The 57,671-nt window shown below is 37.0% G+C and carries 54 protein-coding genes, 1 tRNA gene and 2 pseudogenes (2 of these 57 only partly in view); 33 read left to right on the top strand and 24 right to left on the bottom strand.

Annotation, left to right across the window (positions count from 1 at the left end; all coding sequences use genetic code 11):
• From Q9M50_14145 to Q9M50_14100, 10 genes are all read left to right on the top strand, one after another.
• Positions 1–396, top strand: partial view of a hypothetical protein gene (locus Q9M50_14145; protein MDQ7091752.1) — the final stretch only. Its footprint begins 1,272 nt before the window's first position; 396 of the gene's 1,668 nt are visible here — the last part of the coding sequence; the start codon falls outside the window, past its left edge; it ends in the stop codon at positions 394–396.
• Between the two features lie 12 nt (positions 397–408).
• A complete protein-coding gene (locus Q9M50_14140; GenBank protein ID MDQ7091751.1) occupies positions 409–939 on the top strand; it encodes a hypothetical protein in 531 nt (176 codons plus the stop codon).
• Positions 940–1,047: 108 nt separating this feature from the next.
• Positions 1,048–2,541 carry a phage tail sheath subtilisin-like domain-containing protein gene (locus Q9M50_14135; GenBank protein MDQ7091750.1) on the top strand — a complete coding sequence of 498 codons (1,494 nt, stop codon included), beginning with the start codon at positions 1,048–1,050 and terminating at the stop codon, positions 2,539–2,541.
• Positions 2,542–2,553: 12 nt separating this feature from the next.
• Positions 2,554–3,057, top strand: a complete 504-nt coding sequence (locus Q9M50_14130; protein ID MDQ7091749.1) for a phage major tail tube protein — start codon at positions 2,554–2,556, stop codon at positions 3,055–3,057.
• Positions 3,058–3,204: 147 nt separating this feature from the next.
• Positions 3,205–3,456, top strand: a complete 252-nt coding sequence (locus Q9M50_14125; protein ID MDQ7091748.1) for a phage tail assembly protein — start codon at positions 3,205–3,207, stop codon at positions 3,454–3,456.
• A gap of 187 nt (positions 3,457–3,643) precedes the next feature.
• Positions 3,644–6,601: a phage tail tape measure protein gene (locus Q9M50_14120; protein MDQ7091747.1), complete on the top strand. Its 2,958-nt coding sequence runs from the start codon at positions 3,644–3,646 to the stop codon at positions 6,599–6,601.
• Between the two features lie 25 nt (positions 6,602–6,626).
• Complete coding sequence (locus tag Q9M50_14115; protein ID MDQ7091746.1) at positions 6,627–7,016, top strand: phage tail protein; 390 nt, start codon at positions 6,627–6,629, stop codon at positions 7,014–7,016.
• On the top strand, positions 7,009–7,218 hold the full coding sequence (locus Q9M50_14110) for a tail protein X (GenBank protein MDQ7091745.1): 210 nt from the start codon (positions 7,009–7,011) through the stop codon (positions 7,216–7,218). The genes Q9M50_14115 and Q9M50_14110 overlap by 8 nt, the downstream gene beginning before the upstream one ends.
• Positions 7,215–8,195: a contractile injection system protein, VgrG/Pvc8 family gene (locus Q9M50_14105; GenBank protein ID MDQ7091744.1), complete on the top strand. Its 981-nt coding sequence runs from the start codon at positions 7,215–7,217 to the stop codon at positions 8,193–8,195. The genes Q9M50_14110 and Q9M50_14105 overlap by 4 nt, the downstream gene beginning before the upstream one ends.
• 74 nt (positions 8,196–8,269) lie before the next feature.
• Positions 8,270–9,127: a site-specific DNA-methyltransferase gene (locus tag Q9M50_14100; GenBank protein MDQ7091743.1), complete on the top strand. Its 858-nt coding sequence runs from the start codon at positions 8,270–8,272 to the stop codon at positions 9,125–9,127.
• Between the two features lie 348 nt (positions 9,128–9,475).
• On the opposite strand, the gene Q9M50_14095 is transcribed toward Q9M50_14100, so the two are convergent.
• Both Q9M50_14095 and ettA read right to left on the bottom strand, forming a co-directional pair.
• Positions 9,476–9,551, bottom strand: a tRNA-Lys gene (locus tag Q9M50_14095).
• Positions 9,552–9,616: 65 nt separating this feature from the next.
• A complete protein-coding gene (gene ettA / locus Q9M50_14090; GenBank protein MDQ7091742.1) occupies positions 9,617–11,281 on the bottom strand; it encodes an energy-dependent translational throttle protein EttA in 1,665 nt (554 codons plus the stop codon).
• A 394-nt stretch (positions 11,282–11,675) separates the two neighbouring features.
• Here ettA and trpE point away from each other — a divergent pair, with 394 nt between their 5' ends.
• Together trpE and Q9M50_14080 are read left to right on the top strand one after the other, a co-directional pair.
• Complete coding sequence (trpE, locus tag Q9M50_14085; GenBank protein ID MDQ7091741.1) at positions 11,676–13,163, top strand: anthranilate synthase component I; 1,488 nt, start codon at positions 11,676–11,678, stop codon at positions 13,161–13,163.
• On the top strand, positions 13,160–13,750 hold the full coding sequence (locus Q9M50_14080) for an aminodeoxychorismate/anthranilate synthase component II (GenBank protein ID MDQ7091740.1): 591 nt from the start codon (positions 13,160–13,162) through the stop codon (positions 13,748–13,750). Before trpE ends, Q9M50_14080 begins: the two co-directional genes overlap by 4 nt.
• 19 nt (positions 13,751–13,769) lie before the next feature.
• Here Q9M50_14080 and Q9M50_14075 read toward each other — a convergent pair whose 3' ends face one another.
• Positions 13,770–14,759, bottom strand: a complete 990-nt coding sequence (locus Q9M50_14075; GenBank protein ID MDQ7091739.1) for a COX15/CtaA family protein — start codon at positions 14,757–14,759, stop codon at positions 13,770–13,772.
• A gap of 195 nt (positions 14,760–14,954) precedes the next feature.
• Between Q9M50_14075 and Q9M50_14070 the strand changes: the two genes are divergently transcribed.
• Positions 14,955–15,425 carry a hypothetical protein gene (locus Q9M50_14070; protein MDQ7091738.1) on the top strand — a complete coding sequence of 157 codons (471 nt, stop codon included), beginning with the start codon at positions 14,955–14,957 and terminating at the stop codon, positions 15,423–15,425.
• A gap of 58 nt (positions 15,426–15,483) precedes the next feature.
• Here Q9M50_14070 and rsmG read toward each other — a convergent pair whose 3' ends face one another.
• The 9 genes from rsmG to Q9M50_14025 form a co-directional block, all read right to left on the bottom strand.
• The gene (gene rsmG / locus Q9M50_14065) at positions 15,484–16,092 is read right to left on the bottom strand and encodes a 16S rRNA (guanine(527)-N(7))-methyltransferase RsmG (protein ID MDQ7091737.1); all 609 of its coding nucleotides are present in this window, start codon (positions 16,090–16,092) and stop codon (positions 15,484–15,486) included.
• A complete protein-coding gene (gene mnmG / locus Q9M50_14060; protein MDQ7091736.1) occupies positions 16,085–17,953 on the bottom strand; it encodes a tRNA uridine-5-carboxymethylaminomethyl(34) synthesis enzyme MnmG in 1,869 nt (622 codons plus the stop codon). The genes rsmG and mnmG overlap by 8 nt, the downstream gene beginning before the upstream one ends.
• Positions 17,954–18,024: 71 nt before the next feature.
• Positions 18,025–18,648, bottom strand: a complete 624-nt coding sequence (locus Q9M50_14055; protein MDQ7091735.1) for a tetratricopeptide repeat protein — start codon at positions 18,646–18,648, stop codon at positions 18,025–18,027.
• Between the two features lie 27 nt (positions 18,649–18,675).
• Positions 18,676–19,938, bottom strand: a complete 1,263-nt coding sequence (gene phoR, locus Q9M50_14050) for a phosphate regulon sensor histidine kinase PhoR (GenBank protein MDQ7091734.1) — start codon at positions 19,936–19,938, stop codon at positions 18,676–18,678.
• 3 nt (positions 19,939–19,941) lie between these two features.
• Positions 19,942–20,634, bottom strand: coding sequence for a phosphate regulon transcriptional regulator PhoB (gene phoB, locus Q9M50_14045; protein MDQ7091733.1), 693 nt, complete (start codon positions 20,632–20,634; stop codon positions 19,942–19,944).
• A 36-nt stretch (positions 20,635–20,670) separates the two neighbouring features.
• Complete coding sequence (locus tag Q9M50_14040) at positions 20,671–22,410, bottom strand: sulfite reductase subunit alpha (protein ID MDQ7091732.1); 1,740 nt, start codon at positions 22,408–22,410, stop codon at positions 20,671–20,673.
• Between the two features lie 345 nt (positions 22,411–22,755).
• A complete protein-coding gene (locus Q9M50_14035; GenBank protein MDQ7091731.1) occupies positions 22,756–23,139 on the bottom strand; it encodes an MAE_28990/MAE_18760 family HEPN-like nuclease in 384 nt (127 codons plus the stop codon).
• A complete protein-coding gene (locus Q9M50_14030; GenBank protein MDQ7091730.1) occupies positions 23,136–24,218 on the bottom strand; it encodes a DUF262 domain-containing protein in 1,083 nt (360 codons plus the stop codon). The genes Q9M50_14035 and Q9M50_14030 overlap by 4 nt, the downstream gene beginning before the upstream one ends.
• 21 nt (positions 24,219–24,239) lie before the next feature.
• Positions 24,240–29,657 carry a glutamate synthase-related protein gene (locus tag Q9M50_14025; protein MDQ7091729.1) on the bottom strand — a complete coding sequence of 1,806 codons (5,418 nt, stop codon included), beginning with the start codon at positions 29,655–29,657 and terminating at the stop codon, positions 24,240–24,242.
• Positions 29,658–29,887: 230 nt separating this feature from the next.
• Here Q9M50_14025 and Q9M50_14020 point away from each other — a divergent pair, with 230 nt between their 5' ends.
• Entirely contained in the window at positions 29,888–31,102 is a 1,215-nt protein-coding gene (locus tag Q9M50_14020; GenBank protein MDQ7091728.1) for an FAD-dependent monooxygenase, read from the top strand.
• Here the strand turns inward: Q9M50_14020 and Q9M50_14015 are convergent.
• The 4 genes from Q9M50_14015 to Q9M50_14000 form a co-directional block, all read right to left on the bottom strand.
• Positions 31,071–31,676 (bottom strand): NlpC/P60 family protein, encoded by a 606-nt coding sequence (locus tag Q9M50_14015; GenBank protein ID MDQ7091727.1) that lies wholly within the window; start codon positions 31,674–31,676, stop codon positions 31,071–31,073. The two genes, Q9M50_14020 and Q9M50_14015, sit on opposite strands and share 32 nt — an antisense overlap.
• Before the next feature lie 186 nt (positions 31,677–31,862).
• Complete coding sequence (locus Q9M50_14010; GenBank protein MDQ7091726.1) at positions 31,863–34,415, bottom strand: ribonucleoside-diphosphate reductase, adenosylcobalamin-dependent; 2,553 nt, start codon at positions 34,413–34,415, stop codon at positions 31,863–31,865.
• 149 nt (positions 34,416–34,564) lie between these two features.
• Complete coding sequence (gene galU / locus Q9M50_14005) at positions 34,565–35,443, bottom strand: UTP--glucose-1-phosphate uridylyltransferase GalU (protein ID MDQ7091725.1); 879 nt, start codon at positions 35,441–35,443, stop codon at positions 34,565–34,567.
• A 34-nt stretch (positions 35,444–35,477) separates the two neighbouring features.
• Positions 35,478–37,718 (bottom strand): DNA translocase FtsK 4TM domain-containing protein, encoded by a 2,241-nt coding sequence (locus Q9M50_14000; GenBank protein MDQ7091724.1) that lies wholly within the window; start codon positions 37,716–37,718, stop codon positions 35,478–35,480.
• Positions 37,719–38,084: 366 nt separating this feature from the next.
• On the opposite strand from Q9M50_14000, the gene Q9M50_13995 reads away from it, so the two are divergent.
• Both Q9M50_13995 and Q9M50_13990 read left to right on the top strand, forming a co-directional pair.
• A complete protein-coding gene (locus tag Q9M50_13995; GenBank protein MDQ7091723.1) occupies positions 38,085–39,314 on the top strand; it encodes a pyrophosphate--fructose-6-phosphate 1-phosphotransferase in 1,230 nt (409 codons plus the stop codon).
• A 93-nt stretch (positions 39,315–39,407) separates the two neighbouring features.
• On the top strand, positions 39,408–40,319 hold the full coding sequence (locus Q9M50_13990) for a peptidylprolyl isomerase (protein MDQ7091722.1): 912 nt from the start codon (positions 39,408–39,410) through the stop codon (positions 40,317–40,319).
• A 34-nt stretch (positions 40,320–40,353) separates the two neighbouring features.
• Here Q9M50_13990 and Q9M50_13985 read toward each other — a convergent pair whose 3' ends face one another.
• Together Q9M50_13985 and Q9M50_13980 are read right to left on the bottom strand one after the other, a co-directional pair.
• Positions 40,354–40,836 carry a hypothetical protein gene (locus tag Q9M50_13985; GenBank protein ID MDQ7091721.1) on the bottom strand — a complete coding sequence of 161 codons (483 nt, stop codon included), beginning with the start codon at positions 40,834–40,836 and terminating at the stop codon, positions 40,354–40,356.
• Between the two features lie 244 nt (positions 40,837–41,080).
• Positions 41,081–41,230, bottom strand: a complete 150-nt coding sequence (locus tag Q9M50_13980) for a hypothetical protein (protein ID MDQ7091720.1) — start codon at positions 41,228–41,230, stop codon at positions 41,081–41,083.
• A 365-nt stretch (positions 41,231–41,595) separates the two neighbouring features.
• On the opposite strand from Q9M50_13980, the gene Q9M50_13975 reads away from it, so the two are divergent.
• From Q9M50_13975 to Q9M50_13935, 9 genes and pseudogenes are all read left to right on the top strand, one after another.
• The gene (locus Q9M50_13975) at positions 41,596–42,570 is read left to right on the top strand and encodes a phospholipase D family protein (protein ID MDQ7091719.1); all 975 of its coding nucleotides are present in this window, start codon (positions 41,596–41,598) and stop codon (positions 42,568–42,570) included.
• A 192-nt stretch (positions 42,571–42,762) separates the two neighbouring features.
• The gene (locus Q9M50_13970) at positions 42,763–42,993 is read left to right on the top strand and encodes a helix-turn-helix transcriptional regulator (protein MDQ7091718.1); all 231 of its coding nucleotides are present in this window, start codon (positions 42,763–42,765) and stop codon (positions 42,991–42,993) included.
• Between the two features lie 304 nt (positions 42,994–43,297).
• A complete protein-coding gene (locus Q9M50_13965) occupies positions 43,298–43,564 on the top strand; it encodes a hypothetical protein (GenBank protein MDQ7091717.1) in 267 nt (88 codons plus the stop codon).
• Between the two features lies 1 nt (position 43,565).
• Complete coding sequence (locus Q9M50_13960; protein ID MDQ7091716.1) at positions 43,566–43,769, top strand: hypothetical protein; 204 nt, start codon at positions 43,566–43,568, stop codon at positions 43,767–43,769.
• Positions 43,753–44,226 (top strand): transposase family protein, encoded by a 474-nt coding sequence (locus Q9M50_13955; protein MDQ7091715.1) that lies wholly within the window; start codon positions 43,753–43,755, stop codon positions 44,224–44,226. Before Q9M50_13960 ends, Q9M50_13955 begins: the two co-directional genes overlap by 17 nt.
• Before the next feature lie 272 nt (positions 44,227–44,498).
• On the top strand, positions 44,499–44,630 hold the full coding sequence (locus Q9M50_13950) for a hypothetical protein (protein ID MDQ7091714.1): 132 nt from the start codon (positions 44,499–44,501) through the stop codon (positions 44,628–44,630).
• Between the two features lie 57 nt (positions 44,631–44,687).
• A pseudogene (locus tag Q9M50_13945) lies at positions 44,688–45,017 on the top strand (transposase family protein).
• Between the two features lie 26 nt (positions 45,018–45,043).
• Positions 45,044–45,427 (top strand): transposase family protein, encoded by a 384-nt coding sequence (locus Q9M50_13940; protein ID MDQ7091713.1) that lies wholly within the window; start codon positions 45,044–45,046, stop codon positions 45,425–45,427.
• A 218-nt stretch (positions 45,428–45,645) separates the two neighbouring features.
• The gene (locus tag Q9M50_13935; protein ID MDQ7091712.1) at positions 45,646–46,068 is read left to right on the top strand and encodes an HNH endonuclease signature motif containing protein; all 423 of its coding nucleotides are present in this window, start codon (positions 45,646–45,648) and stop codon (positions 46,066–46,068) included.
• Here the strand turns inward: Q9M50_13935 and dcm (Q9M50_13930) are convergent.
• Positions 46,058–46,756, bottom strand: a complete 699-nt coding sequence (gene dcm, locus Q9M50_13930; protein MDQ7091711.1) for a DNA (cytosine-5-)-methyltransferase — start codon at positions 46,754–46,756, stop codon at positions 46,058–46,060. The genes Q9M50_13935 and dcm (Q9M50_13930) overlap by 11 nt on opposite strands.
• Before the next feature lie 177 nt (positions 46,757–46,933).
• Between dcm (Q9M50_13930) and Q9M50_13925 the strand changes: the two genes are divergently transcribed.
• Together Q9M50_13925 and Q9M50_13920 are read left to right on the top strand one after the other, a co-directional pair.
• Positions 46,934–47,404, top strand: coding sequence for a transposase family protein (locus Q9M50_13925; GenBank protein MDQ7091710.1), 471 nt, complete (start codon positions 46,934–46,936; stop codon positions 47,402–47,404).
• Positions 47,405–47,430: 26 nt separating this feature from the next.
• A pseudogene (locus Q9M50_13920) lies at positions 47,431–47,862 on the top strand (transposase family protein).
• 7 nt (positions 47,863–47,869) lie between these two features.
• On the opposite strand, the gene dcm (Q9M50_13915) reads toward Q9M50_13920, so the two are convergent.
• The gene (gene dcm / locus Q9M50_13915) at positions 47,870–48,169 is read right to left on the bottom strand and encodes a DNA (cytosine-5-)-methyltransferase (GenBank protein ID MDQ7091709.1); all 300 of its coding nucleotides are present in this window, start codon (positions 48,167–48,169) and stop codon (positions 47,870–47,872) included.
• Positions 48,170–48,370: 201 nt separating this feature from the next.
• On the opposite strand from dcm (Q9M50_13915), the gene Q9M50_13910 reads away from it, so the two are divergent.
• Both Q9M50_13910 and Q9M50_13905 read left to right on the top strand, forming a co-directional pair.
• A complete protein-coding gene (locus Q9M50_13910) occupies positions 48,371–50,224 on the top strand; it encodes an NERD domain-containing protein/DEAD/DEAH box helicase (protein ID MDQ7091708.1) in 1,854 nt (617 codons plus the stop codon).
• A gap of 146 nt (positions 50,225–50,370) precedes the next feature.
• Entirely contained in the window at positions 50,371–52,335 is a 1,965-nt protein-coding gene (locus Q9M50_13905) for an HpaII family restriction endonuclease (GenBank protein MDQ7091707.1), read from the top strand.
• A gap of 95 nt (positions 52,336–52,430) precedes the next feature.
• On the opposite strand, the gene Q9M50_13900 is transcribed toward Q9M50_13905, so the two are convergent.
• On the bottom strand, positions 52,431–52,559 hold the full coding sequence (locus Q9M50_13900; protein MDQ7091706.1) for a hypothetical protein: 129 nt from the start codon (positions 52,557–52,559) through the stop codon (positions 52,431–52,433).
• 45 nt (positions 52,560–52,604) lie between these two features.
• Here Q9M50_13900 and Q9M50_13895 point away from each other — a divergent pair, with 45 nt between their 5' ends.
• Positions 52,605–52,787, top strand: coding sequence for a hypothetical protein (locus Q9M50_13895; GenBank protein MDQ7091705.1), 183 nt, complete (start codon positions 52,605–52,607; stop codon positions 52,785–52,787).
• A 602-nt stretch (positions 52,788–53,389) separates the two neighbouring features.
• Here the strand turns inward: Q9M50_13895 and Q9M50_13890 are convergent.
• On the bottom strand, positions 53,390–54,556 hold the full coding sequence (locus Q9M50_13890; GenBank protein ID MDQ7091704.1) for a DUF6399 domain-containing protein: 1,167 nt from the start codon (positions 54,554–54,556) through the stop codon (positions 53,390–53,392).
• 55 nt (positions 54,557–54,611) lie between these two features.
• Positions 54,612–54,890: a hypothetical protein gene (locus Q9M50_13885; protein MDQ7091703.1), complete on the bottom strand. Its 279-nt coding sequence runs from the start codon at positions 54,888–54,890 to the stop codon at positions 54,612–54,614.
• Between the two features lie 448 nt (positions 54,891–55,338).
• Between Q9M50_13885 and Q9M50_13880 the strand changes: the two genes are divergently transcribed.
• From Q9M50_13880 to Q9M50_13870, 3 genes are all read left to right on the top strand, one after another.
• Positions 55,339–55,545: a hypothetical protein gene (locus Q9M50_13880; protein MDQ7091702.1), complete on the top strand. Its 207-nt coding sequence runs from the start codon at positions 55,339–55,341 to the stop codon at positions 55,543–55,545.
• Positions 55,542–55,853, top strand: a complete 312-nt coding sequence (locus Q9M50_13875; GenBank protein MDQ7091701.1) for a hypothetical protein — start codon at positions 55,542–55,544, stop codon at positions 55,851–55,853. Before Q9M50_13880 ends, Q9M50_13875 begins: the two co-directional genes overlap by 4 nt.
• Positions 55,854–56,138: 285 nt before the next feature.
• Entirely contained in the window at positions 56,139–56,891 is a 753-nt protein-coding gene (locus Q9M50_13870; GenBank protein ID MDQ7091700.1) for a DDE-type integrase/transposase/recombinase, read from the top strand.
• Positions 56,892–57,313: 422 nt separating this feature from the next.
• Here Q9M50_13870 and Q9M50_13865 read toward each other — a convergent pair whose 3' ends face one another.
• Positions 57,314–57,671 carry the end of an IS110 family transposase gene (locus Q9M50_13865; protein MDQ7091699.1) on the bottom strand. The gene runs 683 nt beyond the window's last position, so only the last 358 of its 1,041 coding nucleotides appear in the window; its start codon lies off the right edge, out of view — the gene reads right to left on this strand; the stop codon is at positions 57,314–57,316.

The raw sequence follows: 57,671 nt of genomic DNA, 5'->3' as shown, positions 1-57,671 counted from the left end.
TATGTCGAAGTTAGATCAGTTTTCAACGGTAATAAAGATGTGATGCCCATAGTGAACTCACAAGTTAGTGAGATTGTCGCTTTTCGGCCTGCTGATAAGTTAAAATTTATTAGCAGAGAATTTAAAGCCATAGGTCAGAAAACTTTGAAAATGAGTTATGAGCTTACTGGTTTTAATGAGCTATATCATAAGTTTTTACCTAAAGTTAGTGAGGGTAATAATATTATCAATCCTCTTACCATGACCTCACAAGCATCAACCGATGGTGTCGTGACAACAGTAGATGCTACATTCAAACTCGAAGGGACAAGCGGTTTTAGCATTATTGTCGATGCTGAAACTTTAGTCGCTACTCAGTTATTTGATGTCAGCGGAATTATGATTTTGAAAAATTAAATTGGTATTATTATGACAATTAAAAAGCCTGAATTAACCCAACTTGAAAAAGACTCTTTGCTGAATCGAGAATTTACTATCGGCAGCGATTTAGTTGAAATTAATCTAACTGATGATGCAATAATTTTAGATATTTTTTATGAAAAAAATACAACTATTTCATCAAGCATAGAAGCTGTAGAAAAAGGATATGATCTTGCAAGAAAAAATATTATTAGAAATAAAATATTAGAAATTGGGGATGATAAATCTTTCATCGGCACTATATCAGATGCCGCATCTTACGCAATAGATAATATTACAATGGATACGCTAGCACTATCAAATAGCGCAGACTCCTCGTATAAAAAGGAGCGTATTTCCCTTTTTGAGAAACTGCACGGTGTAAATTCTTTTGCTAATGCGGTGATAAAATCGCAAGAGTGGTTTGATAAACGTGTGAGCAAAGAAATTATCCTTCCTATTGATAATAAAGGCGTTGAAAGGGTTTTTAACGATCTCGCAACGCGCGGTCATGCTGTTGCAAGTATCTTAAAAGGTTAATAAATTTCAAAATGGCGAGGCGCAAGTCTCGTCATTTTAAATCAATTTATTATTTATAAGCATCAAAACCGCTTATTCTAAAACTCATTTTTATATAGGGAGACCATTATGCCAGAACAGTTTTTACATGGCGTTGAGGTTGTCGAAATTGACGATGGCTCGCGTCCAATCCGAACCGTTAAATCCAGTGTTATCGGGTTAGTTGGAACAGCACCCAACTCAGCTCCAGCAGTAACAGCGACTCTTTTAACCAAGGGTCTAATCTGGAGTGCAAACACGCATGGACGTGCTGGAAATAATATCAGCATCCACCAGAAGAACCCCAAATCAAATAATGCACAGCTATCTATCTTTGTATCACAAGTGGCGATTGTTATTAGTTTGGCAACCAATGCCGCGGGTGATATTACAACAACACCTGCAGAAATTATTACTGCTATCAAAGCAAATAATCAAGCCTCTGCATTAGTATCGGTAAGCAGCAATGGTTCATCTATAACTACTGTTCAGGCATCGGTTAAAATCAAGTTATTGTCTGGGGGGGTAGACGAGGCTTTTCCTCTGAATACGCCAACGCTTATTGCAGGCAGTCGCGTGGAAGGGGCAAAATTAGACATCGTAGGCGATAAGCAAGGGACATTGCCAGATGCCATTGATGCTGTTTTCGATCAGGCAGGCGCGATGATTGTTGTCATCCGCGTTGCAGAAGGCGTTGATGCGGCTGCAACTATGTCAAAAATTATTGGCGGCGTTAGTACAGGTGGGGCGCGGTTAGGCGTTCAGTCATTGCTAGATGCTGAATCGCAAGTAAAAGTGATCCCCCGTATTCTCATTGCCCCAGGGTTTAGTCATCAGCAAGCAGTTGTTTCTGAAATGCTGGATATTGCCGATAGGCTAAAAGCCGTTATTATCGCAGATGGCCCTAACTCAACGGATGCGAATGCAATTAGCTATCGTGAAAATTTCGGGTCAAAACGTGTTTATATCGTTGATCCTCAGACTAAAGTTTGGGATGTGGTAAGCAACTCAGAAATGAACCAACCTGCGTCTGCGCGCGTTGCAGGTATTATTTCTAAGTCAGATACTGAAAGAGGATTTTGGTGGTCGCCGTCCAACCGTGAAATTTATGGCATCACAGGGACAGCTCGGAAAGTAGATTTTACGCTAGGTGATGTAAATGCTCGTGCAAATTATCTCAATGAAAATGAAGTCACAACAATCATCCAAAAAGACGGGTACAGATTATGGGGCAACAGAACTTGTTCTGCCGACCCTAAGTGGGCATTTATCAATGTTGTTCGTACAGCGGATATGATTCATGAATCGTTATTGCAGGGACACATGTGGGCAGTTGATCGCAATATCACTAAAACATATGTAGAGGATGTGGTTGAGAGTGTTAATGATTATTTGCGACATTTAGTGACTGTAGGTGCAATCTTGGGTGGGCAATGTTGGGCTGATCCTGATTTAAATTCACCTGATCAAATCTCTCAAGGAAAAATCTATTTTGATTTTGACTTCACACCACCCGCACCCGCTGAACATATTATTTTCCGCTCACATTTGGTTAATGATTATATTAAAGATATTTTCAAATAAGGAGGTATAAAAATGTTAGATGATATTTTAAAAAATATGAATCTTTTTGTTGACGGTCGTGGACAGGCTGGAAACATTGAAGAAATAACTTTGCCCAAGTTGGCATCCAAAACTGAAGAATTTCGTAATGGCGGCATGGATGCTGCTGTCGAGGTCGAGATGGGCATGGAAAAGTTAGAAATGGATTTTACTTTGACCCGTTTTGATAAAGCGGTTTTAAAGCTTTACGGGCTTGCACCTGGTAAATTAAAACCGCTGACAATTAGAGGGTCACTGGTATCAGAAAATGGAGATGAAGTAGCTGTAACTATCAATTTGATGGGGATGGTGAAAGAGGTCGATTCAGGAAGCTGGAAGCCCGGTGATAAGGCAACGTTGAAGCTTGCCGTAGCACTACGGTATTACAAGCTGACAATTGATAACGAAGTCATTTATGAAATAGATGTACCTAACATGGTTCGCATTATTGATGGTGTCGATCAACTAGCAACTACTCGCGCAAATTTAGGAATTTAACATGAATGAATACACGGTTTTGATTGCATTTGAACAGTATGCAAAAAGTGACATCCTTAGGATGAGTTCTCGTCAAGCCAAGTATCTACTAATGGATGGTAAGATTAAATTGGTAGTCAAAAAACCACAAGTTAAAGGTAAAAAATAATGGATAAAAATAATTCAAGAGCTCCTGTTGTCATTAAGCTGAAGTATCCTGTTGGTTCGCTGACAGAGCTGTCTATGCGCCGCGTAAAAGTTCGCGATCAGTTAGCGGCAAATCGAAGCAAAGGCAATGAATCTGAAAAAGAAATTTTTCTGTTTGCAGCGTTATGCGAGGTAACAACTGAACAAATCGAAGCTATGGATATGTCGGATTATATGCAGATTCAAGAGGTTTACTCAGGTTTTTTAGATTAAGCACAAAACAAACTAGGCAAGTCTGTGTCTACATTTCAATACGCACAGGCTGGAGTTTAACGGAAATTAAAGAATTTTCGTTTGAAGAGCTAATGCACTGGTTTGATGCGATTAAAGAGTTTGAACCAAAAGCCTGATGGAGTGATCCTAGCAGGCTTTTTTTATGTCCATTTAAGTGGAAAGAATCATGGCGAGCAATATTTCATTAGGTATTACTATTGGTGCGACAACTGATCCAAGTTTGGGGCGTGCATTTGCTAATGCCTCACGCGAAGCAGAGCAGTTAAATCAACGGTTAGGTAGGACGCGGCTTGCTCGCACAGCAGGGACTGATGTTGTACGGCTTCAAAATCAATTAAGACAGCTCAATCAGCAGCAATCTCAAACTGAAAGCGGTAGTAGTGATTTAGCTGATGAAATTGATCGCGTTGAACAAGAATTACAGCAAGCCACCGCTGCGGCTAATCGCTATGGTTTAGAAATAGGTGATATTGCTAATGAAAATCGCAGGCTTGAGCAATCCGAAGCACGAATTAATCGCCAGCTCCAACGTCGCCAAACCTTAGATAGTAATCGTAATCGTCGCTCTGAATTACAAGGAGAAATCGTAGGAACGCTTGGACTGGGTATGGCGATGGCGTTACCGATTAAAAAAGCGATTGAGTTTGAGTCGGTGATGGCAGATGTCGGTAAAGTCGTTAATTTTGACGGCAAAGCTGATTTTGATGCGATGGGGCAATCAATTCTTAAAATGTCAACTGAGATACCTATGGCGGCTCAAGGTCTAGGCGACATTATGGCGGCGGCAGGTCAGGCAGGGATTGCTAAAAATGAGTTGTTAAGATTTACTGAAGATGCTGCAAAAATGGGTGTGGCGTTTGATATGTCTGGCGAGCAAGCAGGTTCGGCAATGACAGGGATGCGTTCAATTTTTCAGTTGTCTCAAAAAGAGGTGGTTTCATTAGGGGACGCATACAACCATCTTTCTAATAATATGGATGCCAAAGCTAGTGATATGCTTAATATTGCTAATCGCGTTGGCTCTGTTGGCAAATTAATTGGGTTGACAGGCAAACAAGTGGGGGCATTGGGTGCGACTTTTCTTGCACTGAAAACACCGCCCGAAATTGCCGCCACAGGCATGAAGGCAATCTTTACAGCATTAGCAACAGCAAAGGATACTTTTGACGACAAGATGCTTAAGCCTTTAGGGATGACAGCCAAGCAGATTGGAAGTGGTATGAAAAAAGATGCTCAAGGAACTATTTTAATGGTTATGGAGGCACTAAAAACGAAAGTTCCTAAAGATCAGTTGATGGGAGTGATAACTGATATGTTTGGAAAAAATCATAATGATATTGTCGCTAAATTAGTTAGCGGTTTAGATATTTATAAAGGAGCTTTAGATAAAGTCGGTGAGTCGTCAAAATACGCAGGTTCAATGCAAGCTGAGTACGATGTAAGAAGCAAGACCACAGCTAATTCACTGCAATTATTATCAAATAAAGCCACAAATTTAGCTATTACAGTGGGCAGTGTTTTATTACCTGCGGTTAATAAAGGGGCTGATGCAATCGGTGGCATATTACTAAAAGTAGTCGCTTTTGCAGAAAAACATCCTAAATTAACTAATGCTATTATCGGTACAGTTGCCGCCCTAATTACATTTAAAGTTTCCTCGTTGGCGGCTAAATTTGGTGCGACTTTATTAAGTGACGCGCTGGTTTTTGGTCGTGCCACCTTCGATTTTTTTAGAATTTCAACCATGCGCGCTAATATTGCATTGGTTAGACATCAAGTTGTTACTAGCGCATTAGCCGTTAAACAAAAAGCCTTGGCGGTGGGTACAGCGTTAATGACCGCTGCACAATGGGCTTTGAATGCGGCTTTGACCGCTAACCCTATCGGTCTAGTTATTGTGGCAGTTGCAGCATTGGCAGTAGCAGTTTGGCAATATTGGCAACCAATCAAGGCTTTTGTTGGAGGAGTGTGGGAGGGTTTGAAAACAGGATTAGCTCCTGTGATGGAAGCATTAGCTCCTTTACAGCCTATTTTTAGCTCTATTGGTCAATCTCTTGGGATTGTTTTTGGTTGGCTGGGTCAGTTGTTTAGTCCCTTAGAAGCCACTAAAGGTGAGCTAGATAGTGCGGCAACTGCTGGTCAGGATTTTGGTATGAAATTGGGCGCGGCAATTTCAGCCGTAGCTCATGTTATTGGGTTTTTAGCCACAGGCGTTAAGGGTATTGGTGTATGGATCGGTGAAGCTGTTGCTAAAGGGGTCGTGTATTTTGATCGTTTAAAATCAAAAGGTATGAGCATGGCTTCAGCGTTTCTGGCGATAGGCGGCCATATCATGTCAGGACTACTAAAAGGATTGAGCGCAGGTTATGGCAAGGTTAAAGCTAAAATTCTATCAATCGGTACTAGTATTAAAAGCGCGTTCAAAGGCGCGTTAGGAATTCATAGTCCGAGCCGTGTTTTTATGGAGTACGGCGGATTCATCAATCAAGGTTTAGAGCAAGGTTTAGTTAAGAGCAAGAATAAGCCTATTAGTGAAACTCAAAAAATTGCTGACGTTATTTCAAAAGGGTTTATGGTTGATACGAATATCGGTATCAAAAATAAAGATTTTGGTGTTCCTTTGTTATCTAAAGCACAGGATTTGCCTGCATCTGAGCTTGGTAAAACTCAAAAATCAGTAGATGCTATGTCCACAAAGCCTGTTATTAAGCCATTAGAGCAGGATTTAACTGTTACCAATAATGATTTAGCGCAAACTCTACCTGAATCTAAAAATGAAATATTAGGCGATGCTCAAAAAATAACCACCGTTCTCTCTCAAGGTTTTAGCATCATCGGAGAGATTCAAAAAGCTGTTAATGCAATCCCTAAAGAGTTTTCCTTTAAATCATTAGAGCCAGTGCAAATTGACATGCTTGGTAAATCACAACAAGAGGAAAATATTGCAAAAATCAATATTGATAATGCAATAAACAAAACTTCAGAAGAACCAACGTCACTCAATAAAAGCAATACACAAACAATTTCACCGCAAATAACGCTTAATATCACAATTAATCAAAATTCAAATGAAGATAGCGAAGAATTAGCCGAAATTGTTGTTGCTAAAATTAAGGAATCGTAAGAAGTAATGCAGCGGGGGCAGCTCTATGATTAGTATGATTTTAGGGAGTTATATTTTTTCGTTGCATACAGCAGCATACGAGACGTTACAGCGTACTACGAGCTACAGATGGAAAGCTCAAGAACGCATTGGGCAAAGGCCAGCGCAGCAGTTTCTGGGAATCGGAAGTGATGAAATAACGCTGAATGGTACGATTTTACCCGATTTTGCAGGCGGCCATTCTCAAATCGTACGAATGAAGTCTTCCGCTGAAGAAGGTAAACCTTTGATGCTTGTCAGCGGAACTGGGGCGATATTAGGGAAATGGTGTATCGTGAAAATTGCAGAAACCAATAGCATATTATTAAGCAACGGGGTCGGTAGAAAAATTGAGTTTACGATGAATTTAATTCGATATGGTGAAGACGATGAGTAAGTATTTAACTAAGGATGGCGATATGTTAGATAATATTTGCTACAAAAATTATGGCGTGCAAGAGGGTGTTGTTGAGTTAGTGCTACAAGCCAATCAGAATCTATCAGAGCAACCTGAAGTTTTATCAACGGGCATTTATATCACGTTACCTGATTTACCCATTCCCCTAAACGATATAACGCCTATAAGGATTTGGGAATGACTCCTATATATAAGGTGTCTGTGAACGGCTCAAATGTCACTGATCTTATTAAAACGAGACTGCTATCATTAACGATCACAGATGAAGCTGGCTGGGATTCTGATAGTGTTAGCTTGACTCTTGATGATAGAGATTCCATGCTTGAAATGCCAAAAACAGGAGCAAGCATAGAAGTTTCATTAGGTTTCAAGGGCAACAAGGGACTGGTTAATATGGGGACATATACAGTTGATGAGGTTACGTTATCAGGTTCTCCTGAAAAAATGGTTATACGCGGTAAAGCTGCCGATTTAGGAAGTAAAGGAACGATAAAGGATCAAAAAACCAAACAATGGGAAGATAAAACGGTGAAAGAGATTGTTTCTGAAGTTGCCAGTAAGCATGGGTTAAGTCCTAAAGTTGGCTCAGATTTATCTGGAAAAAAAATCAAAGATCTTGCTCAGACGGATGAGTCAGATATTCATCTTCTATCTCGAATCGCTCAAAAATATGATGCCGTAGTCAAAGTGACGCAAAATTATTTAATTTTTTCAAAGCGAGGCGCAAGTCGGGCGGTAAGTGGAAACCCTGTCCCACCAATAAAAATCACAAAAAATCAATGTAAACCCTCATATAGTATGACGCGTGCAGAGCGTCCCGCGATAAATTCTATACAAGCAAAATGGCATAATAAAGCAACAGCCAAAGTTGAAAAAGTCGAAACAAGTAGTGAGAAACCTCAGAAGGTTTTAAGACATACTTACGACTCAAAAGATGAAGCCGAATCGGCATCTAAATCTGAATTAGCAAAACTAAAACGGGATGAGGCTAAAATGAATTTTACATTAGCCATTGGAAACCCTGCGGTCGCAGCAGAAGGACATATAATATTACAGGAATTTAGAGAGGGGATAAATGGAGTATGGAATGCAACAAGTGTGACTCACACATGGAGTAACGCAGGAGCAACAACGCGCGTAAGTGCAGAAGCAGTATAAAATAATTTGACAATAACGACAATGAAAACAAACAATAACCAACCAACCAACCAACCGTAACGCATGGGTTGACTATGAGTAATCAATTAATAAAAGCCGATTGTTTAGAAGCCTTAAAAACACTTCCCAATGAAAGTGTTGATGCTTTGATATTTGATCCACCTTATCTTTACCTTAAAAAACATAAGCTGGACAGGCATTTTGATGAGGTTAAGTTATTTAAAGAATGCTTTAGAGTCCTTAAAAAAGATGGCTTTTTGATTTACTTCGGCAGAGGCATTTCTTTTTATAGATGGGGTGTATTGTGTAGTACCTTGGGGTTTAATTTTAAGGAAGAATTAATCTGGGATAAAATTAGATTATCATCGCCAGTCGCGCCCCTAATGCGAACCCATGAGCAAATGGCGTTGTTTTGTAAAGGACAGGCAACTATTAATAAGGTATGGATTAATAAAATAGCCAGCGATAAATTAATCTCGCCTCATAATATTGAAGCAGATTTAAAGCGATTGGTGGGAAAGTTAAGGGGTTTTAAAACAGGCAGCGATTTTGTGTCGTGGCGTGACGGCGAAAAATGGTTTGGTAAAAAAGCAGTTAAACATGGAATAACAGTTACAGGCACTAAAAAGTCTTGCGGAGCTAGGAGTTGTTATGATGCTCATATTAAAGGGAAACGACTTGCTTCTGTATTGCGAGTGCATAAAGAGCATTATAAATTCAAACATCCAACACAAAAGCCAGTTGAGTTGATGAGGCAATTAATACAATTAGTGACCCAAGAAGGCGATATGGTATGTGACCCATTTATGGGAAGTGGCAGTACAGGAAAAGCCGCCAAAGAATTGAAGCGTAAATTTATTGGAATAGAGATTGACAATGAATATTTTGAAATAGCAAAAGAAGGGATAGAAGAACATTTAAAGGCTGAATAGCTCATTTAAAAGTGTGCCAAATATAAACTAAAAAGTGTGCCAAATATCGGAAAAATTTACATTAAATATCAAAAAATCAAATTAATATAGATGTGCCATATATCTTTTAAATACACAATATTTTGAAATAGAAAAAGAAGGGATAGAGGAACATTTAAAGGCTGAATAGCCATTTAAAAGTGTGCCAAATATAAACTAAAAAGTGTGCCAAATATCGGAAAAATTTACATTAATCTATGATTAATTAAATGTTGACACTTTGTTGACACTTTTAATATTTTAGACATAAAAAAACCGACACTAGGTCGGCTTGATTACTTAAAAAGCGAGGCTTTTCAATGATATATATGGTGGGTCGTGAGCGATTCGAACGCTCGACCATCGCATTAAAAGTGCGGTGCTCTACCAACTGAGCTAACAACCCGATAAGAAGAATACAATTATAAAGACTTTTTAAAATTAGGCAAGCTATTTTTTAATTTATTTGCATTAGGCTAATTTTTTATACTTAATTCGGTGAGGATTGTTGGCATCTGTCCCTAGGCGTTTATGACGATCTAGTTCATAATCTTCATAATTTCCTTCAAACCAAAGCACTTCACTATCGCCTTCAAAGGCCAGTATATGGGTCGCAATTCTGTCTAAGAACCAACGATCATGAGAGATTACAACCGCACACCCTGGAAAGGCTAAAATTGCATTTTCTAAAGCCCGTAAGGTTTCAACGTCTAAATCATTCGTGGGTTCATCGAGTAATAATACATTCCCCCCTTGTTTCAGTAATTTAGCTAAATGAACACGGTTACGTTCACCGCCCGATAAATTACCAATGTGTTTTTGTTGATCGGCTCCTTTGAAGTTAAAACGCCCTGCATAAGAGCGGGATGAGGTCTCATAGGTTCCTACGGTGATAAGATCTAACCCATCTGAAATTTCTTCCCAAACCGTTTTTTTATCATCCATGTCATCGCGTAATTGATCCACATAGGCTAATTGTACGGACTTTCCGAGTGTCACTGATCCGCTATCGGCTTCTTCAAACCCAGCCATCATTCTAAATAGGGTGGTTTTACCTGCGCCATTAGCCCCGATAATACCTACAATTCCGCCAGGGGGTAATTTAAAATTCAAGTCATTAACCAGAACCTTATCACCGAAACTTTTATTAATCCCTTCAACTTCAATAACCATATTCCCTAAACGCGGGCCAGGTGGAATGTAAATTTCTTGGGTTTCATTCCGTTTTTGAAATTCTTTAGAGGATAACTCATCAAAACGCGCTAAACGGGCTTTGCTTTTTGCATGACGACCTTTAGGATTAGAACGTACCCATTCAAGCTCGGCTTTCATGGCTTTCATTTGTGAGGTTTCTTGACGTTCTTCTTGTTCTAAACGCTGTTCTTTTTGTTCTAACCAAGTGGAATAGTTGCCTTCCCAAGGAATTCCCATGCCTCGATCAAGCTCTAATATCCATCCTGCGACATTATCTAGGAAATAACGATCATGAGTCACCGCAACGACCGTGCCAGTAAAATCATGTAAAAAACGCTCTAGCCAAGCAACCGATTCAGCATCTAAATGGTTAGTCGGCTCATCGAGTAATAACATATCAGGGCTTGAGAGCAATAAACGACATAACGCCACTCGCCGTTTTTCCCCGCCTGATAATTTAGAAACATCGGCATCCCAAGGCGGTAAACGTAACGCATCGGCAGCGACTTCTAATTGACGCTCTAAATTGTGTCCATCCGCTGCATTAATAATATCTTCTAAACGAGCTTGTTCGACCGCCAATTTATCAAAATCAGCATCCGGTTCGGCATAAGCGGCATAAACAGCATCTAATGCGCTGAGGGTCGTTTTCATTTCAACAACGGCTTCTTCAACATTTCCGCGAACATCTTTATTTGGGTCTAATTGCGGTTCTTGCGATAAATACCCTATTTTAATGCCTTTTTGTGGAATGGCTTCCCCTTCAATATCGGTATCGATGCCCGCCATAATGCGAAGTAAGGTCGATTTACCCGACCCATTTAAGCCTAAAACCCCAATTTTTGCGCCTGGAAAAAAAGATAAGGAGATATTTTTAAGAATATGTTTTTCCGGGGGGACGATTTTTCCGACCCGATTCATGGAATATATATATTGCGCCATTGGTTTTATCTATGTTTGAAGATGAAGGGGCTATTATTTCACGTTCTTAGCGTAAACTTAATAGTCAAGTGCATTTTTATTAAAGAAAAGTTAATACCTCTTTTATTATATTTGCTATATGATAAAGCCATTTGATCGTTCTTCTAAACTCACGTTGGTTCAAATTTTTTGAAACTGAAATTTTAGGCGATACAAATTTTCTTTAATTCACTACTTTAGAAATGAGTTTTCTGATGGATTTCAATAAAAAATCAGGGCATGTATAAGGCTCGGAAATTTAGTGGTTTCTGAATAGCTTACTAGAAATTTGTTAAGCTCAATAATTAAGTTTGACCGGCTTCTAAATTAATAATTCATGTTAAATACGATAAAATAATAAAATAACACGTTAATAATGACCTTAGAACAATTCAACCACTACGCCGAACAAGGCTATAATCGCATCCCCGTATGCCGCGAAATTTTAGCGGACTTAGACTCGCCCTTAAGTGCGTATTTAAAACTCGCTGATGGGGACTATAGTTATTTATTTGAATCGGTACACGGAGGGGAACAATGGGGACAATATTCAATTATTGGCTTACCCTGTAAAACCGTTGTTAAAATTTATGGTAATTTAATTACACTTGAAAAAGAGGGTGAAATTACTGAATCGTTTGAACATCCTCAGCCTTTACTTTGGATTGACGATTTTAAAGCGTGCTATAACGTGCCTGATATAGAGGGTTTACCTCGTTTTAGTGGGGGACTTGTCGGTTATTTTGGTTATGAAACCATTGCTTATATTGAACCTAAATTAAAATCATCCGATAAGGCGGATGCATTGGATTGCCCTGATATATTATTAATGGTTTCTGAAGAAATGTTGGTATTTGATAATTTATCAGGCAAAGTTGTGTTAATTACACATGTGAATCCTGAAACGTATCATGCCTACCAAAAAGCACAGCAGCGTTTAGATGAACTCATTAATCAATTACGTAATTTAAAAGCTCACCCCCCCAAACATCCCGCGCCTAAGCAGGTTAATGAAAGTGATTTTGTTTCAGAATTTACAGAAGAAGGGTTTAAAGAGGCGGTTTTAAAAGCTAAAGAATATATTACGAATGGCGATATTATGCAGGTTGTTTTATCGCAACGCTTATCAATTCCTTATACGGCCTCGCCCTTAAACTTATATCGAGCTTTACGGTGTTTAAATCCTTCCCCTTATATGTACTATTTAAATTTAGGGGATTTTCATGTTGTGGGTTCATCCCCTGAAATTTTAGTTCGTTTAGAAGATGATATGGTGACGGTACGCCCTATTGCTGGAACACGGCCACGGGGTGCAAATAAGCAAGAAGATGAACAATTAGAAAAAGAATTACTCGCTGATCCTAAAGAATTAGCCGAACATTTAATGTTAATTGATTTAGGGCGTAATGATGCGGGACGTGTCTCTAAAATAGGCTCGGTAAAACTCACTGAAAAAATGTTGGTTGAACGTTATTCCCATGTGATGCACATTGTCTCTAATGTAACGGGGGATTTAAATCCCGATTATGATGCCTTTGATGTTTTAGCCGCTACATTTCCAGCAGGAACCGTGAGCGGTGCGCCTAAAATTAGAGCGATGGAAATTATTGATGAACTTGAGCCGATTAAACGCGGAGTTTACTCGGGTGCCGTGGGTTATATTTCATGGTCTGGCAATTTAGATACCGCTATTGCGATTAGAACGGCGGTCATTAAAGATGAAACTTTACATATTCAAGCAGGGGCTGGGATTGTTTATGATTCGGTCCCCCAAAATGAATGGGATGAAACGATGAATAAAGCGCGGGCTGTTTTTAAAGCGGTGGCAATGGCAGAAGCAGGTTTAGCAGGAGAGTCTCAATGAGTTCTATAAAATTAATCATGATTGATAATTATGATTCGTTTACGTATAATTTAGTCCAGTATTTGGGTGAATTAGGGGCTGAGGTCACTGTAATACGTAATGATGAGGCGAGTATCGCTGAAATTGAGGCCTTTAATCCTGACAAAATTGTGATTTCTCCAGGGCCTTGTACGCCTAAAGAAGCGGGAATTTCTGTGGAAACAATTTTACATTTTGCAGGAAAAATCCCTCTTTTAGGCGTTTGTTTAGGTCATCAAAGTATAGGCCATGCCTTTGGCGGAAATATTATTCATGCAAAACAAATTATGCATGGTAAGGTTTCACCTGTTTATCATCATAATACAGGTGTATTTACAGGGTTAAATAACCCGTTTACTGCGACCCGTTATCACTCGTTGGTGATTGAGCAATCCACCTTACCTGATTGCTTAGAAGTGACCGCTTGGACTGAAAATGAAGCGGGTGAAATGGATGAAATTATGGGGGTTCGACATAAAAAACTCGCTATTGAAGGCGTGCAATTTCATCCAGAATCTATTTTAACCGAGCATGGGCATGATTTATTACGAAATTTTTTAGAGGGTTAAGGTTATTTAATTTTAAGTGTTATCGAGGGGTAACGTTCGGCTCGCTTGTCGTTGCATAACGTAAACAGGTATAAATAAAAAACTGGACTCCAAAAATTAAATTGGCCATCAATAAGTGAATGGGTTGAGCCACCGCAGGCATTCCTAAGCGATCTAAACTAACACCTGCCAAAATAGCGGTAATAATTAAGCCCATTAAACTCCCCACCGCAGGAATTAATAAATGTCCTTTATTGACATGGCTATAAATTTTCCAACTTAAACCTAAGTTAATGAATAAAATTAGAGCGGAAAATGAGCGGTGAATATAAAAAACCATCGGAAAACTATCACGCCAATAGTCACGATTAATATAGCCATGTTCATTGGCGATGAAATCAACGGCTTCTCTAACTTGTGTCCCCATGATGACTTGTAATAAGGTCATGGCCATTGCGATGATTAAGGTGGTTTTAATCATGGGGGGAATCGCGGTTGTTTCTAATTGTGCTATAAAGTCACGCTGTGAACGCGCAATGGCATAAATCAACAAGGCGACAATGAATAAGGCCAATAACATGTGAAGGGTAATCATAAAGGGTTTAAGATTACTGGCAACAACCGCAGAACCTAACCATCCTTGAAAACACACTAACAATAAGACCGATAACGATAAGTAAAAAACGCCTTTATCGGCTTTTAAATAAATTCGTGATGCCCACGCGGTAAAAATAATAAAAATTCCAATGCTAACTCCAACCAGACGGTTGGCATATTCTGTCCATGTTTTTATAGGGTTAAAAACGGTATCTTTATAACCCCGTTCTGCATAAATTTCATGATAATTAGCAGGGAGTTGGGATTCATCTGTGGGGGGAACCCATTGCCCAAAGCAGGTTGGCCAATCAGGGCAGCCCATGCCTGCGCCTGATGCACGCACTAATCCCCCGACTAAAATAACTAAGTAAATGGCAAAAATCGCTAAAATTCCTAAACGCCGAAAGCGTAAAGCGGCTTGTGTGTCTATCATGAAGGTTTTTGTGGATTGATAAGTAATTGAATAAATCAAAGGTACGCGATTCATAACCTTTTCGTCAAGTGAATTACTTTAATTTGAACTCGATGGATTAAACTCTTTTCATAGGCTTATAAAATCTACTAAACTAACGGTTCAAAATGTGACTTAGGTTACAACCCTAACAACCTAAATAAAGTGAAGATAATTATGAAAAAAATACTAAAAACATTACTTCTTTTCTCGGTCTTGATTACGAGTTACAGTGCTTCCGCTTATAATGGCGGTGCTGTTGATGAGCAATGTAAAAAACCACGGTTTGAACGGTTTTCATTACCCGTTTATAAAGTGCCAGCAAGAATAGAAGTTGAGCCTGAATCTGAATTTAGCTTTGTATTATCAAATAAAGTGGTGGCGGATTCGGTTAAAATTGTCATCAAAAATAAAATTATTAAATACAAAATCGAAAACCACAATAGTTTTTATCGCATCACCAGTAAAATACCTGCGGAATACACAGGAAAATTTATTCGTATTAATGCGTTTGTGAGTGCAAAGCTTGAATGTAAAGGCACGAATGGCTGGTTGGTTAAGGTCGCTGATAAAAAAATAGAACCCGAAGCGGCTATAAAAGAATCGGTTGAGATGCCTCTCGTCGTAGAGGATGATTGCGACGAGTAAATCACACCCGTATTGGTTTAAAGAGACGCGATGATTCACGTCTCTTTAGGCTTCACGTTTAAGTTTCAATACAGACTAAACACCGCTCTGCGTCAATACTGGGGACAGTTAAGTTAATTAAGTTATAATGTTGACTTAATAAGGCTAATTCATCCTTGGGTGTTTGTCCTTTCATGGCTAATAATAAGCCCTTATCATTAAATAAATGGGCGGTTAATTGCATGATAGTGTCCATGCTCGAAAACGCACGGCAAGTGACGGTATCAAATCCTATTTCAGGTTTAAAATCTTCAACTCGATGATGCTGAACTATCACATTGGTTAATTTCAATTCCAATATCGCCTGCTGGACAAAACGTGTTTTTTTAGCATTACTATCCAGTAATGTGAATTGCATCTCAGGATGATAAATAGCTAATGGAATCCCTGGTAAACCCGCCCCTGTTCCTATATCAATTAATCGCTGCCCCCGAATATAAGGGCTAATGGCGAGACTATCTAAAATATGAAGCCGAGCCATTTCTTCTGGATTACGAATCGCGGTCAAATTGTAGGCTTTATTCCACTTTATTATTAAGTCGATAAAAGCGATTAGTTTTTCAAGTTTTTGAGGCTCATCACTTAAGCCTAGCTCGGTAATACCTGACGTTAAAATAGTTCTAATCATGTTTCTTTTTTAAATAGACTAATAAAAGTGAAATGGCTGCGGGTGTTAACCCCGGTATTCGTGAGGCTTGCCCTAGGGTTTCGGGTTGATGTCGTTGTAATTTTTCACGGACTTCATTTGATAACCCAGGGACTTGTTGATAATCAAATGAGGTTGATAAGGGGTAATCATCATAACGTAACGCTCGATTAATTTCCGTTTGTTGTCGTTCAATATACCCAGCATATTTAGCTTGAACTTCGACTTGTTCCGAGACTGATTGATTAATTTCATCGGTATTCAAAAAGGGTAATAAGTTTTTAATATCAACTTCAGGACGGCGTAATAGGCCCATTAAATTCACTTCTTTTTGCAATTTTTTACCCCAGAGTGTTTCAACTTGGGCGGCTTCTGGGCTATCGCGTCGAATCCATTTTTGTTTTAACTGGGCTTGTAATTGAGTAACCGCCTCCCGTTTTTCAATAAACGTAGACCATCGTTTATCATCAACTAAGCCTAATTCGCGCCCTTTTTCAGTAAGGCGTAAGTCGGCATTATCTTCGCGCAATAATAAACGGTACTCTGCTCGACTGGTAAACATTCGATAAGGCTCTTGTGTACCACAGGTAATTAAATCGTCAATCATAACCCCTATATAGGCTTCATCACGACGTGGACACCAACTCGTTTCTCCTTTTACCAAACGAGCGGCATTAAGCCCTGCAATAAGTCCCTGTGCGGCGGCTTCTTCATAACCCGTTGTCCCATTAATTTGTCCTGCAAAAAAAAGATTCTGGACATATTTAGTTTCAAGCGAGGATTTTAAATCAATGGGGTTAAAGTAATCGTATTCAATGGCATAACCGGGTCGAATAATTTCAGCATTTTCAAACCCCTGCATTGAACGAATAAACGCATATTGAACATCAAAAGGTAAACTGGTCGAAACACCATTGGGGTAAACTTCGTGGGTCTCTAATCCTTCGGGTTCAACAAAAATTTGATGTGAATCACGGTCTGCAAAACGCATTACTTTATCTTCAATGGACGGGCAATAACGAGGGCCTACGCCTTCAATAACCCCCGAATACATCGGTGATCGGTCCAAGCCCTGACGAATAATGTCATGAGTTTTACGGTTGGTTCGAGTAATATGACACGGAATTTGTCGCGGATGTTGTTGACGTGACCCTATAAATGAAAATACAGGTAACGGTGTATCCCCTTGTTGGGTTTCCAGTTGACTGTAATCAATCGTCCGCCCGTCAATGCGTGGGGGCGTGCCTGTTTTTAAACGATCAACTTTAAAGGGAAGTTCACGTAATCGTTCTGCTAAGGCAATAGAGGCAGGATCACCCGCGCGTCCTCCTGTATAGTTTTCAAGCCCAATGTGAATGCGTCCGCCTAGAAATGTACCCGTGGTTAAAACGACGGTGTGACTATGAAACGATAATCCCATTTGAGTGTTAACGCCGATGACCTGATCATTTTCAACGATTAAGTCCGATACGGTTTGCTGGAAGAGCCTTAAATTCGGTTGATTTTCTAAGGTTTTACACACGGCGTGTTTATATAAAACACGATCGGCTTGAGCGCGAGTCGCTCTAACAGCAGGGCCTTTGCTGGCATTTAAGGTTCTGAATTGAATCCCTGCATGATCAATTGCCCTTGCCATGACTCCGCCAAGGGCATCAATTTCTTTCACTAAATGACCCTTACCAATGCCCCCAATGGCAGGGTTGCAACTCATTTGGCCAAGCGTATCAATATTTTGGGTTAATAATAAGGTGCTACAGCCACAACGAGCAGCAGCCAATGCGGCTTCTGTTCCTGCATGACCGCCCCCAATGACAATTACATCAAATTCTTTTTGAAATTTCACAGCGTCAATTTTTCAGATAAAACCCTATTTTAAAGGCATCTTAGTCCATTACCAAGCCTAATCTTTTCTTTTTAATCATTTTTTAATCTTTCTTGTAGTCCTGATAAGCTTAAGTCCTTATTGAAATAAGCGATAAAACTTTCGGCAATTTTTTGTTGCGATTTACAAAGTGTGTAAATAACTAATTCAAGGCTTTCAAAATTCCAGTTAAACGCATGTTCATTATCTTGATTTTTAATGGCATCCAGTACAGGTTGATAGCTTTTATCAGCGGCAGTTAACCAAATTATAAACGGGGCGAGAATGTATTCTTCGGTATTATCAGTGACTAGTTTCAAAATTTCATTTACATACTGTAAACAAAGGGGATAATCTTTTTCTACTAACGCTAACTCGGCTGAGTTTGTAAGCGCGTACACATAAGTGGGATCAATTTCCAACGCTTTATTGAAGGATTTTTTGGCTTCTGAGTACCTTTCCTGTTTAAATAAAACCGTCCCTATATTATTCCAAGATTTTTCATGTAATGGGTTAACGTTTAATTGATTTTTATAGGCATCAACCGCCTGCTCTAAGCACCCTAGTTTTTTTAGAATAACGCCCATATTGTAATAAGCCGTTAGGTGCTGAGGGTTTTCTTCTAATTTTTGTTGATAGTCAAAAACTTTATCTTTTAAATTATGTTGTTGATGCATATCCATGATTTTTATCTCTTACCGGCCTTATCGTTTAAAAATACAACGAAAATGACTGCCTTGACCTAATTGACTATTAACCTCTAATTGAGCCTCATGACGCATCAGCACATGCTTGACGATCGCTAACCCTAACCCCGTTCCGTTTATTTTACGGTCACGTTTAATTTCCACCCGATAAAAACGTTCGGTTATGCGTGAAATATGTGCAGGGGCGATGCCTTCGCCGTTATCAATCACATCAAAACATAATTGCTCGCCTTGTTTTGACCAAATGACGTTTATCGTTGAGTCCTTAGGCGAATATTTTAAGGCATTGATAATTAAGTTGCTAAAGGCACTGTATAACTCTTCACGGTTTCCCTGTAAACCTAGTTTAGTTTCAAGTTGTAATTTAATTCGTGATGCAAATTCATGCTGATTGGTTTCGCTACAAATAAGTGTAATTAATTGAGCTATATCAACATAATTTATTGTTTGCTGTTGTGTTTCTAAGCGAGCCAATAATAATAAATCATTGACGAGGTATTGCATTCGGTCAGTTTGTGCGGACATCTGGCCCAGAGAATGCTTTAAAAGTTTAGAATGGGTTTCAGACGGTTGTTCTTGTAAGGTTTCTAAATAGCCTTTTAATACGGTTAACGGCGTTCTTAATTCATGGGAAATATTCGCAACAAAATTTTTCTGCATCACTTCCATTTTTTTTTGTTGGGTCACATCTTGAGCAATCAATAACCGCTGACCTGTTCCATAATTAACCAAACGAAGTTGTAATATTAATTGATTATTAACGGGGGAATTAATAATGAGGGGGTTATGAGCTTGATGATTGTTCAAGTAATCAATAAACGCAGGCTGTCGAATAAGATTAGGCAGGCGTTGGCCTTTATCCGATTTTTTTAAACCCAATACATTTTTAGCCAGCTTATTTGACCATTCAATTTCATCGTTTTGTCCTAAAACAACAGCGGCATCAGGTAAAACATCGGTTGATTGACGGAATTGTTTGAGTATTTTACTTAACTGTTTTTTGCGTTTTTTTTTGGTTACCCTTAGACGGTAAAAATGATAATAAATATCCTCCCATATTCCTAAGCCCCGTGGAATTTCACCGCCCGCCCCATGACTTAACCAATGTTCTAATTGAGTAATTAAGAGCGACTGGCGAATAAGGGCAAAGAGTAAAATTAGGCTCAACATCGGGAAAAAATAGCCCATAAACGTGCTTAAAATACCCGCTAAGAGGATAAACAACAGCAGTTTAATAATTTCTTTTCGCCATTCCCACATGAGTTAATCCGTTAGAGAAAAGCGATACCCAAATCCGCGAACTGTTTGAATGAGCGTATCACACTGATGGGGGAGTAAAATTTTTCTTAAACGGCGAATATGAACATCAACGGTTCGCTCTTCAACATAGGTACTACGCCCCCAAACATGATCTAATAATTGAGTACGACTATAAACCTTATCTTGATGGGTTATAAAAAAGTGCATTAAACGAAATTCAGTTGGACTCATGACTAAATTTTTATTATTAATGCTTAGGCGGTGCTGTTCTTGATCTAAATTAATGGGACCGACCGAAATAATCGCTTTAGTTTCTAAGCCCCCTTGTCTACGCAAAATAGCTTTAATACGCGCAATTAATTCTTTGGGTGAAAAAGGTTTAGTCATGTAATCATCAGCACCACAATCGAGCCCTTTAATTTTATCGTCCTCTTCACCTCGAGCGGTTAATAAAATAATGGGAACTTGCTGATAAATATCATCTTTTTTTAAACGTTGCGTTAATTTGATCCCGCTAATTCCTGGTAGCATCCAATCTAAAACTAATAAATCAGGTAAGGGATTATCGGTCAAAAATTGTAACGCCTCCTCAGCACTGGCCACGGCAAAAATAGTTAAGCCCGCTTGTTCAAGAACCATGGCTAACATGTCTCGAATAGCCTCTTCGTCTTCAACAACAAGGATTGTTATTGGCATAGAAACACCCATTTTAGGATAAAAAAATAAGTTGATTTAATAGACATCTCTAACGTAGCGTTTTTCTTTTTTTAGTTGATTAATATAATCAAGGGTTTCGTTTTCGGATTTATGGCCTTGTTCGGTGATAATATCATGTAAGGCTTGATCGACATCTTTTGCCATGCGATAGGCATCGCCACAAACAAAGAAAGAGCCGCCTTGTTCTAACCATGCAAAAATTTCAGCCCCTTTTTCACGCATTCTATCTTGTACATAAATTTTTTCTTGTTGATCGCGAGAGAAGGCTAAATCTAAACGGTTTAAGATTCCATTTTTTTGCATCGCCTCCAATTCATCTTGATAGATAAAATCGGTTTCGGCATTTCGATCACCAAAAAACAACCAATTTTTCCCTTGGGCTTTTCTAAACTCTCGTTCTTGTAAAAAAGCACGAAAAGGTGCAATACCTGTTCCAGGGCCGACCATAATAATCGGTAAATTATTATTTTCTGGGACTCTAAAACTTTTATTAGGGGTAAAAAAGACGTTAACATCGGTACTTTCACCGACAATATCGGCTAAATAAGTAGAGCAAACCCCTTTGTGTTCACGTCCTTGCGCTTGATAACGTACACTCGCCACGGTTAAATGCACATTTTCAGGGTACATTTTTCCACTGGACGCAATGGAATAAGCACGATGTTGTAACGGTTTTAAAAGAGCGATGAATTCTGCGGCAGAAAATTCCATATTCGCGGATTGTACGATTAAGTCTAAACAATCGCGTCCCCATAAATAATCATTGAGCTTGCTTTTATCATTAGACTCTAAACATTCATTTAAGACTTGATCGCCTGAACGTTTAGCAATTTCTTCAATGAGTTCTTTGCTGGGTAATTTAATTTCAAATTGGTTTTGTAACGCTTCCCGCAAGCTGATTAATTCACCCTTAACAGGTTCGTCCTCATCGCCTTTACAGCCAATGGCTTGAATGATCGCTTCGACTAATTCAGGACAATTGGTAGGAATGATGCATAAAGCATCCCCTGCTTCATAGCTTAAACCAGAACCGGCAATGGAGATTTCATAATGACGAGTTTCTTTTGATGAATGCTCAGCGGTGACAATTTTATTTAGGGTCATTGTCGCGGGAAATGGGTTTTTACGATTATACTGAGGCTTATTATTTGTGGGGGCCTCGTTATCCAGTAGCGTCGTGGCAGACCCATCAGACATAAGCGGAATAACGCTGCTTATCCAACTTTCTGCAGGCTCTTCAAAGTCAACATCACAATCAATACGTTGATAAACACGTTTAGCCCCTAAAGCTTCAAGACGTTGATCCCAATCTATTCCAGCCTGACAAAATAGATCATAGCTGGTATCGCCTAAAGCTAAGATGGAATAGTGGGTATTTTCAAAACGGGGAGCTTCATCATTACTTGCTGCATCCCAAAGTATTTGAGCATTATCAGGCATATCCCCTTCACCATAAGTACTGGTGATAATGAGCAAATACTCCATCGTGGCCATATCAGTAATTTCAAGCTCATCCATGCTTTTAACAATGGGGTTTAAGCCATGCGTTTTAGCGGCCTCGGCAGCATCATGAGCAACGGATTCAGAAGTCCCTGTTTGCGTTCCGTAAAGAATATTAATAATTTGTGCGTTGGCGGTTTGGTTTGCGCTAGCACTTTGCAACATGTGGCTGTGCATTCCTGCAAAAAATCCTGTGAGCCATGCGCGTTGAGTATCAGAATAAGGGGCGTTGTTTGGAATTTTCAGTGTTTTCATTGAAGGCTAATAATTTAAAATGAGATAGTTTTCTATTTGTTTTAGGTAGGTCATAATTTTTTTATTATGTAGACTCAAGGTAAGTCTGATTAATAAAACCCTCCTTGATTCTTTCAAAAACTAAGTCCATTAACAATGTTACTAATTTTGCAGCTCTAGTTATATCATTTGTCGTTACTAAAATAGAATTTTGTCCATGAGCAATATTATTTCTGATTTTTAAAAGGAATTTATCAAGTTCATCTTTTAAAGAGTATTTAGGTTCAGGGTATTCTTGAATCTTTTCAAGGTTAAATTCTGCTAATATTTTATTAAGAATAGCAAAGCCAACATTACTTTCAGTATTTACAATAGGGTTAATATTAATTTTTTCAGCATGATAAAATTGATTAAGTTGTTTAAAAAAAGTAGCTTTTTATCTAATTTTTTAGGATATTCTGCAAATTGTTTAAATTTATTTTCTAAATGAAAAATAATCATGGGTTTGCAAAGAGTATCAAAGCTAAGTTCTAGTTTATTTAATGTCCTAATGTAAATTTGAAAAGTTTGCTGAATAAATCCTTCCCAGATTGAATAAATCATAGGGATTGAATGTTGTAACAGTAAATCTTTATCGTAGTCTAAAAGATTATAACGTGAGGTGAGTGTCTTAATACTCGATATTGAGCTTAGTCTTGTGTCTATATCAGAAGTAATTTCTTGCTCTAAAAGAACTAACGCTGTATTCATTGGTTTCCAAATATTTTACGAGCGATTTCTATACGATCAATTATTCTCCCTTTTTGCCCATTACTACTTGATGTTTTGATAACATTAATAATTTCTTTTTGATGACGATCAATTTTTTCCTGAATTAACGTTATTGGTTTGTCTTTATAAAAATCATAATATTCACTGACACCAATAGTCACAATATCATAAATAGTGGTTATTATTCGTCCTTTTCTATCTTTACTCCGAAAAATACTCTTACTTAAAGGCTGTAATAACTTAAATGTCTTTATAAAAATAGATTCATATTTTTCATAATCAAACTCTTTATTTTCCAACGCATGTTTCATGAAATCAGTCATATGTTGAGCAAGCCCAGTTTTTATATTATCTTTATTGTTATAAAGAGAAATAAACCTAAGTGCTAATTCTTCATGATAAAGTTGTTCTAAATTATTATCATTTAAATCAATTAGTTCGAGAAAATCTTTATTCTCAGAAATATGTTTTAAAAAATCATTAAAATCACTGGAAATATCTCTATAAATACAATTTCTAATTTCTTGTGCAGTTAAAGGTGAACCGCCTGTATTGAGTCGATTAAATAATTCAAATCGCATATCATAGTTACTATTCCACTTAAGAATCTCAACTCGGCAAGTTGATCTTTTGATATTTAATTTAAAGACATTAGGTAGTGTTTCATAAGAAAATCCTTCTAGGGTTTTAATTTTATTTCCTGCGCCTAAAACCCAATTATTTTTTTCTTTAATCTCTTTATCTTCACTTTTTAAAATACCAAAAAAAGAAAGCACAGTTGAGGTTCGTTGTAAACCATCCACTAATTCCCATACACCATCACCATCTGAGGCAACAAAAATAGGAGGAATGGGAATACCTAAAAGAATTGATTCAATAAAACGTGTTTGCTGCTCTTCATCCCAGCGAAAATAACGTTGAAAATCTGGTTTAATTTTAATCTCTTCACGCTCATACATACTCATCAATTCGCCAAAAGAAATATCTAATCTATCCGTGCTTAATAAATTTCTTTGCGCTTCTATTTCCGTCTGTAATTCTTCTTTTGTTGCTAACATTTATTTCTCCAATAAACAAAATTACGCAGTCATCATCGCTTGGACAATTTCCAAACTTACATGACTAGCGAGATATTCATCAACCGATGTTAAGACGTTTAATGCATTACGATTAACTCTATCTTGCTCTATAATCCATGCCGTTGAACCCATAGAATTAATACTTTGGACATCCCGATTCATTAACGCTGTTTTATAATCGGTTAAACGTTTTGCTGCGAGTAATGAGGCGAGTTGTTCATCACTGTAGTGGCTATAGGCTTCACGAATACTTTTAACCAGCGTATCTTGTAATTTACGGGGTCTTTCCGTTATTAACTTAAACACGTCATCCGTTAGTTTTTCAGCGGTATCTATCACTGCAAAACTATTGATGAGTTTAAATGTTAATTGAGTGTCAATATCACCATAAGCAGGCACTGCACCATCAAATAAGGGCGTGTTTTTTTGATGAGCATTCTTCACTTCTGCAATTTGTTGTTGAGCTAAAGCGATGGATAATTCTTCTATGATGACTTTACGTTCAAGTGCTTGTTGTAAAAAAGATGCGGTTTGAGTTTTATATAACCATAAAGGGATGGCAATAAAAAAGTGTTGACGTTCAGTTTGCCAGTTTTCTAATAAGACTTTTGCTTTTTCCGAGCCTGTGTACTCAAGATGTTGCTCAAGCATCGCTAAAATAAATTGTTCATGCGCTCTAGAAACCTTGGTTTCTTCACTTAAACAACGAATTTCAACCGACGTTTTATCATACAAATCCTTTAATAAATTATCAGGATCATATTGATAGGCATTTCCACCCGACATTCCCGTACAAAAGCCTTTCCCAAAACCACCCAGATTAAGGACAGTCCCGTTAATCATGTATTCACAACCAAAGTCGCCAACGCCTTCAACAACCGCCATCGCGCCTGAATTTCGGACGGCAAAACGGTCACCGCCTTCACCATTAATGAAGACTTTACCGCCTGACGCACCAAATAAGGCAAAGTTACCAATTAATACGTTTTCACCCGCATTACTTGAGCCGCCCCCTGGTGATTTGACAATGATTGTCCCGCCACACATGGTTTTACCGACTCCATCATTACAGGTTCCCGTATGTTCTATTCGCATTCCATCATTCAAAAATGCAGCATAACTTTGTCCTGCTGATCCTGTGGTACGAATAATAACACTATCAGGGGCAAAATAATGCCGACCGTGTTGATTGGTATAAATAATCGGCGACGTGGCACGTTGTGCATCATTCAATTCATAATGCAGTAATCGTTCAATATCAATCGCTGTTTGTCCACCTACGGTTTTATTCAAATTATTTAATTTAAACGCCGCCCCTTCAATAATTACATGTGAGCTATTGTTATCAATTAAATTCGATTTAACCTGTTCAATAATGAGATCATCAATTAAAAAATTGGCTTCTAAATAAATAGGTTGAGCAATTTTACGGACAGTAACCTGCGCTAATAAATCGGTGAAATCTAATTGCCCCACCATCGTTGGATGGTCAATTAAATGCAATAAATCAGCTTGTCCTCGAATATCTTTTAAAGATTGATAGCCTAAATCAGCGAGAATTTCGCGGACTTCATGGGCTAAATTCATAAAATATTGCGCTAAAACACGTGAATCGCCTTTAAATTCTTCATGCGCGGTGGTTAAACCAGCGGGACATTTTACATTACAATTTTTCGCCATTACACAGCGAAGCATCATTAATGCAGTCGTCCCAAATTCAAAGGAATCGCCGCCCATAATGGCGGATTTCACGACATCTAAACCGCTTTGATGAGCCGCACTGCAACGTAAGACCACTTTATCACGCAAGCCATTGACAGCTAAGGCTTGGTGAACTTCGGCAATACCAATTTCAGGCGAGCGTCCTGTATGCTTTAAGCTAGTGACCGCAGCCGCGCCTGTGCCGCCAGAATTACCCGCGACATTAATGACATCCGCGCCTGCTTTCGCAACCCCAACAGCAATTGTTCCAATGCCTTCAGAGGAGACTAATTTAACCACGACTTTAACGCGTGCGGCTTTGGCATCATGAATTAATTGTCCTAAATCTTCAATCGAATAGGTATCATGATGCGGTGGCGGACTCACTAATTCAACTTTCGGTGTTCCCCCTCGTAATGAGGCAATTTCAACCGAGACTTTCATCGCAGGTAATTGACCACCTTCACCGGGTTTTGCACCTTGGGCAATTTTTATTTCAATTTCTTCACAATTAGAATCGGCCAAATAACCTGCCCAAACGCCAAAACGACCCGAGGCAAATTGTTTTATTTTACTGGATTTTAACGTGCCAAAACGACTGGAGTGTTCGCCACCTTCCCCTGAATTACTGACTGCGCCCGCAATATTTGTTCCCTGTGCAACGGCTTCATGCGCTGCTGATAATAACGCGCCATGACTCATTGCCCCCGTGGCTAATTTTTTAGTAATCTCATGGGCTGCTTGAACGGTGGATAATTCAATGGCATCAGGGGCGGTTTTAATGGTGGCTAAATAATTAGCGAATAAATCATTATCAATGACGTTGATGTTTAGAGTATCGGCATCAATTTTCGTACTTAAACTTTTTGTGCCAAAACAAGTTTCAAAGTGACTTAAGAGTTCATGTAAGCGTTTTTCCGTATTATTCGCGGTGAATGTAATTTGAAAGCCATCGGCTGTTGCATTAACGTTTAATCCGCGAATTAAATAATTGTTATTGCCGCGTAGGTTTTGTTTATTTAAAATGAGATTAAATTCATCCGCCGTATTAGCGGTAGAAATATCGGCTGGAAAATCAACAATATCTCGCAATGCCGCAGGACGAGATTCCCGTTCGATATACAAATGTTTTATGAAACTTCGATAAGCTGGCGTTACACCAAAGGCATCAATCTGTTCGGGTGTCCGTTTTTCATAACCAAAATCAGCATAAGCGGTATCACTCGCGACCGTTGATTGTTGTTGAGGAATATATAAAATAGGCTCATCGGTCATTTTAATATATTCACGTACCGAAACATTACCAAACGTATGTCCCGCCCCTTCTTGGCGTTCTTTGAATAAGCCTAAAAAGGGAATATCCTTTTCATCGTTTATGGCTAATGCTTTGTGATGCCATTCGGTAGCACTGGCAGCAAGATCTGCATACTGTACACCGCCGACAGAGGCGTGAATATTAGGAAAATAACCGTTTAATTTAGGCTCATTCGTATCTAAATAATTGGATTCAAAAAACTCGCCGCCGATATAACTTTCAGCGGTACATAAACCAAATTTCCCCATGGTTTTCATCAATGATTTAGCCACGCCATTTTGGAAGTTATCTAAAGCTTGTTGTTGCGACTCGTTATCTTGATAGTGCGTCATTACGCGATTATGCACACTCAAAGGACATAAAGCCGATGCGCCAAACCCTAAGATAGTGGCGACATCATGCGGACTGGCGGCTTGTCCTGTTTCGGCAATTAAGGAGGAATTAAAGCGTAGACCTTGTTTTACTAAACGCTGATTCGCCGCTGAAATCATTAATAACGCAGGAATGGCCGCTTTTTCGGGACTAATATTTTTATCACTTAAGACTATAATCCCAATATTATCACGCGCGGCCTGTTCTACTTGATCACAAACGCTTAATAAAGCCTGTTCTAACTGTTCGGCATTCCGCGCTTGATTTTCATAATCAGGACTGTAAAGCATTTCTAAAGTAACGACACTAACCGCTTGTTGTTGATAAATTTGGGCGAGTTGTGGACGTTGTAAAACAGGGGAATCAATGACTAGTTGCTGTGAATTTTGGGGTGAAAAATTCGGTTTTGCGCCTAATGCAACCCGTAAAGTCATGCCATCACTTTCACGCAAGGAATCTAACGGTGGATTAGTCACTTGAGCAAAACGTTGGCTAAAATAACGTGACATGCCGCCTTCTGCTTTTGAAAGTGCGTTAGGCGTAATGCCATAGCCCATTGCAGAAACCTTTTCTAATCCGACAGTTAGCATCGGATCCAGTAAAAATTTAAAACTTTCTTGGTTTAAGGAATAAGCGGTATGTTGCTGTTCGATACTAAACTCACGCTTATTATCAATCGCAGATAAGGCCACGGTTTCAAGTTCTGATAAATGGATGCAGCTATCGGCTAATAATTTTTTATAATCGTGTTCTTTCGCTAAACGTTCCATAACTTGATGACTATTATAGGCTTGCTGGGTTTCATGATCGAAATATAACATGCCCCCCGCTTCAATCCGTCCGCGCCTTAAAACTTGCTCTGGCGGGAAGTCAATTTGTCCCGCTTCTGACATCACCACTAAATAATCATCGGTTTCAACTGAGCGTAAAGGCCGTAAGCCTAAACGGTCTAAACGCGCACCTACTCGAATGCCATCATTAAAAATTAAGGCCGCAGGCCCATCATTTTTTTCTTCATAAAGACTAAAGTATTCCAACATTGCTCGCACATCATCGGATAATGAGCGGTCGTTTTCCCATGCAGGGGGCATCATGGCTAAGACAGCGGTAACAATGTCTAAGCCATCTTCATTAATACGACGGGTGAGTGTTTGATCTAAACGTCCTGAATCGGATTGTCCTTTTGGAAAAATAACGGTTTTATTTTGTTGCTTTGCAATCGCATTTTCGCTTAAACGATTTTTCTTATCGGTATTTAGCTCACCATTGTGCGCCATATAACGAAAAGGTTGTGCCATCATGGTGGCAGGTTCAGTATTGGTTGAAAAGCGGGTATGAAAAAATAAAGTGCTAATTTCGTGGTCGGTATCGTATAAATCTATAAAATAAGGGATGACTTCATTCGAGTTTAAACGCGCTTTATACACTTGAGTGCGTGAACTCATGGAAAGAGGGTAAAACCCCTGTAAGTTATCATCAGTAAAACCTTCGGCTTCTATTGTTAATAATGCCTTTTGAATGAGACTTTCAAATTCTTCATGCGTTGCTGTTTTTAAATGATTAGGACGACTAAAAATAATTTGTTTAATTGGTAACTGCGCCTTAATCGCAGCCTCATTAATCTCTTTATTATTAATAGGCACATCGCGCCACCTAATAATAGGAAAATCAAATTGTTTTAAATATTTTTCAACCATGACGCGTGCGTCCGAGTCATGATGTTCATGGTCTTCTGGAAAGAAAAAATTAGCAACGCCGAATTCTCCTAACTCAAGGTTGTTTTTTTTTGTGATTTTACGAAAGAATTTAAGTGATAAATCAATATTAACCCCCGCACCATCCCCGACACCTTCTGCACTCATACCGCCACGATGAGGAATAGTACAAAGAGCCTCATGGGTTTTTAATAAAACATCATGAGTTTGTTGACTTTGTTTATGGGTAATGAACCCAACTCCGCAGCTATCCTGCGATAAATCAGCGTTATAAAGCATTTTATTTGTGCCTATATTTTGGGGATTTCTAATCATAATTTCCCTGTTTTTAAAAACTATCTCTTTTAAATGGTAAGTGCATGTAGTGTTTTTTTTCACGGCATGATAGAGTTCCAAGTCCTATACTTACCAAGTAAGCTTAATGAGTAACGGTTTTAAATCTTCACAATAAAGTGTGAGTTAAACTCTTCTATTTTATCATAATGCGAGTTATGAATAAAATACAAAGCTCTATTCCCAAAAAACTTAACTTAAAATTCATTCAGATGACTCAAAAATTTGATATTATCATTGTCGGTGGTGGCATGGTTGGTGCCGCTGTTGCGTGTGGCCTAGGCGGTAGTAATTTAAATGTTGCTATTATAGAAAAATACCTTCCTGATGAATTTTCAGAGGATCAGCCTCATGACTTGCGGGTTTCCGCATTAAGTATCGCCTCTAAAAATATTATTGAAACGGTCGGGGCTTGGCAAGGTATTTTAAAGCGACGTTATTGTCCATTTAAACGTATGCGTGTTTTTGAAACAACGGGTGATACTGAATTTTGCAGTGATGCGATTAAGCATTCTGAATTAGGGTTTATCGTTGAAAATCGAATAACACAACTTGCTTTATTGGAACGATTACAGCAATTTGAAAATATTAGCTTATTTGCGCCCGTCGGTATTAAAAAAATAGATTATTCACTCACAGAAACCCAATTAGAACTTGATAATGGCCAATTATTAGAGACAACAATGCTTATTGCCGCAGACGGCGGTCAGTCACGGGTACGACAAAGTGTTGGTTTAGGTGTCACCAGTTGGGATTATCAGCAACATGCGATGGTTATTTATGTTGAAACCGATTATCCACAACAAGATATTACTTGGCAGCGTTTTACCCCCGAAGGTCCTCAAGCTTTTTTACCGCTGACCGATTATTATGGTTCGGTTGTTTGGTATAATTCAGCAGATGAAGTACGGCGATTGAAGGCTTTATCTTATCCTGAATTAAGACAGGAATTAATAGCCGCTTTTCCTGATTGTCTTGGAAAAATCACACAAATTCTAGGCGTTGCCAGTTTTCCATTAAGGCGGCAACATGCTCAAAGTTATGTTAAACAAGGCGTTGCTTTAGTCGGTGATGCCGCGCACATGATTAACCCATTAGCAGGGCAGGGGGTTAATATTGGCTTGTTGGATGCGGCTGCGTTGGCCGAAGTGTTAGTTGATGCGGCTAAAAACGGCGAAAATATTGCTGACGTAACGATTTTAAAGCGTTATGAATCCTTACGTCGCAATGAAAATTTAAAAATGATGACCGTTATGGATATTTTTTATCGTGTTTTTAGTAATAAAGTAGTTCCAATTAAATTTTTAAGGAATTTAGGCTTAGGATTAGCGGAGCGGGTTTTACCTGTTAAAAATAAGATTATGAAAGCGGCAATGGGCCTTGAAGGAAAATTACCTAAACTTGCTCGCGGCGAATCAATTGACTAAAGAAATCGGTCGTTTTAAAGGCAACGCGTTTAGCTTTCCAATATTTTTTAGCCCAGTATCCCTTGTTTAACTTTGATTTCATCACGCCTTTGCTTGATGACGTATGGATAAAGATATTATCTTTCAAATAAATACCGACATGCCTAACCCGAGGACTGGTTTTAAAAAAAACTAAATCACCTGTTTTCAACTTATTTTTTGGAATCGACTTGCCTAGCTTGACTTGTAAACCTGTTGTGCGCGGCACTTTAAGGTCAAATTGATTTAAAAATGTTAATTGAACAAAGCCTGAGCAATCGACCCCTCGTTTACTTAAGCCCCCCATTCGATGTTTAACCGCTTTCCATTCTTCAAAAAACTTTTCTAATAATTCAATGGATCGCTTTACTGATTTTTCTTCTGCTGTAAGTGGGGTAATTGAGCATTTTAATGGGTTGTTATAGGGCTTTTTTACAAAAAAAGGCGTTTCCCATGTTACTGGTTTTAATGAGGATACTTGCGTTAGTTTTGTTTTGGGTGCCCCAGTACAACCGACTAAAAAAGTAATAGTCAATAAGGTTAATAGTTTAATCATAGTCTCTATTTAAATTAACGGCAAATTTGTAACGGCGAAATTTTTTTTAATTGTAGCAAATTACTTACAAAGAAACAAATTAAAAGGAAAATTACCTAAGATGGACATAACCCATCTTAGGGTGCGAATTTAGTTTGGCTCTATTTTTTAAATAGAACTTAAAAAATAGTTTTTACGTTTGAAGGTCTAAAATTTTCCATAATAGCCTTCTTTCAAGGCATCAAATAAATTTGCTGCTGAGTGTATTTCACCATCATATTCAACATCTTCATTGCCTTTTAATTCAACTTTAGTCCCATCTTCTAAGGTGAACTGATACGTGGTATTTTCTAAATCAGCCTCTTTGACTAATACACCTTGAAAGACTTCAGGATTAAAACGAAAGGTGGTACAACCTTTTAAACCCTTTTCATAGGCATATTGATAAATATCTTTGAAATCATCATAAGGATAATCGGTGGGTACATTGGCGGTTTTTGAAATTGAAGAGTCTATCCATTTTTGTGCAGCGGCTTGAATATCGACATGTTGTTTAGGAGTAACATGGTCGGCAGAAATAAAATAATCAGGTAATTGATGGTCTGGGTTATCACTATAAGGCATCGCCTCGGCATTAATTAAGGCACGGTAAGCCAATAATTCAAATGAATAGACATCCACTTTCTCTTTTGATTTTTTACCCTCACGAATAATATTACGCGAATAATGATGGGCAAAACTGGGTTCAATGCCATTGCTGGCATTATTGGCTAATGATAAAGAAATTGTACCGGTGGGCGCTATGCTGGTTGCGTGAGTAAATCGCGCTCCTATTTCAATCAATTCGGCGACTAATTCAGGCTCTGCCTCAGCAACCCGCTGCATATAACGACTATATTTAGCATGTAATACTTTACCTGCAATTTTATCACCGACGTTATAACCATCCGTTACCATTTCAGGACGTTTATGTAACATCTCCCCCGTTACCGTAAATATTTTTTCCAAAATTGGAGCAGTGCCTTTTTCTTTAGCCAAAGCGAGACCTTCTTTCCAGCCTTCAATCGCTAACACTTTTGTAATTTCTTCGGTGAACGTAAGTGATTGTTCATCGCCGTATTTCATTCCCAACATGGTGACCGTTGAGCCTAAGCCTAAATAACCCATGCCATGACGGCGTTTTGAAATAATTTCTTCGCGTTGTTTTTCTAAAGGCAGGCCGTTTATTTCGACGACATTATCTAACAAGCGGGTAAAAATTCGGATTGCTTTACGATAAGTATCCCAGTCAAAGGATGATTCATTAGTAAACGGTTTTTTTATGAAACGAGTTAGGTTAATTGAGCCAAGTAAACAACTTCCGTATGGGGGTAGGGCTTGTTCACCACAACCACGATTAACAATACCTTCTGTAATCCAAGTATCTGATTTAGGCTCATACAAATCATAAACATTACTAAAGCCATCCGCTTCAATTTTAGTAATACTCGTTGAATATAAATTATCTTTATCATAGGTTCTAATTAAATCACCTACATTTAAATTTTCTAAGCGTTTATTTTTATTAATTGAACCTTTTCCATCCAGCGTATGAAAGATATGGGCTTTTGTTGCACGTAATGTTTTACCGTTAGCAAATGAAACTCGTAAAACCGCTACATTGTTATGCTTTTCAACGGTTTTAACTATTCCTTCACCATCAATAGTCGAAATAGTATCCCCTTCTATGATAGTCTCAACTTTTCGTAATCCCGTTGGCGTTAAAACGAGTGTACCTTCGGCAAGACATGGATTAGTCGCACGAATATTTTCGCAATACCAGTTATTATTCATTTCATTGACTTTATCAATTAAGATAAAACCTGGCTCGGCATAATCATAGGTTGAGGACATAATAATGTCCCATAAACGTTTAGCGGGAATGGTTTTAATAATTCGACAAGCAACTAACCCCGCTTCATTATTCACATATTGATCTGTATTAGGTAAATCACGCCAGATAATTTTCTCAACATCCTTTAAATCTAAATTATCTTGTTTAACTTCTTTTGCTCTAACAGGAAAAGATAATGGCCAAGCAGAATCATTTTTAACCGCTTCAATAAATTCGCTGGTAATTAATAAAGAAAGATTAAATTGACGTAAACGCCCATCTTCGCGTTTTGCACGAATAAACTCAATAACATCAGGGTGGCAAATATCAAAAGTTGCCATTTGCGCGCCCCGTCGTCCGCCAGCCGAAGACACTGTAAAGCACATTTTGTCGTAAATATCCATAAATGACAACGGCCCAGAAGTATACGCACCTGCGCCTGAAACGTACGCGTCTTTGGGTCTAAGGGTTGAAAATTCATAACCGATTCCGCACCCAGCTTTTAATGTCAACCCCGCTTCATGAACTTTATTTAAAATATCATCCATGCTATCTTCGATGATTCCGCTAACAGTACAGTTGATCGTCGAAGTCGCAGGCTTATGTTTTTCAGCCCCTGCATTAGAAATAATACGCCCCGCAGGAATCGCCCCTTGTCGTAAAACCCATAAAAACTCTTGATAATATTTCTTTTGTAAATCCTTGGTCTTCTCAACCGCCGCGAGTGCTTTAGCTATCCGTTGATAAGTGGCATCAATATCTTTATCAACAGGGTTCCCCTCTTTAGTTTTTAAACGGTATTTAGTTTCCCAAATATCTATAGATGCATTTTGTAAGGAAATTTCAGTAATAGGAGCGTTTGGCGTAGGTGATAATGATGCGGACATTAATGCGATTCCTGACAAGTATATTTAAACAAGGCAGGGATTTTACAGTAAGCTGCATTGCTTTGCAGATTCATTTTTAATAAAAAAAGTTGTTTTTTATCAATAATTTACGAGAATATGGTTTTTTAAACTTACTATTTATCAATTAGTTATAAGTCAATATTTTTTAAATAAGCTAAGAACTCTGTTTTAATTTCAGGGTGTAATAAAGCGTGTTCAACATTAGCAATTAAATAGCCTAATTTAGAGCCACAATCGTAGCGTCTTCCTTCAAATTTATAGCTTAATATAGATTCTTCTTGTAATAATTTTGCAATGGCATCCGTTAGTTGAATTTCGCCCCCTCGTCCTTTTCCCAAAGAATCAAGGTGTTTAAAGATTGCTGGAGTCAGAATATAGCGACCAATAACGGCAAGATTAGAGGGGGCTTCTTCAGGATTTGGCTTTTCAATAATGGAAACTAAATTCCCCACCCTTTCATTTTGTGGCTGGATGGAAACAATACCGTATTTATCCGTTTCTTCTTTGGCAACGGATTCTACGGCCAAAATACTGGCGTTCTGTTCATCAAATAATTCAATTAATTGGCGCGTACAGCCTTTTTCGCCATTCTTTCTTACTAAGTCATCGGCTAATAACACCACAAAAGGTTCATCACCAATAATAGGTTTTGCACAATTCACCGCATGACCTAACCCTAACGCTTGATTTTGACGAATAAAAACACAAGAAACATGAGAGGGAAGGATGTTTTTTAATTGATTAACCAGTTCAAACTTCCCTTTTTTTTCTAATTCTGCTTCCAATTCATAGGTTTTATCAAAATGATCTTGAATACAATGTTTATTCCGACCTGTAATAAAAATAAGCGTTTCAATACCTGCGTCAATGGCTTCTTCGACAGCATATTGAATTAAGGGCTTATCAACGATAGATAGCATTTCTTTTGGGTTAGCTTTAGTCGCTGGTAAAAATCGTGTTCCCAATCCTGCGACTGGAAAAACAGCCTTTGTTATTTTTTGTTGCATTTAAATTCCTTGTTTATAATATCTATTTTTTGTTTTATTCATCTAACGCGGGCGAGAGAACGGTACGAGAACCATTATGCTCAGGCCCACTAATCACACCCGCCTCTTCCATTTCATCAATCATTCTTGCTGCGCGGTTATAACCGACTTTTAATCGTCTTTGAACGCTAGAAATAGAGGCTTTTCGACTCTCAATAACAAAAGCAACCGCCTGATCGTATAAAACATCGATTTCAGAGTCTGATGCCGTTATATTCATTTTATCTAACCCTGGAATGGGTTCTTTCGATTCGTCTAAAATAGTAGTCAAATAATTGGTGGGTGCGGTGGTTTTTAAAAACTCAACCACGCTGTGTACTTCATCATCATCGACAAAGGCTCCATGCGCGCGTATGGGAATACTTGTTCCTGGGGGCAAATAAAGCATATCACCATTGCCTAATAAACCTTCGGCTCCACTTTGATCTAAAATAGTTCGTGAATCTATACGTGATGACACTTGAAATGATATTCGTGTTGGAACATTCGCCTTAATTAAACCTGTTAGGACATCGACAGAGGGGCGTTGTGTGGCTAAAATTAAATGAATCCCAGCGGCACGTGCTTTTTGAGCTAAACGAGCAATCAGTTCCTCAACTTTTTTACCCACAATCATCATCATGTCAGCTAATTCATCAATAACAATGACAATATGAGGTAAGGCTTCAAGTGACGGTTTATGTTGCTTTCCTTCGATCAGTGGGTCAGGTTGAAATAAAGGATCAAGAATGGGATGACCTTGCTCAATAGCGCGTTCTATTTGATGATTAAAGCCTTGTAAATTTCTAACGCCGAGTTTAGACATTAATTTATAGCGGCGTTCCATTTCAGCAACCGCCCAACGTAGCGCATTACTGGCTTCTTTCATGTCGGTAACAACAGGCGTTAATAAATGGGGAATTCCTTCATAAACAGATAACTCCAGCATCTTGGGGTCAATCATAATGAGCCGTATTTTTTTCGGGCTGGATTTAAATAATAAGCTTAAAATCATGGTATTAATGGCCACTGACTTTCCTGAGCCTGTTGTTCCTGCGACTAATAAGTGGGGCATTTTTCCTAAATCAGCCATGACGGGTTTTGATGCAATATCTTTACCTAAAATTAACGTAAGCGGGGATTTTGCATCAGAAAATTCTTTTGAATTAACTAATTCATTAAATGACACTATTTCGCGTTCTTTATTCGGGATTTCGAGTCCAATAACGGGCTTTCCTGGAATAACATCCACGATACGCACACTTTGAACGGATAACCCTCGTGCTATATCCTTGGTTAACCCACTGACCTTACTTACCTTTATTCCAGGGGCTAAGAGTAATTCAAAGCGTGTAATAACAGGCCCTGGAAATTTATCGACGACCTTTACAGAGATATTAAACTCATCTAATACAGTTTCGACTAAATCAGCAATGGTTTCTAATTCTGTTTTTGAATAACCTTTAATTTTTTTCTTATGTTTAACCAGTAAAGACGCATCTGGCAAAGCCGCATGATAAACAGGGGTTGGTTTTTTGGAAATTTTAGCGGATTTGTTAGTGTTATTGTTAGGTTTTGATTTTTTAAGGGGGAAGTCATTGGGTTTATTAGCATCCAACGATGGTTCCTCATAAAGACTGGAAAAAGCCTCGTCAGAATTATCCGTTTCTGAACGATCAGTAATAGCGTGATGTAATTTGATCGCTACTTGACAGGTGTGTTTCCCAACCCAATCCATAATTGAAAACCAAGAGGGGCCGCTAAAAATGGTCATCCCTAAAATAAAAATACCCAGTATTAAACGAGGAGCGTAGCCATCACTGAAAAGAAATAACATACTATCGCCTGCCATTTCACCTAAAATGCCTCCTCGTCCGTGAGGTAATTCAATCGATAAACTTGGAATATAGAGGTAAAAAATAGCGGTCCCAGCGAGTACTGTAATTGCTAATCCTAGCGCTGACAATAATGTATTTAGCGGGCCTTTAGGTTGTTTGCGTTGAAATAATAAATAGCTATGCCATGCAAGCATAAAAGGAAATAAAAAGGCCATAAAACCAAAGAGACTTAAGGTAATATCAGCAACCCACGCGCCCATAGTGCCTAAAATATTATTAATTTCGAGTGAGCCATCACTTGATGTCCACGCACTGTCATTTTTATCATAGCTAAATAAAATAACAGAGGATACGAATGCAAAAACAAAAAATAGGATTGATAATGAAATTTGTAGGATCTTAGGTCTATCTCCTGTCATAAAATACTCTCAAGTAATCAAAAATTTAGGCTAAATACTTCACGTATTATAGACGATATTCGTATTTTTTACTTTAATTGAGACTTAGCTCTAAAAATTCGGAAACGGAAGTCTTAAAGAGAATGTGTTAAAATTTGATAAAATTTAACCTTACTATCACGTGATTAATGAGTGAAAACTTGATTAAATTGACGTTCAAATACCTTACGTTATGAGGGAATTAAAAATAATAACTCCCCTTTTATGCTAATCAAAATAACTCAAGTTTCGTTATTGAGGGTTTAAATTTTTGCTGGTATTGACCGAGTAAAAATAAACACTATTCTGTCAATATTCTCATTTTTAACATGACTATCTATAAATATTATGAATAAACCTAAAAAAGTAGCACTTTTAACCGCAGGTGGACTCGCCCCTTGCCTTAACTCTGCCGTTGGAAGCTTAATTGAGCGTTATAGTGAGATTGATCCCAGTATTGAGATAATTTGCTATCGCAGTGGCTATAAGGGTCTATTATTAGGCGATTATTATTCGGTCACGCCTGAAATTCGGGCCAATGCAGGACGATTACAAAAAATAGGCGGTTCTAGTATTGGTAACAGCCGCGTTAAATTAACGAATATTAAAGATTGCATCAAACGCGGTTTGGTTAAAGAAGGTCAAGACCCACAAAAAGTGGCGGCTGAACAGCTTATCAAAGATGGCGTAGACGTTTTACACACCATTGGGGGCGATGATACCAATACCGCAGCGGCTGATTTAGCGGCTTATTTGGCAAAAAATGATTATGGTTTAACCGTTATCGGGTTACCTAAAACGGTTGATAATGATGTGTTTCCCATTAAACAATCATTAGGCGCGTGGACAGCCGCCGAGCAAGGGGCGAAATATTTTCAAAATGTGGTTGATGAAAATAATTCTAACCCACGAATGTTAATCATTCATGAAGTTATGGGGCGTAATTGCGGTTGGCTAACGGCGGCAACGGCACAAGAATACCGTAAATTATTAGATAAAACGGACTGGTTACCTGAATTAGGATTAACGCGTGACGCGTTTGAAGTTCATGCCGTTTTTATTCCTGAAATGGCACTGGATCTTGCGGCCGAAGCAAAACGCTTACGCACAGTGATGGATCAGGTAGATTGTGTGAATATTTTTGTTTCAGAAGGCGCGGGCGTGGAGGCTATTGTTGCTGAAATGGAAGCGCAAGGACAGGAAGTTCCCCGTGATGCGTTTGGTCATATTAAATTAGATGCGGTCAATCCTGGAAAGTGGTTGGGTGAGCAATTTGCAGAAATGATTGGTGCCGAAAAAACCTTAATTCAAAAATCAGGTTATTTTGCCCGTGCTGCGGCGGCCAATACCGAAGATATGCGATTAATTAAATCCTGTGCGGATTTAGCGGTTGAATGTGCGTTACGTCGTGAATCAGGGGTTATTGGACATGATGATGACCAAAATGATGTTTTACGCGCCATTGAGTTTCCACGGATTAAAGGCGGTAAACCGTTTGATATTGAATGTGATTGGTTTACACAAACATTAGCCGACATTGGGCAAACAAAAGGGACGTTGGTTAACGTTACCCATTAGTTTTTATTTTTAGATTATTAAAAAAATGAATCTTCGGGGAATTTTTCGCCTCGAAGATTTTACTATGACACGCTGAAAATTAAGGTTTATTTCATGAATAAACGTTCTCTCATCCTCTCTTTTTGTTTACTGGTTGTTGCACCAACGTTCGTTATCGCAAATCCTTTTGTTGATGTTGAAACTAACCGTGGGACATTTACGGTGAATTTAAACCCTGAAGCGGCCCCGATATCGGTTGCTAATTTTTTAAGCTATGTTGATTCAAATTTTTACGATAACACCTTGTTTCATCGTGTTATTAGTAATTTTATGGTTCAAGGCGGCGGGTTTGGTACGGATTTGGTTATGAAGCAAACGCTTGCCCCTATTGTTCTGGAATCAAATAATGGTTTATTGAATAAACGGGGGACGATTGCAATGGCACGAACGAATGATCCTAATTCAGCAACGGCTCAATTTTTTATTAATAATGTGGATAATAGTTTTTTAGATTATACCGAAACTAATTCGGGTTATGCTGTTTTTGGTGAGGTTGTTGCAGGAATGGAAGCCATTGATAGTATCAGTGCATCCGCGACTAATACGCAGGATATTCCGCTTGAATCCGTCGTTATTAATACCGTTCGTCGTAGAGAAGGGCAGCTAGCCTTTACCGCGTTAAAAACAAGTTACGCCGTGGGTGAAATAATTAATGTCTCTGTTCAAGAGTCAGGAATTACCCGTGAGGTGGCTTTAGATTTATGGGCCGCTATCTTATTACCTAATGGGAAATTTCTCTATTTAACGGATGATGGGGTTTCATTTACCTTCACACCGACGGTTTTTAAGCGGGCAGTTACTGTGGATAATACCGCTCATATACTTTTAAATTTTACTATTCCAGAAGGAATTTCTGGAAACTATACCTTGTTTGCACTTTTTAATGAAGCCGATAAAGGCGTGGGTGATTTACTGCATTCATTACGTTCTAATATTGTACAAACAGAAATTAGTCTTACAGAGTAATGGTTATAGCGTTCATTTAGCGTGAACATAGTATTTAAAGAGCTAATAGCTGTTTATATTTTTCCTCACTAATAAGGCCGCTAATGGCCGTGCGTTGATGATGTTTATCAAAAAAATAGGTTCTAGGGAGTTCGCCATACCAGTTAGGATCAATTTCAAAGCGTAATTTAGCGGCATGGCCTTCAAAAAATCCCCAGTTTTCTAAGTCGATTAAATTATATTTCGTTAAAATGTGATTAATTTCAGCATTAGCACTTAGGTCATCTACGGTCAGTAGGATTAAATTTAATTTAGGCTGTTGTTGATGAAGTGTTGAAATAAAAGCCATTTCTTTTAAACAGGGTGAGCAAGTAATCGACCAAATAATCAAGACAAAGGGTTTATTTTTATAGTGGTTTAAAAGTTGCTGATAACTGCCTTGCTGAAATTTTTTAAAATGAGTTTCTTCTGAATGTGCGATAGAGTGGACATTCGCGATTAATAAACCTAAAAGAAGTACGATTATTTTAATGTTCATAATTAACTTATATTACGCAGATTGGCCTCTTGATTTTATTCAGTCAATAAAAATTTAGTAAGGCATAAGGTTATTAAGGGTTAAATTTATATGGTTTTATGGGTTGGAGTGTTTGCCTATGAAATGGTAGTCATTTATATTTTTATTAGTTGAATCTAAAAAACTCGCTCAACTTACAAAGAAACTATACGCCTAAGTATTTGATATTGAAAGTTACGATATGATAATTGGAGTCAGTGTTAAATTAAATTAAATTGACTTTCACTTCAGTGCTATGGGTTTGCATTTTTTGGAATAGAATAAAGTGTTTTATCCAATCACAATAACAGGATTCTGTATGACGGGAATAATGTTTAACACGAATAATATTCCTGACTTCATCTAGTATTTTCATATTTTAGTTGACATTTTTAGGCTAAGGTTTAAAATGAATTTCAAGTCCAATCATAAGGCAAAGTTGCCTGAACATCCAGTGACACGCATATTATAAAGGCAAATTTACCTGAAAAGGTAAAAGAAGGGCAAATATGCTTATTTATCCTGCTATATCGGTTTATTCGGGCAAACTTGCCTATTAATAAATTGTTATCAGGTCGAGCGAGACAACGACCTGATAATGCGTCTGTGAGCGGATACCGTACGCCAAACTTGCCATCAAGCACCTAAGCGGCGACCTGATAACAAGTCTGTCGAACGGACGAAACTCGCAAACTCTTTCGCCGCTCACAGACGCATTAGCTTTCATAAGGAGTATCACCCATGTTTCTAAATGAAGTCGATATTAGAACGTCAATTTCTGAATTATTTTCTGAGTCTGAACATGTTGACTGTGCAGTAGCCTTTGTTGGTGAAAAAGCTTTAGAGCTTATTCCAAAAAATTGTAAAGTTAGAATGATTTGTAATCTTGAATCTGGTGCAACTAATCCTCATACAATTAAAGCTCTTTTTGAAAACGATGTAGAAATAAAAACATCTGAAAAATTACATGCCAAGGTATATATTGGAGATAATAGCACTATTATTGGTTCTGCTAATTTATCAGCTAATGGCTTGGGTTTAGAAGGAGATGAAATTACAGGCTGGATAGAGGCAGGCTACAAAGAAGAGACCAAGGATGGACAGAATAAGATAAGACAATGGTGGTTAAGGCATTGGGAGAATTCAAAAATAATTACGGAAAGAGATATTGAAAAATATAGCAAGCTATGGGCTGTCAGGAGAAATTCAAGATCAAAAATACAAAGTGACCAATCATTGTTGAGCGTGCTTTCTTCTAATCCAGAAAGAATTAAAGACAGAAGAATATTTTTTGTCCTATATACTGAAAATAATTTGAGTGATGAAGCCCAAAACATTTTAGATAATGCGCAAAAAAATGAATCTAAATATGGTGTAAATGTAGAAGCCTACGAAGGTTGGGAAGAACTCCCTGAAAACTCATATTTAATTGATTTTTATGTTGGCCCTAGAGGTGGCGTTACATATCAGGGCATTTACAAAACACCTGAGAAAAAAATTATTATCAAGTTCCCAGATCGTGATGGGGAAAGTGAAACTCTATTTCTTTGTTATAAAACAGAAAAAATCAACGGCTATTCTGTAATAGCATCAGATTTTGATAACATGAAAACAGCTATAAAAGAAATGTTGAAAAATAAATCTATTGGCATTGGTAATTGTGGTGCTAAATATATTGAAATAATGGATGCGAGAAGCTTTATTGTCAAAAGCTAACAATCAAATCCACTTGACCGTAAAAAGCGTCACGCCTTTTGCTGTCGCAAAAGCCCCGCCCCTTTTTACGTCAAGTGATTTGGGCGTTATGCAAAAAAACACGTTCTGTAAAACTTTCTAAAAACTAGGTATTTATATAATGTGACATATTGTCCGTTGACTCTTAGTCTACATCCTAAGATGATAGCTACCATGAAAAATGACAGAGTGTTTATATTAAATTCCTTTGCTAAGAACCTAAAGGTAAAACGGGAAAATTTCGGTGTTTCACAAGCAAAACTTGCGGAAATTTGCGAGTTGGATAGAACTTATATAAGTATGCTTGAAACTGGAAAACGCAACCCTTCTTTAATTAATCTTGTAAAGCTTTCAAATGCTCTAAAAATAACAACTAGCTGTTTATTAGAGGGCGTTGAAGGATAATGACAAGGTTATATATAAAAAATATCAAAATTATTCAAAAAAATAAGATTGAGGGGTGTTACGAGATTGTCTTTAATGACAATAGAATTATTAAAATGCATAAACGGAGAACTATCCCAGCTCTGCTTACTTTAATAGACTTGTTCTTCTAAATAAAATATATTAAAATCAATTGCTTATATATACTTGATAACATTCACAATCAGTTGATACAGCCTAATAAATAAACTTTAAATTAAATTATTAAAAATAATAAATAAGCTTTATAATAAATTTCTATAAAAAATAAAAATCAAAGTATAACATGAAAATAAAAGAAATTTTACCAAGAATTTATGATGATAGACAGTTAAGAGCTTTAACAGGATTAAAAACAGAACATTTTATTTTACTATTATCTCTATTTGAAAAGACCCTTATTGAAGATCAAAAAGAAAAACATGAAAATAAAGAAAGAAAATACGGTAGTGGTTTAGATAGCACATTAAAAACACCCGCAGACAAATTATTATTTATATTAAATTATATGAAGTGCTATTCTACTTTCGATCACTTAGGGGTTTTCTTTTAATATGAATAAATCATGCGCCCATACTCATGTATACAAATTATTTCCAATTTTAATAAAGACGTTAGATATATTTAATGTTTTACCTGCAACAAGTTTTTCAACCCCTGAAGAAATGCAGCAGGCTTTTGGCGGAGTTCAAACATTGATAATAGATGCTACAGAGCGTGCTGTACAACGCCCTAGTGACTATGAAGAACAAAATTAATTTTACAGTGGTAAAAAAACAGCATACAATTAAAAATACCACTATAGCTTCTTTAGGTCATTTAATTTTATATATTGGGGTTAGTTTTCCGTGTAAAAATCATGATTATGGAATGTTTAAAAAAGAATTTAATCCAGAATTAAATTGGTTTAGTAATTTTAATATATTTATTGATTTAGGTTATTTGGGGTTTAATAATGAATATAAAACTAATTCGGTAAATATTCCTCATAAAAAACCAAATAAATCTAAGCATAATCCAAACCCAACATTAACAGAAAATCAAAAAAAAGAAAACAAAGAGATGAGTCGTGAAAGAGTCATTGTTGAGCATGTAATCGGTGGAATGAAAAGATATAGATGCCTAGTTGACAAGTTTAGAAATAAAAAAGAAGGTGTAAAAGATTTATTTTCTTTTTTAGCGGCTATCCTATGGAATTTTAACATGATATATTAACTTCTTCTTAAAGAACAAGTCTATTAAGTCATGGGCATATTACGGCAATTGTTAACGCTTTCTTTGTAAATACAAAATTTTGCGTAAATGGAATTCCTTATATTAGACTTGTTCTTCTAAATAAAATATATTAAAATCAATTGCTTATATATACTTGATAACACTCACAATCAGTTGATACAGCCTAATAAATAAACTTTAAATTAAATTATTAAAAATAATAAATAAGCTTTATAATAAATTTCTATAAAAAATAAAAATCAAAGTATAACATGAAAATAAAAGAAATTTTACCAAGAATTTATGATGATAGACAGTTAAGAGCTTTAACAGGATTAAAAACAGAACATTTTATTTTACTATTATCTCTATTTGAAAAGACCCTTATTGAAGATCAAAAATAAAAACATGAAAATAAAGAAAGAAAATACGGTAGTGGTTTAGATAGCACATTAAAAACACCCGCAGACAAATTATTATTTATATTAAATTATATGAAGTGCTATTCTACTTTCGATCACTTAGGGTTTTCTTTTAATATGAATAAATCATGCGCTCATACTCATGTATACAAATTATTTCCAATTTTAATAAAGACGTTAGATATATTTAATGTTTTACCTGCAACAAGTTTTTCAACCCCTGAAGAAATGCAGCAGGCTTTTGGCGGAGTTCAAACATTGATAATAGATACTACAGAGCGTGCTGTACAACGCCCTAGTGACTATGAAGAACAAAATGAATTTTACAGTGGTAAAAAAAACAGCATACAATTAAAAATACCACTATAGCTTCTTTAGGTCATTTAATTTTATATATTGGGGTTAGTTTTCCAGGTAAAAATCATGATTATGGAATGTTTAAAAAAGAATTTAATCCAGAATTAAATTGGTTTAGTAATTTTAATATATTTATTGATTTAGGTTATTTGGGGTTTAATAATGAATATAAAACTAATTCGGTAAATATTCCTCATAAAAAACCAAATAAATCTAAGCATAATCCAAACCCAACATTAACTGAAAAACAAAAAAAAGAAAACAAAGAGATGAGTCGTGAAAGAGTCATTGTTGAGCATGTAATCGGTGGAATGAAAAGATATAGATGTCTAGTTGACAAGTTTAGAAATAAAAAAGAAGGTGTAAAAGATTTATTTTCTTTTTTAGCGGCTATCCTATGGAATTTTAACATGATATATTAACTTCTTCTTAAAGAACAAGTCTAATAAAGCATGGAGAAGGCTGTGAAAGTGACTTAACAAATACAACTGATAACCTTAAAAAATTAAAAATTGAGTTAGATAGTCGAATTCCAGATAATCTGATACTTGATTCATATTCAGATGCAAACAAACCATTTAGCGAGCTTTGGAATGAAGAAGGTTTTGTTTTTATTAAAAATCCAGTCGGTGAAAAAAGATTGGGAGGTCAAAAGTATGTTTTAGATTTTGAAGATCATGAAAAACTTTTTAACGCCACTAAAAAGGCAAAAAGAAAACAACCTAATAAAGTCACACAAAGGGAAATATTGAAAACCCAAAAAGGGTTATGTAATTTTTGTGGCTCAAAAATAAAGTCAGCAAAAGATATTCCTCATAATGTATTTGCTAAGGATAGAGTTAGGCTCGTATGGGATCATAGAGTTCCTGTAGAAAAAGGCGGGGATAGTGAGCAAAAAAACTATCAGGCACTCTGTTTTTATTGTAATAAATGTAAATGGCAAATATGTAATATATGTGATTTAAATTCAGAGAGCTGCATGTCATGCGCTCTAGGATATATAGAAAAAAGTAATATAATTTCACCGACAAAAGAAGATATAAAAGACCGTATTAAGCGGTAGCTATAATTTCTTTTCCTATAGCGGATATTACGGGGGGGCATACCGCATTAGCAAGCCCTTTAATGGAAGGTGTTCGTGATACAGGGAAGTTAAAAGCATCAGGAAATCCCATTATTCTTTGCATTTCGAGAACACTTAAATGCCTTTTTTCTTTGCTATATATTGGAATCATTGCGCCACCACCACTAATACTAACCGCTAGAGTTGGCAATGGTTTATTTATAGATAAGGCTCTTACTCCACTTGAGCGGAGTTGATAAATACAGTCGTTTAAATCTATATCTTTATCAGCTCTTTCAAGTTTTTTCCTTGTTTTAGGTATGGTAAAGGGTAAATCTTCTTCTGTTAGTTTTCCTGAATAGTAATCAACATAATATTTCCATCGTTTTCCTAAAGGAATAGAGCAGTCATTCTTATTAATAATATTACTTATAGGGACTCTATTGTTGCTACCTTGGGGAAAAGAAAAGCTAGAAATATTTAAATCCGATCTAAAAGCAACAATAAATAATCTGCTTCTGGATTGAGGTATATTAAACTTAGCACTATCAATAACCTCATAAAATGGTTGATAGCCAATATCTTCAAGCTCTTTAATATACTCTTTGAAAATTCTCCCTTTATCCATTGAATACAAGTTTTTAACATTTTCTAAGAAAATTATTTTAGGTTTTTTGTGTGAGCAAATTCGTATAATAGACTTGTTCTTCTAAATAAAATATATTAAAATCAATTGCTTATATATACTTGATAACACTCACAATCAGTTGATACAGCCTAATAAATAAACTTTAAATTAAATTATTAAAAATAATAAATAAGCTTTATAATAAATTTCTATAAAAAATAAAAATCAAAGTATAACATGAAAATAAAAGAAATTTTACCAAGAATTTATGATGATAGACAGTTAAGAGCTTTAACAGGATTAAAAACAGAACATTTTATTTTACTATTATCTCTATTTGAAAAGACCCTTATTGAAGATCAAAAAGAAAAACATGAAAATAAAGAAAGAAAATACGGTAGTGGTTTAGATAGCACATTAAAAACACCCGCAGACAAATTATTATTTATATTAAATTATATGAAGTGTTATTCTACTTTCGATCACTTAGGGTTTTCTTTTAATATGAATAAATCATGCGCCCATACTCATGTATACAAATTATTTCCAATTTTAATAAAGACGTTAGATATATTTAATGTTTTACCTGCAACAAGTTTTTCAACCCCTGAAGAAATGCAGCAGGCTTTTGGCGGAGTTCAAACATTGATAATAGATGCTACAGAGCGTGCTGTACAACGCCCTAGTGACTATGAAGAACAAAATTAATTTTACAGTGGTAAAAAAAACAGCATACAATTAAAAATACCACTATAGCTTCTTTAGGTCATTTAATTTTATATATTGGGGTTAGTTTTCCAGGTAAAAATCATGATTATGGAATGTTTAAAAAAGAATTTAATCCAGAATTAAATTGGTTTAGTAATTTTAATATATTTATTGATTTAGGTTATTTGGGGTTTAATAATGAATATAAAACTAATTCGGTAAATATTCCTCATAAAAAACCAAATAAATCTAAGCATAATCCAAACCCAACATTAACTGAAAATCAAAAAAAAGAAAACAAAGAGATGAGTCGTGAAAGAGTCATTGTTGAGCATGTAATCGGTGGAATGAAAAGATATAGATGCCTAGTTGACAAGTTTAGAAATAAAAAAGAAGGTGTAAAAGATTTATTTTCTTTTTTAGCGGCTATCCTATGGAATTTTAACATGATATATTAACTTCTTCTTAAAGAACAAGTCTATTATGTTCAAAAAGATTGCCTCTATCATCAGCTTTCCCTTCTCTTTTTCCAGCAATAGAAAAAGGTTGGCATGGAAAGCCACCACAAAAAACATCAAAGTCTGGTATATCGTTAATTTTAATATCAACAATTGAATTATTTGAAAATTCATCTGTTGAAAAGTTACTCTGGTAAATCGCATTTGAATCCAAATTTATATCATTTGAAAATACGCATTGCCAGCCTATACTCTCTAAACCGAGCCTAAAACCACCGATACCTGAAAAAAAGTCTGCAAATTTCATGGGTTGAATTATCCCACATAAGTGACTTATTGTCTACATAAAAATGAAAATTATTTTTATAGGTTTATGTGCTATATAATGCATAACAATCAAATCCACCTGACCGTTTAAAGCGTCATTTTTTTGCAAAGAGCCGCAAAAAAAACCGCCACTTTAAACGGCATGTGATTTGGTCGTTAGGTCACAACAGGGAGCATACCATTGTCTAGATTTATTTCTCCACCATTAGATCAGTTTGATAAATTACGCCAACCATTAACTGAAGGTGAAAGAATTGTATTTGATCTTTTTAATGAACATCTACCGATAGAATGGGAAATTTATCTTCAACCTCATTTGAATGGTTTACGTCCAGATTTTGTACTTTTACATCCACAAGTTGGGATAGCTGTTTTTGAAGTAAAAGATTGGAATTTACAAGCCATGAAGTATAGCGTTGTAGAGCGCACTTTAAAGTCACCAATACTAATAGGTGAAAAGGATGGAAAGCAGTTCTCATTGCAAAGCCAGAATCCTATAGAAAAAATATGTAGGTATAAGCAAGAAATCCATGAATTGTATTGTCCTCGTATTGATGGTAAGGCAGGGTTTGCAGCTATAACTGCTGGAGTTATATTTCCTTTTGCTACTGATGAATCTATAAAACAATTATTTGCTAAAAGTTTAAATTATAGAGGGATGGAGAAATATCCAAGCTATAACCCATTAACAGGTGCAAACTCTGTTCAATCTGGAAATATAAATGCTGTATTTCCAGAAGGTTTTAGGCGATATTCAAAATTTATGAATGATGAGTTAGCTAAAGATTTGAGAAATTGGCTAATAGAACCTGATTTCTCGATAACTCAGAGGCAGCCTTTGGATCTTGATCAAACACAAATATCATTTGTTAAGTCACGAACAAAGTCAGGTTACCGCAGAATTAAAGGAGCTGCTGGGTCAGGTAAATCACTAATCTTAGCAGCAAGAGCAGCTGAGCTACTTGGGGAGGGTAAAAGGGTTTTAGTTGTTACTTTTAATATTACCCTGCTTCATTATCTTATGGATATTTCAGTTCGTTGCCCTCAGTCAGCGGGAAAAACACGTAAAGATATTACATGGCTTAATTTTCATTTTTGGTGTAAAAGGGTATGCCAAGAAAATGACTTTGAAGAAGAGTATAAAAATATTTGGGCGAATAATGAAAATGTAAATGAGGTTCTTAGTCTAGAGTTACCCAGCCTTGTTTCATCAATACTAAATGACTCATCCAATATTACAGAAAAATATGACGCTGTTTTAGTGGATGAAGGGCAGGACTTTATGCCCAGTTGGTGGGAGCTTTTACGAAAAGTATGTAAAACAGATGGTGAAATGCTACTTGTTGCTGATGCAACTCAAGATATTTATGATAAGGCAAGTGCATGGACAGATGAAGCAATGAATGGAGCTGGTTTTCGTGGTGACTGGGCGGAACTAAAAATCAGCTATAGATTACCATTATTAGCCCTTGAGTACTCTAGAAAATTTGCAGAATTATTTTTACTTAAGGAAACTGTAAATTTACCTGTATCGGAACAAAGTGAATTAAATATGTTTCCATGTGCTTTAAAGTGGGTACACACTTCGTCTAATTTAGTCGCTCAGGTATGTAGGGAAGAATTATTTTTATTAGCTACAGATGCAGAGTCAGATTTAGTTTCTATACCTGACATAACATTTTTATCTGATACCAATAGTAAAGGTCTTGAGGTAATCTCTGAACTAGGTTCTAAAGGAGTTAACTCATGTCATACATTTTCTAATGATACTCGCGAATCAAGAAGAAAAAAAATGGGTTTTTATATGGGTGATTCACGAATCAAAGCAACTACACTTCATAGCTTTAAAGGATGGGAGTCAAGAGCTATTGTAATTTTTATTGGACAATCAGTGGATAAAAAATCATTGGCTCTAATATATACAGGTCTAACTCGACTAAAAAGACATTTAGATGGAAGTTATTTAACTATTGTTTCATGTTCAAGTGAGTTAATTCCTTATGGAAAAACATGGCCTGAATATGTTGAAAAATGACCTAACAAACAAATCCACTTGACCGTAAAAAGCGTCACGCCTTTTGCTGTCGCAAAAGCCCCGCCACTTTTTACGTCAAGTGATTTGGGTGTTATGTGTAAAGGTAATTGAGGTAGCAATAATATATGAAAGGTAATTATTAAATAATGAGTGATTTTAAGTTTATAGATTTATTTGCTGGCATTGGCGGTTTTCACATCGCTATGGAATCACTAGGTGGAGAATGTGTGTTTTCTTCAGAAATAGATCCTTTTGCTAGAAAAACCTATGAGCATAACTTTAAAAAATCAAATCCCACTCTCTTTAATGAGGGGATGTTTAATGATGATATAAGAAAAATAAATCCTATAGACCTACCTGATTTTGATATTTTATGTGCTGGTTTTCCCTGTCAACCTTTTAGTCAAGCAGGTCATAAAAGAGGATTTAATGACACACATAAGTCCGAGAGAGGTAATTTATTTTTCAATATTGTCGAAATATTAGAAGCAAAAAAACCTAAAGCATTTTTTTTAGAGAATGTGAGAGGCATTGTTAATCATGATAACGGCAACACTTTTAAAGTTATTCAAGATATTATTGAAAATGAACTTGGGTATAGCTTTCACTACCAAGTCGTAAAAGCATCTGATTATGGTTTACCTCAACTAAGACCTAGAGTATTTATGATTGGGTTTAAAAATGAAGGGATGTTATCAAGTTTCTTATTTCCTCCTAAAATCCCCCTAAAGTTTAATATGTCTAATGTTTGGAAGGGTGAGTGTTCCAGAGAAATTGGATTTACTTTAAGAGTTGGCGGGAGAGGTTCAAATATTAATGATCGTAGAAATTGGGATTCATATCTTGTTGATGGCGAAGTAAAAAAAATTATGCCAGAACAAGCAAGAAAAATGCAAGGTTTTCCTGAAAGTTTTGAATTTCCCGTTGCTAATACGCAAGCAATGAAACAGTTAGGTAATAGTGTTGCCATTGATGCAATTAAGACATGTGGAAAAGCTATGATCGCTCACTTAAAAACATTGATAAATATTGGAGATAATATGGGAAATACCAAAAATAAAGGAGAATGGACGGAGCTATATTCATTTTTAAAACTTATAAATGATAAAAAGCTAATGCTCTCTAATGAAAATCTTAATATCAATAACCATGCTGATTGCTTTAATGTAACCAAAGTAACAACATTGAATATTGTAGAGTCTTGTTATTTACTAGAAAGTGATGAGGTTTTAGTGAAAAATGAAACAACAAGTTTGGAAGAAAAAATAAAAGTATCTGATTTTTTAAACAATAGCGTTTTAAAAAACCTAGCTTCAATAATAAAATCTGGCAATAGAACATTTAATATCCCTGAATTTGATTTAATACAAAACAAATTAGGTATTTCTATTGTAAATGGTGGGAATAGCAATCAAAAATCAGATATTGTTTTAGATATAAATAATAACCAAATTTCCAAAGAAAATGAAGGTTTTGGAATTAAATCCTATTTGGGAAGTAAGCCTACTTTACTTAATGCGTCTGGAAATACTAATTTTATCTTTGAAATTTTGAACTTTGAACCCAGTAAAATAGATGTTGTAAACTCAATTAACACTAGAACAAAATTAAAAGATAGAATTGAAAAAATTCATACTCTAGGGGGTACATTTAGATTTAGTAAAATAGAAACTGAATCAATGGAATATAATCTTTCAATGGTGGATAGTTCAATTCCTGAAATAGTATCAACAATGTTACTGGAGTTTTATCTAAACAGAACCAATGGGATAAGCTCTAATTTAGAAAATGTATTTAATAATGTGAACACATTTGGCTCTGATTTGATTTCTTTACAAGTCAAACTGAAGCGATTATTAGTTGCGATATTATTAGGGTTTTTTGCAGGAAAAAAATGGGATGGTAACTATGTATCAAATGGTACTATCGTTGTAAAAGAAACTGGCGAGCAAGTAGGATTTCACATTATAGATAAAGTTTCATTAGAAAATTATTTATTTAAAAATATTAAATTTGATACTCCATCAACAACGAGACACCGATTTGGTAGCCTAATTTTAGAAAATGATGGAAAAGTCTATTTTAAACTTAATATGCAGTTAAGATTTTAAAAACACATAATCGGGTAGCCAAGGGTATCTCACCCTCAGCCCCCACACCACCCTGCGTGCGGATCCGCACAGGGCGGTTCATTAACCCAGTGTTACTAACACTTAATCCAGCTATTACTTACATAGAATAGCCCTTGTCGTTTAGACAAGTTTTCATCAAAGGTTGGGGTTATGTTTTCACGCTGATGATGACCTTTTCCTGTCGGAAAATAGGGCTTCTTCAAGTTAAACACGCCTCTTACCTTTTGGTTAATGTTCAGCCCTTCACCGTGTCCCAACCATTACGATGGGCGTTTGATTACTATGGCTTCTGCTTAAACAATCAATCCATTACTGAATTGACCGCCGTCGATTTCCATCCTATTCGCTCAACTTTGGATGATGGAATCCAAAGAGCCAAGACATTTTCTAATCCTGCGCCTTTTACAGGTTTCTTATCGACTGCCTGTTAAGCAGACCTCCCCAGATAAGAACATGAACTGTCACGCCACAACCTCATCATTTACGTTATCTCACAAACCTTGGGTTTCGTTGTCTTGATGCTCACTCACCTCAGAGACTACGCCTTATATGATATTTCTGTTCGTAGGCTTGTCGTTTTGCGCTTAGGTTTCCTTCTCACAAACCCTCGCGGTCTTGCAATTGCCCTCGGCTAGTAGTTATACTTAGCCTACAAATGTACGCTAAGTTGGTTTTCCTACAGAGGACTTGCACCTCATTAGTTCATTGCCCATGCTGGGCGTACACAAAAAAATCCACTTGACCGTAAAAAAGCGTCACAAATTTTTGCTGTCGCAAAATTTCCGCCCCTTTTTTACGTCAAGTGATTTGGTCGTTATGCTTCGATGTCTTTTGCTTGCTAACAGCTTTAACATGTTAAGATACTTGGCATCGGATATTATTCACCTATACTTAAGGAAGTGCTTGTAAAAAATGATTGTTTACCACGGAACGTCAAATGAATCATGGGGAAGTATAGCTAAAAGTAACTGTTATAATCTTAGTAAAGGTGATTTTCATTGGCTTGGTGATGGTATATATTTTGGCTACCAATTTAAGACGGGACATCCAGCAATTTCAAAGGGTTAGAAAACACACGCTTTCGACTATTTCTAGGAAGCGGTAACTCGCCCATTTCATTCAGTAGCCATGAAAACAAGTCTGGAAACTCGGTATCAAATAAACGCATGGCGGCGGTTGTGCCATCCTCACGTTTGATTCCGTAGTTATGAATGACCGTCAACGCGTTTAATCGCTTTTTATTCAAACCTCGCCCATTGCGATACATTTGCGATAAACAGCCATTTCGCCCTTCCACCGCAGATGAACTGCGTTGAAACTGCCTTGCCATATGCTCCGCCAATGTTAGCCATCGCTGCATTTCACTGATTGATAACTTTGCACTAAATGGGTCTGATTTGAGCTTATCAGACGCGGTTTCCCAAGCTTTTCGATAGTTTTCCTTTGACCTGCGGCTTTTAGTTTGTTCCATTTTCTGATTCCAATAAACAACGGGTAATAATGTTGTGGTCAACCAATATTCGGTATCCGCATCAAGCCCCAAATTTTGCAAGGTTTCGCGTACCCAAAGCCACCAAAAACTGATGGATACCGCTAACGGTTTTATTTGATTACGAAACTTTTTCATCACGCCTTTATGATCGTTAATCCCTTGTTTTTCCGCTATTTTTTCAAAGGCTCGCGCTCTTAACTCTAGCAACTTCTCAACCTGTTCCGCATCGTTTCTACGACTATCATTGAGTGAAAAAGGATGAACTCCATCCGCAATCCCTTGTAAGTTTTCGTGATAATCTGTTTGTATTTTTTTGGCTTCTTCAAGCTCTTTTTCAGCCGTTATCCGTGTTGTTTTAAGTCCAATAATTTTCTGCATCGTTGCCGTTTTAGAAACAGTAGACTCTGCGGTTTGCGCTGCTTGCCGCTGTTTTTCAGCCCTTGCTGCACGCCTGCCGATTTTCGCGCCTAACCAGCGACTCATATCTTGTTGAGCATGAAAAATATCTGCCCCCGATTCGCACTTAAACCCCGTCACTGCCATTTTTATCAACGCCTTAGCGCGATCACTAATCGCATGATTAACCTCAATGCCTAATGATTCTAATCGTGGCGAAACCTTTTTATACCAAGTATCGTAGCACCTATCATCGCTAATATCTTCCAACAAAAGATAGCCAGAACGTAAGTCCATTAAAACTAAAATCATAAAGTTGCCGAAAAAGTCTCATCCAGCCCAGCAACAACTTTACGTGTTTGTTTTTTCACACTTTTTCGCATTCTTGCTGAAACTGCGGCAATAAGACTTCCATTTTATTGATTTGAGTCCGCAGTGCGTCGGGTGATACGCCCACATGGGTGTCAATCCGTATCATTTTAAAAAACAGCGATAAAGTCTCTGCACCTACGCCTGCCTTTAATCCAAAGACATACAAGGCGGAAAACACCATTAATCTTTGCCAAGAACTACCTGCCTCGGTTTCCCATAATGATGATTCAGGATGTCGATTTCGCTTTGTTTGCGCTTGACGATGACGATGCACACTGCTTTTTGAGCGACCAACAATTGAAGCTAAGTTACGAACAGTTTGCTTGCCTGTTGTTGTAATTTCAGCGATAATTGCGTGACTAGCTGCGCGTATTTTCTGTGTTGTTCTGTTTTTTTAGTCATTAACCTATGATACAAGAATATCGCAGTTAGTTCTTTATTTTGTCCCGTCTTAAGTTGGTAGCCTATATTTTTTTATAGATAGCATTTACTCTGAATGTCCTATTGATAATGCTGTAAGCTGGTCGAAGTTAAATTCATATGATAAGAAATCAAGAGCTTACAAATATACAGACTATATAGTTAGCAGAAATAATATCTCAGATGAGGCTCTACATCTTTGGGATTTATCTAGTTCTGAGGGGGCAGAAATATTTTCTGCTATTAAAAAACAGTTACATGATAAAATCATTGACGCAAAAAAAATAATTAAAACTGGTCCTTTGGATGGTGTTATTATCAATTTTGCACTAAATGAAATAGCTGAAATATCATTTAACGCTGTGAAAAATAACTTATTTATTCAATTGAGCGTTGATGATAGAAAAAATAGAATAGGTTTTTCACAACCTAATTGTACAGCTTTAGCTGTACGTGATGCATCAATTATTGATATTGTCAGAATTGAAAGAAAAGGAGATATAACATGAAAAAAGATAAAATATTAGAAGCAATCAACAAGTATTTTTCTAGTGCCTCACCTGAAGATATTATAGGTAAACTTGAAGAACTTGGTTGTGAATTTGAAGATGTCCAATTTCTTGAAATTCCTGAATATTCTCATTTTATCGATAGTAGAGTTAAGTCTTTAACGTTGAGCTGTAGCTCTAAATCAATACATATTTCTGGGATTTCTAAAACTGAATTCTTGATAAAAGAAATTTCTCAGCTTGATACAGCTTTGAATATGTATAGCTGTAATGATGAAAATTACAATGAAATGATGATTGCAGCATAATGGACTTACTGTCTGGTCTCACCACATTATCCCAATTTAGTAGAAAATAAAGCAATAGCTTGATACCATACGAAATCTTTCAGAAAAAAGGATTTATATGTCACAAGTCTATCACTCGAATGCGAGAGTGAGTTAGCAGAAAAATTCTCAGTAAGCCAGAAGACAATTACAAAGTGGAGAGGTAGAGACTTTACAGATGATGATAGCTCAATACCTCATACGATACACTATGCCCTTAACCCACTGGAAAAAAGGCTTATAGAGCTTGTTAGAACAACAACATGGATGAGCTTAGATGATGTAGTGGATACTGTAGTTCCAGTGATACCAAAAGCAAATAGAAGTAATGTTAGCAGAACATTAAAAGCACAAGGTATCAGTCAAGTTCCAGAAGAGAAAAAAGCGAAAGCAAAGAAGTTTAAAGAATATGAACCTGGGTATCTCCATATAGATGTCACCTATATGCCAAAGCTAGAAGGAATCAAATATTACCTCTTTGTCGCCATAGATAGGGCTACACGGCTTATGTACTACAAGGTATATAAAAATAAGACAGCTGATAATGCAGTATCATTTCTAGCAGAGTGTAAAGAGTTCTTTCCTTTTTATCTCTCTCATATACTCACAGACAATGGACTAGAGTTCACAGATAAATGGGCAAGAGGAAAAGGAGTAGTCAGTGGTAATCATAAATTTGATAAGGAGTGCAGTGAGGACAATATAGACCATAGACTAACAGCTCCACATACTCCTGCAACCAACGGAATGGTAGAGAGAGTGAATGGTACTATCAAAAATGCTACAATTAAAGTAGAAGAGTATCAAAATATAGGAGAACTCAAAGAAAGTTTAAATAAGTTTTTGCTATATTATCTTTTTACACGAAGACACGGAAGCCTAAGAAGAGAGTTGAAAGTCAGAACTCCCTACGAAGCTATGGAAAGTTGGTTTAAAACTAAACCTGAATTATTCAAGATTTCGCCTGATGAGTTTAGAGCTAATGCTTTTGAAAAATTGGAACAACGTGGTGAGAATTGACAAGTAATCAATTATTTAACAAGTCATTCGAGTTAAATTATCAGCCTAACCCTGAACAAATGAGTTTGTTTGAGCCTGCAGGTGAATATGAAATTAAAACACATAACAAAAAAATCCAGCGGACATATATGGTTCGTCCCGTATTGCAAGTAAAGTTTTTTCGTGACATAAAAAAATAGTGCAGCCATATATCCGGCTTTTAAATGAGGCGCTGAAAGCCCTCTAGCCCTGATGGAATCCGCGCATTTTCTCCTCATCAGCTAAACGACCTCGAAGGTCTCCGTCCGCTACAGGTTGCTGGAAATGCAGGTGTTACCTTTTATGCCATCACTTAAACTTTATCTACGCAATTCGTTGTAAACTGATCGTTTGTTCTGTTGCTCGTCTTTAAAAAGTGGATTCGATTTTTCCTAACTAAAATCCTAAGTACTCTTGATGCAGTAATCTTCTTGCTTGCTCAATACCGCCCATGCGATACGCGCGTTTTTGTTGGCGATGGCAACTGTGAAAATATTTTCGCCGCGCCGTTCCTTTAAACGGACAATCCATTTATTACGCTTGTCTTCGTATTTATGCGCTACCCGTAACATCGAGCGTCCACCGTGAATCAGCAAGGTGCGCAGATAAGTGTCGCCGCGTTTGCTAATCCCTAACAATGTCGGCTTGCCGCCTGTGGAATGTTGCCTCGGCACCAGCCCTAGCCATGCCGCGAGTTCGCGTCCATTTTTAAACACATTGATGTCGCCAATCGCAGCGATTAAAGCCGTGGCAGTTAACAGT

It is taken from the genome of Methylococcales bacterium, from assembly GCA_030949405.1.
Classification (GTDB): Bacteria; Pseudomonadota; Gammaproteobacteria; order Methylococcales; family Methylomonadaceae; genus WTBX01.
Note: the sequence above shows the minus strand (reverse complement) of the source record. Positions and strands in the feature narration are given on the sequence as shown.

Bases quoted from the DNA above. Each gene is read 5' to 3' on its own strand.
- Q9M50_14125 (MDQ7091748.1), top strand. From the start codon at position 3,205: ATGGATAAAAATAATTCAAGAGCTCCTGTTGTCATTAAGCTGAAGTAT.
- Q9M50_14080 (MDQ7091740.1), top strand. From the start codon at position 13,160: ATGAGTTCTATAAAATTAATCATGATTGATAATTATGATTCGTTTACG.
- Q9M50_14135 (MDQ7091750.1), top strand. From the start codon at position 1,048: ATGCCAGAACAGTTTTTACATGGCGTTGAGGTTGTCGAAATTGACGAT.
- Q9M50_14020 (MDQ7091728.1), top strand. From the start codon at position 29,888: ATGACTCAAAAATTTGATATTATCATTGTCGGTGGTGGCATGGTTGGT.
- Q9M50_14110 (MDQ7091745.1), top strand. From the start codon at position 7,009: ATGAGTAAGTATTTAACTAAGGATGGCGATATGTTAGATAATATTTGC.
- Q9M50_13955 (MDQ7091715.1), top strand. From the start codon at position 43,753: ATGAAGAACAAAATTAATTTTACAGTGGTAAAAAAACAGCATACAATT.
- Q9M50_13875 (MDQ7091701.1), top strand. From the start codon at position 55,542: ATGAAAAAAGATAAAATATTAGAAGCAATCAACAAGTATTTTTCTAGT.
- Q9M50_13995 (MDQ7091723.1), top strand. From the start codon at position 38,085: ATGAATAAACCTAAAAAAGTAGCACTTTTAACCGCAGGTGGACTCGCC.
- Q9M50_13990 (MDQ7091722.1), top strand. From the start codon at position 39,408: ATGAATAAACGTTCTCTCATCCTCTCTTTTTGTTTACTGGTTGTTGCA.
- Q9M50_14040 (MDQ7091732.1), bottom strand. From the start codon at position 22,410: ATGAAAACACTGAAAATTCCAAACAACGCCCCTTATTCTGATACTCAA.
- Q9M50_13970 (MDQ7091718.1), top strand. From the start codon at position 42,763: ATGAAAAATGACAGAGTGTTTATATTAAATTCCTTTGCTAAGAACCTA.
- Q9M50_14010 (MDQ7091726.1), bottom strand. From the start codon at position 34,415: ATGTCCGCATCATTATCACCTACGCCAAACGCTCCTATTACTGAAATT.
- Q9M50_13980 (MDQ7091720.1), bottom strand. From the start codon at position 41,230: ATGAAAATACTAGATGAAGTCAGGAATATTATTCGTGTTAAACATTAT.
- Q9M50_14035 (MDQ7091731.1), bottom strand. From the start codon at position 23,139: ATGAATACAGCGTTAGTTCTTTTAGAGCAAGAAATTACTTCTGATATA.
- Q9M50_14075 (MDQ7091739.1), bottom strand. From the start codon at position 14,759: ATGATAGACACACAAGCCGCTTTACGCTTTCGGCGTTTAGGAATTTTA.
- trpE (MDQ7091741.1), top strand. From the start codon at position 11,676: ATGACCTTAGAACAATTCAACCACTACGCCGAACAAGGCTATAATCGC.
- Q9M50_13965 (MDQ7091717.1), top strand. From the start codon at position 43,298: ATGAAAATAAAAGAAATTTTACCAAGAATTTATGATGATAGACAGTTA.
- Q9M50_14140 (MDQ7091751.1), top strand. From the start codon at position 409: ATGACAATTAAAAAGCCTGAATTAACCCAACTTGAAAAAGACTCTTTG.
- Q9M50_13905 (MDQ7091707.1), top strand. From the start codon at position 50,371: ATGAGTGATTTTAAGTTTATAGATTTATTTGCTGGCATTGGCGGTTTT.
- Q9M50_13950 (MDQ7091714.1), top strand. From the start codon at position 44,499: ATGAAAATAAAAGAAATTTTACCAAGAATTTATGATGATAGACAGTTA.
- Q9M50_13870 (MDQ7091700.1), top strand. From the start codon at position 56,139: ATGAGCTTAGATGATGTAGTGGATACTGTAGTTCCAGTGATACCAAAA.
- phoB (MDQ7091733.1), bottom strand. From the start codon at position 20,634: ATGCCAATAACAATCCTTGTTGTTGAAGACGAAGAGGCTATTCGAGAC.
- Q9M50_14000 (MDQ7091724.1), bottom strand. From the start codon at position 37,718: ATGACAGGAGATAGACCTAAGATCCTACAAATTTCATTATCAATCCTA.
- dcm (MDQ7091709.1), bottom strand. From the start codon at position 48,169: ATGAAATTTGCAGACTTTTTTTCAGGTATCGGTGGTTTTAGGCTCGGT.
- Q9M50_14070 (MDQ7091738.1), top strand. From the start codon at position 14,955: ATGAAAAAAATACTAAAAACATTACTTCTTTTCTCGGTCTTGATTACG.
- Q9M50_14030 (MDQ7091730.1), bottom strand. From the start codon at position 24,218: ATGTTAGCAACAAAAGAAGAATTACAGACGGAAATAGAAGCGCAAAGA.
- Q9M50_14105 (MDQ7091744.1), top strand. From the start codon at position 7,215: ATGACTCCTATATATAAGGTGTCTGTGAACGGCTCAAATGTCACTGAT.
- Q9M50_14120 (MDQ7091747.1), top strand. From the start codon at position 3,644: ATGGCGAGCAATATTTCATTAGGTATTACTATTGGTGCGACAACTGAT.
- rsmG (MDQ7091737.1), bottom strand. From the start codon at position 16,092: ATGATTAGAACTATTTTAACGTCAGGTATTACCGAGCTAGGCTTAAGT.
- Q9M50_13960 (MDQ7091716.1), top strand. From the start codon at position 43,566: ATGAATAAATCATGCGCCCATACTCATGTATACAAATTATTTCCAATT.
- Q9M50_14100 (MDQ7091743.1), top strand. From the start codon at position 8,270: ATGAGTAATCAATTAATAAAAGCCGATTGTTTAGAAGCCTTAAAAACA.
- ettA (MDQ7091742.1), bottom strand. From the start codon at position 11,281: ATGGCGCAATATATATATTCCATGAATCGGGTCGGAAAAATCGTCCCC.
- Q9M50_14130 (MDQ7091749.1), top strand. From the start codon at position 2,554: ATGTTAGATGATATTTTAAAAAATATGAATCTTTTTGTTGACGGTCGT.
- Q9M50_14025 (MDQ7091729.1), bottom strand. From the start codon at position 29,657: ATGATTAGAAATCCCCAAAATATAGGCACAAATAAAATGCTTTATAAC.
- phoR (MDQ7091734.1), bottom strand. From the start codon at position 19,938: ATGTGGGAATGGCGAAAAGAAATTATTAAACTGCTGTTGTTTATCCTC.
- galU (MDQ7091725.1), bottom strand. From the start codon at position 35,443: ATGCAACAAAAAATAACAAAGGCTGTTTTTCCAGTCGCAGGATTGGGA.
- Q9M50_13975 (MDQ7091719.1), top strand. From the start codon at position 41,596: ATGTTTCTAAATGAAGTCGATATTAGAACGTCAATTTCTGAATTATTT.
- Q9M50_14055 (MDQ7091735.1), bottom strand. From the start codon at position 18,648: ATGCATCAACAACATAATTTAAAAGATAAAGTTTTTGACTATCAACAA.
- Q9M50_13890 (MDQ7091704.1), bottom strand. From the start codon at position 54,556: ATGATTTTAGTTTTAATGGACTTACGTTCTGGCTATCTTTTGTTGGAA.
- Q9M50_13925 (MDQ7091710.1), top strand. From the start codon at position 46,934: ATGAAAATAAAAGAAATTTTACCAAGAATTTATGATGATAGACAGTTA.
- Q9M50_14115 (MDQ7091746.1), top strand. From the start codon at position 6,627: ATGATTAGTATGATTTTAGGGAGTTATATTTTTTCGTTGCATACAGCA.
- Q9M50_13985 (MDQ7091721.1), bottom strand. From the start codon at position 40,836: ATGAACATTAAAATAATCGTACTTCTTTTAGGTTTATTAATCGCGAAT.
- Q9M50_14015 (MDQ7091727.1), bottom strand. From the start codon at position 31,676: ATGATTAAACTATTAACCTTATTGACTATTACTTTTTTAGTCGGTTGT.